42 protein-coding genes and 1 pseudogene (1 of these 43 only partly in view) are annotated in these 41348 nt (G+C 65.0%); 24 read left to right on the top strand and 19 right to left on the bottom strand.

Going from position 1 to position 41348, the window contains the following annotated elements; translation table 11 throughout:
• Positions 1-90: 90 nt before the first annotated feature.
• The 7 genes from BLT75_RS16480 to BLT75_RS16450 form a co-directional block, all read right to left on the bottom strand.
• On the bottom strand, positions 91-882 hold the full coding sequence (locus tag BLT75_RS16480; RefSeq protein ID WP_093029741.1) for an FAD binding domain-containing protein: 792 nt from the start codon (positions 880-882) through the stop codon (positions 91-93).
• A gap of 91 nt (positions 883-973) precedes the next feature.
• Complete coding sequence (locus tag BLT75_RS16475) at positions 974-3340, bottom strand: xanthine dehydrogenase family protein molybdopterin-binding subunit (RefSeq protein ID WP_093029739.1); 2367 nt, start codon at positions 3338-3340, stop codon at positions 974-976.
• A gap of 50 nt (positions 3341-3390) precedes the next feature.
• Positions 3391-3876: a (2Fe-2S)-binding protein gene (locus BLT75_RS16470; protein ID WP_093034211.1), complete on the bottom strand. Its 486-nt coding sequence runs from the start codon at positions 3874-3876 to the stop codon at positions 3391-3393.
• A 116-nt stretch (positions 3877-3992) separates the two neighbouring features.
• Positions 3993-4994 carry a molybdopterin-binding protein gene (locus BLT75_RS16465; RefSeq protein WP_093034157.1) on the bottom strand — a complete coding sequence of 334 codons (1002 nt, stop codon included), beginning with the start codon at positions 4992-4994 and terminating at the stop codon, positions 3993-3995.
• Positions 4991-5959, bottom strand: a complete 969-nt coding sequence (locus BLT75_RS16460) for an XdhC family protein (RefSeq protein ID WP_093034154.1) — start codon at positions 5957-5959, stop codon at positions 4991-4993. The genes BLT75_RS16465 and BLT75_RS16460 overlap by 4 nt, the downstream gene beginning before the upstream one ends.
• A gap of 184 nt (positions 5960-6143) precedes the next feature.
• A complete protein-coding gene (locus BLT75_RS16455; protein ID WP_093034151.1) occupies positions 6144-6737 on the bottom strand; it encodes a DUF6691 family protein in 594 nt (197 codons plus the stop codon).
• A gap of 3 nt (positions 6738-6740) precedes the next feature.
• Positions 6741-7292, bottom strand: a complete 552-nt coding sequence (locus tag BLT75_RS16450) for a YeeE/YedE thiosulfate transporter family protein (protein ID WP_093034148.1) — start codon at positions 7290-7292, stop codon at positions 6741-6743.
• A gap of 282 nt (positions 7293-7574) precedes the next feature.
• On the opposite strand from BLT75_RS16450, the gene BLT75_RS16445 reads away from it, so the two are divergent.
• Positions 7575-8081, top strand: coding sequence for a hypothetical protein (locus BLT75_RS16445; protein ID WP_093034145.1), 507 nt, complete (start codon positions 7575-7577; stop codon positions 8079-8081).
• A 138-nt stretch (positions 8082-8219) separates the two neighbouring features.
• Here the strand turns inward: BLT75_RS16445 and BLT75_RS16440 are convergent, their stop codons facing one another.
• The 3 genes from BLT75_RS16440 to BLT75_RS16430 form a co-directional block, all read right to left on the bottom strand.
• The gene (locus BLT75_RS16440; protein ID WP_093034142.1) at positions 8220-9050 is read right to left on the bottom strand and encodes a class I SAM-dependent methyltransferase; all 831 of its coding nucleotides are present in this window, start codon (positions 9048-9050) and stop codon (positions 8220-8222) included.
• A 120-nt stretch (positions 9051-9170) separates the two neighbouring features.
• Positions 9171-10436, bottom strand: a complete 1266-nt coding sequence (locus BLT75_RS16435) for a vWA domain-containing protein (protein ID WP_093034139.1) — start codon at positions 10434-10436, stop codon at positions 9171-9173.
• Positions 10437-10496: 60 nt separating this feature from the next.
• Positions 10497-11405 (bottom strand): AAA family ATPase, encoded by a 909-nt coding sequence (locus BLT75_RS16430; RefSeq protein WP_093034136.1) that lies wholly within the window; start codon positions 11403-11405, stop codon positions 10497-10499.
• 245 nt (positions 11406-11650) lie between these two features.
• Between BLT75_RS16430 and BLT75_RS16425 the strand changes: the two genes are divergently transcribed.
• The 6 genes from BLT75_RS16425 to BLT75_RS16400 all read left to right on the top strand — a co-directional run bounded on the left by BLT75_RS16425 (position 11651) and on the right by BLT75_RS16400 (position 18587).
• Positions 11651-12700 (top strand): glycosyltransferase family 2 protein, encoded by a 1050-nt coding sequence (locus BLT75_RS16425; protein ID WP_093034133.1) that lies wholly within the window; start codon positions 11651-11653, stop codon positions 12698-12700.
• A 1-nt stretch (position 12701) separates the two neighbouring features.
• Complete coding sequence (locus BLT75_RS16420; RefSeq protein WP_093034130.1) at positions 12702-13367, top strand: sulfotransferase; 666 nt, start codon at positions 12702-12704, stop codon at positions 13365-13367.
• Positions 13367-15754 (top strand): glycosyltransferase family 2 protein, encoded by a 2388-nt coding sequence (locus BLT75_RS16415; RefSeq protein WP_093034127.1) that lies wholly within the window; start codon positions 13367-13369, stop codon positions 15752-15754. The genes BLT75_RS16420 and BLT75_RS16415 overlap by 1 nt, the downstream gene beginning before the upstream one ends.
• Before the next feature lie 3 nt (positions 15755-15757).
• Complete coding sequence (locus tag BLT75_RS16410) at positions 15758-16456, top strand: FkbM family methyltransferase (protein ID WP_093034124.1); 699 nt, start codon at positions 15758-15760, stop codon at positions 16454-16456.
• A gap of 6 nt (positions 16457-16462) precedes the next feature.
• Entirely contained in the window at positions 16463-17542 is a 1080-nt protein-coding gene (locus BLT75_RS16405; RefSeq protein WP_093034121.1) for a glycosyltransferase family 2 protein, read from the top strand.
• Positions 17543-17627: 85 nt separating this feature from the next.
• Positions 17628-18587, top strand: coding sequence for a phosphoadenosine phosphosulfate reductase (locus tag BLT75_RS16400; protein ID WP_093034118.1), 960 nt, complete (start codon positions 17628-17630; stop codon positions 18585-18587).
• Here BLT75_RS16400 and BLT75_RS16395 read toward each other — a convergent pair.
• Positions 18578-19021 (bottom strand): SRPBCC family protein, encoded by a 444-nt coding sequence (locus BLT75_RS16395; RefSeq protein WP_143028585.1) that lies wholly within the window; start codon positions 19019-19021, stop codon positions 18578-18580. The two genes, BLT75_RS16400 and BLT75_RS16395, sit on opposite strands and share 10 nt — an antisense overlap.
• A gap of 105 nt (positions 19022-19126) precedes the next feature.
• On the opposite strand from BLT75_RS16395, the gene pyrC reads away from it, so the two are divergent.
• Positions 19127-20167 carry a dihydroorotase gene (pyrC, locus tag BLT75_RS16390; RefSeq protein WP_093034113.1) on the top strand — a complete coding sequence of 347 codons (1041 nt, stop codon included), beginning with the start codon at positions 19127-19129 and terminating at the stop codon, positions 20165-20167.
• Here the strand turns inward: pyrC and BLT75_RS16385 are convergent.
• A complete protein-coding gene (locus BLT75_RS16385) occupies positions 20118-21794 on the bottom strand; it encodes a winged helix-turn-helix domain-containing tetratricopeptide repeat protein (protein ID WP_093034111.1) in 1677 nt (558 codons plus the stop codon). The genes pyrC and BLT75_RS16385 overlap by 50 nt on opposite strands.
• Positions 21795-21925: 131 nt before the next feature.
• On the opposite strand from BLT75_RS16385, the gene BLT75_RS16380 reads away from it, so the two are divergent.
• From BLT75_RS16380 to BLT75_RS16370, 3 genes are all read left to right on the top strand, one after another.
• Positions 21926-22396 carry a hypothetical protein gene (locus tag BLT75_RS16380; protein WP_143028584.1) on the top strand — a complete coding sequence of 157 codons (471 nt, stop codon included), beginning with the start codon at positions 21926-21928 and terminating at the stop codon, positions 22394-22396.
• 71 nt (positions 22397-22467) lie between these two features.
• Positions 22468-23148, top strand: a complete 681-nt coding sequence (locus BLT75_RS16375; RefSeq protein WP_093034105.1) for an orotate phosphoribosyltransferase — start codon at positions 22468-22470, stop codon at positions 23146-23148.
• Between the two features lie 196 nt (positions 23149-23344).
• Positions 23345-24835 (top strand): replicative DNA helicase, encoded by a 1491-nt coding sequence (locus tag BLT75_RS16370; protein WP_093034101.1) that lies wholly within the window; start codon positions 23345-23347, stop codon positions 24833-24835.
• A 3-nt stretch (positions 24836-24838) separates the two neighbouring features.
• On the opposite strand, the gene BLT75_RS16365 is transcribed toward BLT75_RS16370, so the two are convergent.
• A complete protein-coding gene (locus tag BLT75_RS16365; RefSeq protein WP_093034208.1) occupies positions 24839-25591 on the bottom strand; it encodes a sulfite exporter TauE/SafE family protein in 753 nt (250 codons plus the stop codon).
• Positions 25592-25707: 116 nt separating this feature from the next.
• Here BLT75_RS16365 and BLT75_RS16360 point away from each other — a divergent pair, with 116 nt between their 5' ends.
• The 4 genes and pseudogenes from BLT75_RS16360 (at position 25708) to BLT75_RS16345 (ending at position 29341) form a co-directional block, all read left to right on the top strand.
• Positions 25708-26661, top strand: coding sequence for an isopenicillin N synthase family dioxygenase (locus BLT75_RS16360; protein WP_093034098.1), 954 nt, complete (start codon positions 25708-25710; stop codon positions 26659-26661).
• Positions 26662-26691: 30 nt separating this feature from the next.
• Positions 26692-27717, top strand: a pseudogene (gene alr / locus BLT75_RS16355) (alanine racemase); the annotation flags it as partial.
• Positions 27718-27812: 95 nt separating this feature from the next.
• Positions 27813-28595 (top strand): MlaE family ABC transporter permease, encoded by a 783-nt coding sequence (locus BLT75_RS16350; RefSeq protein ID WP_093034092.1) that lies wholly within the window; start codon positions 27813-27815, stop codon positions 28593-28595.
• Positions 28592-29341: an ABC transporter ATP-binding protein gene (locus tag BLT75_RS16345; RefSeq protein ID WP_093034089.1), complete on the top strand. Its 750-nt coding sequence runs from the start codon at positions 28592-28594 to the stop codon at positions 29339-29341. The genes BLT75_RS16350 and BLT75_RS16345 overlap by 4 nt, the downstream gene beginning before the upstream one ends.
• 38 nt (positions 29342-29379) lie before the next feature.
• On the opposite strand, the gene BLT75_RS16340 is transcribed toward BLT75_RS16345, so the two are convergent.
• Positions 29380-29823, bottom strand: coding sequence for an acyl-CoA thioesterase (locus BLT75_RS16340; protein WP_093034086.1), 444 nt, complete (start codon positions 29821-29823; stop codon positions 29380-29382).
• A gap of 108 nt (positions 29824-29931) precedes the next feature.
• Here BLT75_RS16340 and BLT75_RS16335 point away from each other — a divergent pair, with 108 nt between their 5' ends.
• The 7 genes from BLT75_RS16335 (at position 29932) to BLT75_RS16305 (ending at position 36001) form a co-directional block, all read left to right on the top strand.
• The gene (locus tag BLT75_RS16335) at positions 29932-30375 is read left to right on the top strand and encodes a paraquat-inducible protein A (protein ID WP_093034083.1); all 444 of its coding nucleotides are present in this window, start codon (positions 29932-29934) and stop codon (positions 30373-30375) included.
• Between the two features lie 207 nt (positions 30376-30582).
• The gene (radA, locus tag BLT75_RS16330) at positions 30583-31944 is read left to right on the top strand and encodes a DNA repair protein RadA (RefSeq protein WP_093034080.1); all 1362 of its coding nucleotides are present in this window, start codon (positions 30583-30585) and stop codon (positions 31942-31944) included.
• 41 nt (positions 31945-31985) lie between these two features.
• Positions 31986-32540 carry a CvpA family protein gene (locus tag BLT75_RS16325; RefSeq protein ID WP_093034077.1) on the top strand — a complete coding sequence of 185 codons (555 nt, stop codon included), beginning with the start codon at positions 31986-31988 and terminating at the stop codon, positions 32538-32540.
• 236 nt (positions 32541-32776) lie between these two features.
• Entirely contained in the window at positions 32777-33337 is a 561-nt protein-coding gene (locus BLT75_RS16320; RefSeq protein WP_093034074.1) for a Hint domain-containing protein, read from the top strand.
• A 98-nt stretch (positions 33338-33435) separates the two neighbouring features.
• The gene (gene purF, locus BLT75_RS16315; RefSeq protein ID WP_093034071.1) at positions 33436-34923 is read left to right on the top strand and encodes an amidophosphoribosyltransferase; all 1488 of its coding nucleotides are present in this window, start codon (positions 33436-33438) and stop codon (positions 34921-34923) included.
• 143 nt (positions 34924-35066) lie between these two features.
• The gene (locus BLT75_RS16310; RefSeq protein ID WP_093034068.1) at positions 35067-35315 is read left to right on the top strand and encodes a hypothetical protein; all 249 of its coding nucleotides are present in this window, start codon (positions 35067-35069) and stop codon (positions 35313-35315) included.
• 41 nt (positions 35316-35356) lie between these two features.
• Entirely contained in the window at positions 35357-36001 is a 645-nt protein-coding gene (locus tag BLT75_RS16305) for an SDR family NAD(P)-dependent oxidoreductase (protein ID WP_093034065.1), read from the top strand.
• 123 nt (positions 36002-36124) lie between these two features.
• Here BLT75_RS16305 and BLT75_RS16300 read toward each other — a convergent pair whose 3' ends face one another.
• Together BLT75_RS16300 and BLT75_RS16295 are read right to left on the bottom strand one after the other, a co-directional pair.
• Entirely contained in the window at positions 36125-37630 is a 1506-nt protein-coding gene (locus BLT75_RS16300; RefSeq protein WP_093034062.1) for a caspase family protein, read from the bottom strand.
• Between the two features lie 69 nt (positions 37631-37699).
• Positions 37700-38539: an ATP-binding protein gene (locus tag BLT75_RS16295; protein WP_093034059.1), complete on the bottom strand. Its 840-nt coding sequence runs from the start codon at positions 38537-38539 to the stop codon at positions 37700-37702.
• Positions 38540-38728: 189 nt separating this feature from the next.
• Here BLT75_RS16295 and BLT75_RS16290 point away from each other — a divergent pair, with 189 nt between their 5' ends.
• Positions 38729-39079, top strand: a complete 351-nt coding sequence (locus BLT75_RS16290; RefSeq protein ID WP_093034056.1) for a CidA/LrgA family protein — start codon at positions 38729-38731, stop codon at positions 39077-39079.
• Positions 39072-39803, top strand: coding sequence for an LrgB family protein (locus BLT75_RS16285; protein WP_093034053.1), 732 nt, complete (start codon positions 39072-39074; stop codon positions 39801-39803). The genes BLT75_RS16290 and BLT75_RS16285 overlap by 8 nt, the downstream gene beginning before the upstream one ends.
• Before the next feature lie 65 nt (positions 39804-39868).
• On the opposite strand, the gene tatC is transcribed toward BLT75_RS16285, so the two are convergent.
• The 3 genes in view from tatC to BLT75_RS16270 are tightly spaced (at most 6 nt apart) and all read right to left on the bottom strand, a layout consistent with a single transcriptional unit that may run on beyond the window.
• Positions 39869-40798 carry a twin-arginine translocase subunit TatC gene (gene tatC / locus BLT75_RS16280; RefSeq protein WP_093034050.1) on the bottom strand — a complete coding sequence of 310 codons (930 nt, stop codon included), beginning with the start codon at positions 40796-40798 and terminating at the stop codon, positions 39869-39871.
• Entirely contained in the window at positions 40795-41253 is a 459-nt protein-coding gene (tatB, locus tag BLT75_RS16275) for a Sec-independent protein translocase protein TatB (protein ID WP_093034047.1), read from the bottom strand. The genes tatC and tatB overlap by 4 nt, the downstream gene beginning before the upstream one ends.
• A gap of 6 nt (positions 41254-41259) precedes the next feature.
• Positions 41260-41348, bottom strand: the final stretch of a protein-coding gene (locus tag BLT75_RS16270) for a twin-arginine translocase TatA/TatE family subunit (RefSeq protein WP_093034044.1). Its footprint extends 127 nt past the window's final position; the window shows 89 of its 216 coding nt (coding positions 128-216); its start codon lies beyond the right edge, outside the window — the gene reads right to left on this strand; the stop codon is at positions 41260-41262.

Below are 41348 nucleotides of genomic sequence, written 5' to 3'. Positions count from 1 at the left end.
GCCGCCAAGTGCCTGCCTTTTGTCCCGTGGGTCGCAAAAGCCCCCGCTTTTGGGCGGGGGCCTTCGGTTTTGGCTGTTTTTGCGTCCGGGTCAGGATGCGGCCTGGACGGCGCGGCGGGTCATCACGTTGACCAGATGGGCGCGGTAGGGTTTGGAGCCGTGCAGGTCGCCGATCATGCCGTCGGGGTCGACGGCGAGGTCCGTCAGCGCCGCGGGGGTGAAGCTCTGGTTCAGCGCCGCCTCGGCCTCGGACCAGCGGAACACCCCGTCCTCCGAGGCGCCGGTGACCGCCACCCGCACGCCATCGGCGTATTTCGCCACGAAGACCCCCACCAGGGCAAAGCGCGAGGCCGGCTGCACGAACTTCTGGTAATTCGCCGCCTCCGGCACCGGGAAGCGCACGCCGGTGATGATCTCGCCCTCTTCCAGCGCGGTGGTGAACAGGCCCTGGAAATAGTCATCCGCCGCGATCTCGCGCCGGTCGGTCACGATGGTCGCCCCCGATCCCAGCGCCGCCGCCGGGTAGCAGGCCGAGGGGTCGTTGTTGGCCAGGCTGCCGCCGATGGTGCCGCGATTGCGCACCGCCGGGTCGCCGATCCCCCCCGCGAGCGCCGCCAGCGCCGGGTAATGCGCCGCCGCCGCCCGCGCCACCTCGGCATGAGGGGTGCCGCCGCCCACCGAGACCGAGCCGTCGTCATTGACGCAGACGCCCTTCATCTCGGCGATGCCGCCCAGCGACACCAGCTTTTCCGGCGCCGCCAGCCGCTGCTTCAGCGTCGGGATCAGCGTCTGACCGCCTCCCAGCGCCTGCGCGCCTTCCGATGCCAGCGCCGCGACCGCCTCGGCCACGCTGCCAGGCCGCTCAAACTCGAAATTATACATCTCGCTCCTCCTCCAAGAGGCTCCGGGTCCCTGCCCTTTCCTCTTGCTGAAAATATCCCGGGGGTCCGGGGGGCAGCGCCCCCCGGCCGTCTCAGCCGTTCATCGCCGCCCAGACCCGCGACGGGCTCACCGGCATGTCGATATGCGCGACAGTCTTGCCGCCCGATTGCAGCGCGTCGATCACCGCGTTCACCACCGCCGGCGGGCTGCCGATGGCCCCGGCCTCGCCGCAGCCCTTCACCCCCAGCGGGTTGTGCGTGCAGGGCGTGGCGCAGGAATGATCCACCGCGTAGAACGGCACGTCATCGGCGCGCGGCATCGCGTAATCCATGTAGGACGCGCTGAGCAGCTGCCCGGTCTCCGGATCATAGGCGCAGTTCTCCAGCAGCGCCTGGCCGATCCCCTGGCCCAGGCCGCCATGCACCTGCCCCGACACGATCATCGGGTTGACGATATTGCCGAAATCATCCGCCGCGCTGAACCGCTCCACCGTCACCTTGCCGGTCTCGGGGTCCACCTCCACCTCGCAGGCATAGGCACCGGCCGGATAGGTGAAGTTCGATGGGTCGTAGAACGCCGTCTCCTCCAGACCCGGCTCGATATCCTCCAGCGGGTAGTTGTGCGGCACATAGGCCGCCAGCGTCACGTCGCCCCAGGCCACGGATTTATCCGTGCCCGCGACCGTGAACTGGCCGCCCTTCAGCTCGATATCGGCCTCCGAGGCCTCCATCAGATGCGCCGCGATCTTCTTCGCCTTGTTGATGATCTTCTCGGTCGCCCGCACCATCGCCGAGCCGCAGACCGCAAGGCTGCGCGAGCCATAGGTGCCCATGCCGAACGGGATCTTCGAGCTGTCGCCATGCACGATCTCGATCATGCTCTCGTCGATGCCCAGCATCTCGGCCACCACCTGCGGAAACGCCGTCTCGTGGCCCTGGCCGTGGCTGTGCGCCCCCACCATCACGCTGATGCTGCCGGTGGCGTTCACCCGCACCGTCGCCGCGTCGTAAAGACCCGCCCGCGCGCCCAGCTGCCCCACCAGGTTCGACGGCGCGATGCCGCAGGCCTCGATATAGCAGTTCACACCGAGGCCGCGCAGCTTGCCCTTGGCCTCGGACGCCGCCCGCCGCGCCGCAAAGCCCGCGATGTCCGCGATCTCTTCCAGCTTGTCCATCGTGGCGTTGTAATCGCCGGTGTCATAGACCACCGCGACCGGCGTCTGATAGGGGAACTCGGTCACGAAGTTCTGCCGCCTCAGCGCGATCGGGTCCACCCCCAGCTCGCGCGCCGCCTTGTCGATCACCCGCTCCAGCTGGAACGTCGCCTCGGGACGGCCCGCGCCGCGATAGGCATCCACCGGCACCGTGTTGGTGAACACCGCCTTCACGTTCACATAGATCAGCGGCGTCTTGTAATTGCCCGCCATCAGCGTCCCGTGCAGCCAGGTCGGCACCGAGGGTGCGAAGGTCGACAGGTACGCCCCCATGTTCGCCAGCGTCTCGGTCCGGATCGCGGTGAAATTGTTGTCCGCGTCCAGCGCCAGTTCGATCCTGGTCACATGGTCGCGCCCATGCGCGTCCGACATGAACGCCTCCGACCGCGACGAGGTCCACTTCACCGGCCGGTTGATCGCCTTGGCCGCGAAGGTGCAGAACGCCTCCTCGGCATAGTGGAAGATCTTCGAGCCGAAGCCGCCGCCCACGTCGGGCGCCACCACCCGCAGCTTGTGCTCGGGAATGCCCAGCACGAAGGCCCCCATCAGGAGCCGGATCACATGCGGGTTCTGGCTGGTGGTGTAGAGCGTCGACTCGCCCGTCGCCCGCGCATAATCGCCGATCGCCACCCGCGGTTCCATCGGGTTGGCCACCAGCCGGTTGTTCACCAGCTCCAGCGTCGTCACATGCGCCGCCGTGTCAAAGGCCGCGTCCACCGCCGCCTTGTTCTCCTCGACGAAACCCCAGTCGTAGCACAGGTTCGACGGCAGATCGTCATGCACCCTGGCCGCGTCCCCGGCCAGCGCCGCCTTCATGTCGACAACCGCCGGAAGCTCCTCGATCTCCACACCGATCGCCTCAGCCGCGTCCCGCGCCTGCTCGGCCGTGTCCGCCACAACCGCCGCGATCGGGTCGCCCACGTGCCGCACCTTGCCCTGCGCCAGCACCGGGTGCCCGGGCTCGGCCATCGGCTGGCCATGCCGGTCCGTCACCTGCCAGCCGCAGGGCAGACCGCCCACCCCCTCGAAATCGGCGCCGGTGAATATCCGCACCACCCCCGGCATCGCCGAGGCCGCCGCCGTGTCGATGCTCACGATCCGGCCATGCGCCACGTCCGAGCGCAGAAAATGCACGTAAGCCTGGCCGTGAATGTTGATGTCGTCGGTGTAATTGCCGGCGCCCGTCAGAAACCGCACGTCCTCGCGCCGTTTCGAACTCGCCCCGATGCCACTGTCCTTGGGCATGTCTCGTCTCCTCCCAGAAAAAGAATTTTCGCCGAAAATTCTCGGTCAGCCTATTCCGCCGCGATCCCGCTCACGTCCTGACCGGACGCCGCAAGAACCGCCTTGACGATGTTGTGATACCCCGTGCAACGGCACAGGTTCCCCTCCAGATGCGCCCGCACCTCAGCCTCGCTCGGCCGCGGATTGTCCTTGAGCAGCGCCGCCGCCGACATCACCATCCCCGGCGTGCAGAACCCGCACTGAAGCCCGTGATGATCCTGAAACGCCTGCTGCAGCGCGTTCAGCGTCCCGTCCGCCGCCGCCTGACCCTCGATCGTCCCGACCGAAGACCCAGACGCCTCCGCGGCAAGCATGTTGCACGACTTCACCGCAACACCGTCAACATGCACAACACAGGCCCCGCACTGACCCGTGTCACACCCAACATGCGTCCCCGTCAGCGAAAGATGATCCCGCAAAAACGTCGACAACAACGTCCGACCCTCAACCTCTCCACTCACGGCGCGACCGTTCACAGTCATTGAGATCTGTGGCATGAAACCCTCCCTTTTCGATTGTCTTGCTTGAGCCGAGTTAAACACGGCAGATTTGGTTTGAGAACAAAAATATCGTGGAAATCCGAGAGCCGCCGCTTGTGCATGCGGACAGATGTTCAGGGCTTGCGCCCGGCGCGCGGTTGCGGCCGTGTCGGGATCTCCTTGAGCAGCCCGCCCACGCCCATGGCCGCGATGTCCCGGCCGGTCACCGGGATTCCGCAGGCGACCCGGGACAGCACCCAATCGGCCCCGTTCAGCGCTGGCGAGCGGGCACAACCGGGCAATCCGATGATCGGCCTGCTCCCGAGCGCCCCCAGAAACAGAAGGTTGCCCGGATCGACCGGCATGCCGAAGCGTTCGATGGTTCCACCCGCCATGCGCACCGAAGAGGGCGCGACATCCTCGGGATCCGATGTGGCCGAGCCGGTCAGGATCATGAGCAGATCGCCGTCGATATCCCCCAGCGCCGCCGCCAGGTCGGCCTGCCGGTGCGGCACCGTGCGCAGGTCGCAAAGCTGCATCCCCAGAGCCTCGACCCGTGCCCGGATCGCCGCAATACCCTTGTCGTTGTCCGGCCCGCCCGGAATATCGGTGATGACCAGCCCGGCGGTCCGCTGCACGGGGGCCGCAAGGCGGATCGCGTCGCGGCCCACCGCCGCCGCCCGGTCCACATCCGCCTGAGGCACCGCGTAGGATATCACCTTGATCGTGGCCACCATGCCGCCCGGTCCCATCTGCTGATGCTGCGGCACGGTCGCCACGGTGATCATCGGGTGCACCATGTTGAACCGTTCGATCGCCTCGACATCCAGCACCACCACGCCCGGCCCGTCGGCCAGTAGGTTGACCCGGCCCGTGAAAGGTTCGGTCACGCGCAGGCCGGCCGAAGCCGGATCAGGCGCCAGCGCCGCCGCCAACTGTCGGGCGGCCGCATCTTCGTGGCAGTCGCCGGCGGCAAGTCGGGCAACGATCACTTCTTCGATTCCGGCGGCCTCCAGCTGTTCAAGATGCCCCGGCTCCAGCCGCAGCCCCTTGCGCAGCTTCCTGTCCCCGGCCTTGACCGAATGGGCAAGGATGGCGCCCTCGGCCGTGCTGACGGCAACGGGTCCGAACTTCATGCCCTGCCCCGCAACACGGCGGTCATCTGCGCCAGGATCGCGACCGCGATCTCGGCCGGTCCGGCAGCACCGATGTCGAGCCCGATCGGGCCGTGGATGCGCCCGATCTGCGCCTCCGCGAAACCGGCCTGTTGCAGGCGGTCGACCCGCTTGGCATGTGTACGCGTCGAGCCCAGCGCGCCGATATAGAACACGTCCGCGGCCAATGCCGCCTCAAGCGCGGGATCGTCCAGCTTGGGGTCATGGGTCAGCAGGACCAGCGCCGTGCGTGGATCGAGGCCCAGCCGCGCCACCGCCTCGTCCGGCCAGTCATGCAGGATGGTTTCGCCGGGAAACCTGTTCTCGCTGGCAAATGCCTCACGCGGGTCTACGATCACCGGATCGTAACCTGCAATCCGTGCCATCGGAACCAGCGCCTGCGCGATATGGACCGCCCCCACGACGATCAGCCGGAGCGGTGGATTGTGGACCAGAACGAAGGTCTGGCCATCCTCCTCGAAACCCGAACGGTCCATCCGCATCCTCTCGGGATAGGCGCCACGCTTCAGCGCGCGTTGGCCGGTCGTCAGATTGACTTCGTAGGCCAGCGCCTCGCGCCCGCTGCGGGCCGCGACCAGTTCGGCCAGCAGCTCCTCGGTCAGAACCTTGCCTACGGGTTCCACCAGGACCCGGATGGTGCCGCCACAGGCCAAGCCCACAGCAAACGCGTCTTCGTCGCTGACCCCGAATTCGAGCAGTCGCGCCTGACCCTCGTCCAGCGCCTCCAGCGCCTCGACGATGACCGCGCCTTCAACGCACCCTCCCGAAACCGATCCCTGGATTCGGCCGTCCCCGCCGATCACCAGTTGCGACCCGGTACGGCGCGGGGCGCTACCCCATGTTTCGACCACGGTCGCCAGGGCCGCGCCAAGCCCCTGACGATGCCATTCGAGTGCCGTTTCCGGGCTGTTGTCAAATCGTTCCATGCCTGCCTCCCTTGCCCAGTATGGCGTGGAAAGCCAGCAATTCAATGCTTCCTAAGTAGGTTCAGAGAGTCCGCGCAACAAACGGCCCGGCGCGGATGCAACGCCGGGCCGCAATCTGGCATGATGCCGAAAAGGCAGCCGGGAAACCATGCCGGCATTCGGAATATCTTGTGCTGCCTGCCGCTTATTCCGCGGGCGCCGGATGTGGGCGCCCCTGACCGACAAGACGTTCCGGCAAAGCAAAGGCGAGCGCCACGAAACCGAACCCCAGAACCACCCCGAGAATGTCCCCCGGCAGCGCAGTCAGTCCTTCGTATTCCGATCCCGGAACAGTGCCGAGTGTCACCGCACCGCCGGCGATCTTGTCCAGCAGCCCCGACGCTTTCCACGCCGGGTAACTCAGCATGTAGGCCGCAGCGCCCAACAGGCCGCCCGCGACAAAGAACAAGGCGTCCTTGCGCCCCGAGGCCAGTGCCACCACGCCGGTGCCGGGGCAATATCCCGAAGCCGCCCAGCCGGCCCCGAGCATGAGACCGCCCAGAAAGACACCTGCGTAAGCGGTCTTGACCGACATGTGGCCGACGTCGACCACTCCAAGCATCTGACCGGCGAACATCAGCGCCGAGCCGGTGCCGATCGCCAGCAGGATCGCCTTGGCCAGTCGCAGGTCGGTCAGGTTGAGCATGCGGTTGATCAGGTTGGGATTTGAGGCGCCGACACGGTCCAGCACGGCTCCAAAAGCGGCACCCAACACGATAGCGAGAAGAATGGACGACATGGCTCAGGCCTCCTTTCGGAACATCAGGATGGAAACGGGGATCGCGGCGGCAAAGGCTCCGGCGGCGAAGATGTAACCGCTGAGCGCGGTCTGCATCATGCCCGACATCATGTGCCCCGATGTGCAGCCCCCCGCGAGCCGTGCGCCATAGAGCACGACAAACCCGCCAAGAAAGGCAACGGCATACCGTTTGACAGCGCTGTCGCCGAAATTGGCGCGCCACAGCGTGGGCATCCTGCGTTCGCGGCTGTCCAGCCCGCCACGCGCCATGACGGAAAGGAACCCGCCCAGCATCATGGCGAGCACGAAAACGAAGGAATAGTTCAGCGGATTGGCCACCGATTTGGCATATTTGCCGCCCGATTTGGCAAGATATGCATTGGTCGAGGTGAAGCCGTCGCCGGTCTGCGTGACGATTTCCGGATTCACCGCGTCACCTATAATGCCGTCGAGGATCACAAACTGGGTCGATACCCCAATCGGCTTGACCAGCAGTACGGCGACGAAGAATACCAGCCCCAGCAGCAGCCCTCCGACCTTCCAGTTCACAGGCATGTACTTTCTCCCTCAAAATTACATTCCAAAAATCGCATACAACAAACATTCTCATGTTTGAATGACATGGATCAAATTCTCGATCTTGTGCCGCAATCACAAACGCCGGGCACACAGGTTGCGAACGTGGTTCGGCACCGCTTCGCCACGGGACGAGGACACCTGTCCAGGCCGCCGAGGCCGCTTGCCCGACCGGAAACGGCACGGTAGCATGAGAGGGTCAGGGGCGGCCTTCACGCTGCCAGACATAATATAACAAACTGTATTTATGGAGAAATATAGATGCCCACCAGATCAGTCATACGCCTCGCCCTTGCCGGGCTGGCGATTTCCGCCACGGCCGGTCTGGCCGATGAGTTTCAACCCTACGGAAGCGTCGAGGGATGGAATGTCTTTGTCGACGTGACCAAGAAATCCTGCCTGATCGAAACCGTGGACGCGGCCGGGAACGTGGTGCAGATGGGCCTGACCAACGACCGGGGCGTCGCCTATATCGGTGTCTTCACCAAGGCCGATACCGGCATCAAGCAGGGCGACAAGGAAGCGGTGGCGATCCTGCTGGGCGACAAGGTCTTCATTGGCGAGGCGACGGGCATGCGCGGAAATATTACCGGTGGATATTCAGGGGGTTACGTGCTGACCGACGACCCGTCGGTAGTCGATGCGGTGGCCCGGGAACACGAGATGATCGTGTTTCCGGAAAAGGCCTATACCTTTGCGGTGAACCTCAAGGGCACCTACAAGGCCATCGAAATGGCGCGCGAGTGCAACGACAAGCAATTGGAGTAAACGGGCGCGATTTGACCGTTTTGTACCGGCTCCAGGCGGGCAATTGACCGTTTTGTATCGCGACCGGAACGCTCGGTCTTGCCCGCCAGGAACAATTTCAGAGATAGTGAACGGCTTGTGCGGTCGTCTGCTATCGGCCTACTCGGGCTTGTAACAGACGATCTGAACCGGTTGGGTGCGTCGTTCTTCGATGTTGCGCGCGGCGTTTTGTACGATCTGCGGCGCCAGTTCTCCCAAGAGAATATGTGTGCCGAAAACCGGAGCTTCGCCCTTTTCCGCAAGTGCCATCGCGGCCTTGTATCCTTGCAGGTATTTCTCGCCTGTATCCGTAACGTCGATGTTCACGAATCCGGTTGTGCGCAGGGCCTCCACCGTGTCCGACGGGCGCATCAGATAGGCCCCGCGACCGTCTTCGGACCAAGGCACCGGATGGTGCGGTTCGCCCACCTCGCCCAGCCCGTGTTCGGTGAGCGCAAGAAAGGCTCCCGGCTTCAGGACCCGAAAGGCCTCGGCGAAAAAGGCGTTCCGGTCCGGCACGTTCATCAGGACGTGCTGGGTGTATCCGCCATCGAAGGTTTCGTCCTCGTACGGGAGCTTCTGACCATCGCCATGTTGACACCGTACGCCGTCCGCCATCCCCACAAGTGCGCTCAGCTTGTTGGCGGCTTCGATGAATGGCGCGGTGATGTCTATCCCCTCGACGCGACAGTTGAAACGCTTGGCCAGGTATCGGGCCGGGCCACCAAGGCCACATCCGATGTCCACGAGAGTGTCGCCCTCTCGGATTGGCAAAGCATCTGCAAGCTCGACGGTGGCCGGGAACCCCCGCGCATGGAAATGGTCCACCGGTGCGAGTTGTTCGATGGTCAGAGAATTGGGATCAATCCCGGCCAATTCCATCGTTTCCAGGATACGGGAATAGACGTCCCCCTTGCCCCAATGATCGGAAATCTCCTGTGCGTCGGTCATTTGCCTCTCCCTTTTTCCCAATTCACAATATCACAGTTTCAGGGGGTCTGTGCAGTTCCGGATCTGATCCGCTGGCCGGCGGCCAAATGGCATCAACCCGGCGGTGTGGTGGCTTTGCGGTTAACCCTCGCGGAGCTCTGCCAGCAGCCGCGCCTTTTCGCCCACGTCGTCGGGGCGCGAGATGACCTCGGCCAGCTCTTCGAGCGAGGCGATGGAGTGGCCCGCGCGGAAGCTGTCGACATAGGGCAGCATGGCGCGGATGCCGCGCGCCTTGGGGGCGAATTCGGACCAGCGCAGGAGCGGATTCAGCCAGATCAGCCGCCGCGAGGAGAGGTGCAGGCGCTCCATCTCGGCGGCGAGCGCATCGGGGTCGTCGCGGTCGAGCCCGTCGGTGATCAGAAGCACCACCGCGCCCTGCCCCATCACCCGGCGCGACCAGTCGCGGTTGAAGGCGTGCAGACAGGCGCCGATGCGGGTGCCGCCCTCCCAGTCCTGCGCCTCGGCCCCGGCAGCCTTGAGCGCGGCATCGACATCGCGCTGACGCAGATGCCGGGTGACGTTGGTGAGCCTTGTGCCAAAGGTGAAGGCATGCACTTTGGCCCAGCCCTGCCCCTTGGCATTGGATACGGCATGGAGAAAATGCAGGATGATCCGGCTATACTGGCTCATCGAGCCGGAAATGTCGCAAAGCACCACAAGATTGGGCCAGCGCGGACGCGGTTCGGCCCGGGCGATGGTGTGCATCTCGCCCCCTTGCCGCATGGCGGCGCGCAGGGTGCGGGCGCGGTCGATGCGCGGGCCCAGCACCGCCGCCTGCTTGCGGCGCGAGGGGATCGGTTTCACCGGCAGGCTGAGCCGGGCCAGCATCCGCTTGGCGCGGGCGACCTCCTCGGTACTCATCTGTTCGAAATCGAGTGTCTTGAGCTTTTCCTCGGCGGACATGGTGAGCGAGGCGTCGACCTCGATCAGGGTTTCCTCGCCCTCCTTGTCCGGTTCGGGTTCCGGCAATTCGGGCTGGATCCCGTCGAGCAGCGCTTCGGCGGCGCGTTTCTCGGCGGCCTGGGCGCTGCGTTCCTCCTGCACGCCGCGGATGGCAGGCAGCATCATCGACATCATGTGTTCCAGATAGCGCGGGTCGCGCCAGTAGAGGCGGAAGACCTGGGCAAAGACGGCGCGGTGTTCGGGGCGGTTCACGAAACAGGCGTGCAGCGTCCAGTAGAAATCGCGTTTCTCGGTGAATCCCGCCGCCTCGACCGCGCGCACCGCGTCGATCACCCGGCCCGGCCCGATCGGCAGGCCCGCCTTGCGCAGGGCGCGGGCGAAATGGATGATGTTCTGCGCCAGACGCGGATTGTCTGGGAGCGCAAGGGGGGCGTATTCAGGCATGCGGCCAACGCGGGGGCTTTGCCCCCGCACCCCCGGAGTATTTAGCACCAGAAAGAAGCATCATGCGGGTTCCAGCGAGGCCCTGGCCTGGTCGAGGATGCGTTTCGCCTCGGAGCCCTGGAGTTTCTGGATATCGTCCTGGTATTTCAGGATCGCGCCCAGCGTGTCGGCGATGACCTCGGGCGAGAGGTCGACCACGTCGAGCGCGAGCAGGCACTTGGCCCAGTCGATGGTCTCGGCCACGCCGGGTTTCTTGAACAGGTCCTCGGTGCGCAGGGTCTGGACGAAGGCCACCACCTGGCGGGAGAGGGTTTCGGCGGCCTCGGGCGCGCGGGCGTGCAGGATTTCCACCTCGCCGTCGAAATCGGGGTAGTCGACCCAGTGGTAGAGGCAGCGGCGTTTCAGGGCATCGTGCACCTCGCGCGTGCGGTTCGAGGTGAGGATGACGATGGGCGGCTCGGGCGCCTTGATGGTGCCAAGTTCGGGGATGGTGACCTGAAAATCCGAGAGTGCTTCGAGCAGGAAGGCCTCGAACGGCTCGTCGGTGCGGTCAAGCTCGTCGATGAGCAGGACGGGCGCGCCTGCGGGATCGGGGCGCATCGCTTGCAACAGCGGGCGTTCGATCAGGAACTCGTCCGAGAACAGCTCGGCCTGGAGGGCCGCGCGGTTGGCGCCGCCGGCGGCCTCGGCGGTGCGGATGGCGACCATCTGGGCGGGAAAGTTCCAGTCATAGACGGCCGACGCGGCATCGAGCCCCTCGTAGCATTGCAGGCGGATCAGGCGGCGGCCCAGTGCGGCGGCGATGGCCTTGGCGATCTCGGTCTTGCCGACGCCGGCCTCGCCCTCGAGAAACAGCGGCCGGCCGAGGCGCAGCGACAGGAAGACCACCGTGGCCAGCGCCCGGCCGCAGACATAGCCCTGTTTGCCCAGCATCTGCTGGACGTCGTCGATGGATTGGGCTTGGGTCATCTGCTGTCTCCGCTCGGGTTTCCCGCTCTGGCCCAATGGGGCATCACCCCGGCGCCGCCGTCAAGCGGCTGTGACCCGGTTTTGCACCTTGGGGCCTGCGACATAAGTCGAATGCTTAGGCGAATATTGACGCTTGGCCGCTCAGATGGCATCACTTCGGAAACAACGAGGGGGCGGAAAAACCGTCCGCGACAGGCGATGACAGTGAGATATCCATCAGTGACCTGCGGGTGCGGGGCCGGTCGATGCGGATAACGGCGGTGACCTGTGTCAAGAACGAGGGGCCGTTCCTGCTGGAATGGATCGCCTTCAACCGGCTCTTGGGCGTCTCCGATTTCCTGTTCTATTCCAACGATTGCAGCGATGGCACCGACCGGCTGCTGGATGCCCTGGCGGCACGCGGGGATCTGGAGGCGCTGGCGGGGCGGGTGGTGCATCTGCCGAACCCGGCCGAGGGGCGCAATTACCAGATGGAGGCATTGAAGGACGCCGCCCATCAGCAGGTGGTGAAGCGCGCCGATTGGGTCTGGATCGCGGATGTGGACGAGTTCCTGAACATCCATGTGGGCGATCACACCATACCGGCGCTGATCGCGGCCTGTGGCGATCCGGCGGCAATCTCGGTGCATTTCCAGTTCTTTGCCAACGATGGGATCGACGCGTTCGAGGACAAGCCGGTGATCGCGCAGTTCACCCGCAGCCACAATCCCGACATCTGGTGCGGCGAGACCGCGATCGAGGTCAAGTCGCTGGTGCGCAGGGATTTTCCCTTGCAGTATTTTGGCGCGCACCGGCCGTTTTTCAGCGAGCGCAAGGGCGACAAGAAGGCGCTGGCCTGGACCGACGGATCGGGGCGCAAGGTGCCGCACAAGTTCCTGGTCGCCGCCAATCCGCGCCGCATCCGCAAGTTCCCCGCCAAGGGCGCACGTGATTTCGCGACGCTGAACCATTACGCGCTGCGCTCGCTGGACAGTTACCTGGTCAAGAACGACCGGGGCGACGTGAACCGCGAGAACCGGGCGTTTGATGACACCTATTGGCGCGAGCGCAACGATCCGGCCTGGCAGGACACCAGCATCGCCCGTTACCTGCCGTCGCTGGAGGCGGCGCTGAAGGCGCTGAAGGCCGACCCGGAGATCGGCGCGCTGCATGCCGAGGCAGTGCGGCTCCATCGTGAGAAGCGCGATGCGCTTCTGGCCCAGCCCGCCTATATGCAGATGCAGGAGCAGCTACGCCGGGCCCGCACCCTGCCGCCCGAGGAAGAGGCGATGCTAATAGAGATGGGGATGCTCTGACGTGGCGCGCCTGAGAGTCATCAACCTGGGCCTGCCCAAGTCGGGCACCACGACGCTGGGCGTGGCCCTGCGCGCCTCGGGGCTGAAGGTGGCCGACTGGAAGGTGCGCAAGTTCCAGTCCGCCAACCCTGAGGTGGCGCGGCATTTCCTGGGCGACCTGATGTATCGCGGCTATTTCGAGACCGGCGACCCGTTGCACTGGCTCGACGAGTTCGATGCGCTGACCGAGATCAACGTGGTGGGCGGCGATCTGAACCGCTGGCCGCAGACCGACTGGGGCCTGTTGTCGGCGATCATCGAGCGGCATCCCGGGGTGAAGTTCATCCTCAGCCACCGCGACCCCGAGGCGCATGCCGACAGCATGATCCGCTGGACCAATCTGGGCCGCAAGCGATTGAAGATGTTCGATGTTCCGGGCCTGCCGGGGAAATATGGGCGCGAACCGGCGGATCTGGTGCGCTGGATCGATGGGCACAACCGGTTCTGCCGGCAGGTGTTTGCGGGCAATCCGAATTTCCTGGAATACGACATTCTGGACGAGGAAGCGCCCGCCAAGATCGGCGCCTTTCTGGGCCTGCCGATCCGGTGGTGGGGCAAGGTCAACGACAATCCGGCGGACGAGGAGGCAGAGCCCGTCCCGGCCGCGGGAGACAGTCAGGACGAGTGATGCGGATCATCCTTCATATCGGGCCCGAGGTGGCCGGTGCGGCGCGGATACAGGGTATTCTGGATACCAAGCGCGATGTGCTGCGCGCGCAGGGGGCGCTGTTTGCGCGCAGTCCCGGCACCCGCAACCACATGCGACTGGCGATGGCTGTCAGCGATCCGGGGCATGTGGACCTGTTCCGCTATAACCGGGGTTTCACCGCGCCCGAGGCGCAGGAGAAGCTGCGCTCGCAGGTGATGGAGGCGCTGACCCGCGAGGTGGAGGAGGCAAAGCCCGAGACGCTGATCCTGTCGGCGGCGCAGATGGCGACCTCGCTGCACCGCCCGTCGGAGATTGCGCGGCTGCGCGAGCTGCTGGCGCCGCTATCCGATGATGTGCAGGTGGTGGCGGTGGTCGGCGATCCCGCCCGCCTGTTGCTGGCGCATTACGCCGCGCAGGTGTCCGAGGGGCGGGCCACGCCGCTGGATCAGGAGCTGGCGCTGGCGGCGGCACCCGACTGGTGGAACACGGCGCTAGCGGGCATGCCCGCGATCGACCCGCTGAAAGGCCAGTTCGAGGAAACGCAAGGCCCGGCCTTCTGGCTGGATTTCACCGCTTTGCAGGCGCTCTGGGAAGTGGGGTTCGGGCCGGGGTCAGTTCGGTTCCTGCCCTATGACCCGGAGGCTCTGGCCGGGCATGGGGCCACGGATTTCGTGCGTGCGATGTTCGGGATCGAACGCAATATCGGACGTGCCGCGGCAGAGGAGCTGCCCGCCCTGCCCCCGGCGGCGACGCTGACGCGGCAGCGGCAGTTCAACGAGATCCTGCTGAGATACATCGCAAGTGGCGACAAGGTGGTCACAAGGCAATTGTGGCGCGCGCTTTTGGATGAGGTGGCGACCGACGGCCCGCCGCCCGACGCGGGCGGGCTGGCGGCACTGTCGGCGCGGTTCCGGGCGGCCAACGCGGCGCTGACGGCACAGCATCCGGCGCTGACCGAGGCCTGTTTCGCACCGCCGCCCGCGCCCGTGGCCTGGGTCGAGGCCGACCCCGAGCGCGGCTATCGCGCCTCGCAATACCTGCTGGCGGCGCGTTGGCGGATCGACAAGACGACCGAGGAACATCTGAGCGCGCGGGCCGAACAGATCACCGCCGCCCCCCTGCCCGAACCGCTGGTGCGGGCCGAGGCGGTAGTCGAGGCGGACGCGCCCGAGGACAATACACTGAGCCCGGCGGCGCGGCGGCTGATGCCGCCGGCAGCGGTGGAGAATTTCGAGAAGCTGCGCTCATCCTCCTATGCGCCGCATAACCGGATCGGCGCGGTGGACGAGGAACAGCTGGCCGCCGCGTTCACGCCCGCCAAGCCGCGCAAGCTGGCCAAGGGCAAGACCGGCAACCTGATCGTGGGCTGCATGAAGAACGAGGCGCCCTATATCGTCGAATGGGTGGCCTATCACCGGGCCATCGGGGTCGACAATTTCCTGATCTACACCAACGACTGTTCCGACGGCACCGACGAGATCCTGCAAAGGCTGCAGGAACTGGGCGTCCTGCAACACCGCAACAACGACAAGTGGAAGGGCAACTCGCCCCAGCAATACGCGCTGAACCAGGCGTTGAAGGAACCGGTGCTGAAGAACAGCGACTGGATCATCCATATCGACGTGGACGAGTTCATCAATATCCGCTGCGGCAATGGCACGTTGGATGATTTCTTTGCCGCCGCGCCGGATGCCACCAACGTGGCGATGACCTGGCGGCTGTTTGGCCATAATGGCGTGACCGGGCTGAAGGACGAGTTCGTCATTGACCAGTTCGACGCCTGCGCGCCGAAATACTGCCCCAAACCGCACACGGTCTGGGGGTTCAAGACCATGTTCCGCAATATCGGCGCCTATGAGAAGATCAGCTGCCACCGGCCCAACAAGCTGGACGAGGAATTCAGCGACAAGGTGAAATGGGTCAACGGATCGGGCGAGGACATGACAGGCGAGGTGCTGAAAACGGGCTGGCGGAATTCCAAGAAATCCATCGGCTACGACCTGCTCCAGCTCAATCATTACGCGCTGCGCAGCGCCGAGAGTTTCCTGGTCAAGCGCCAGCGCGGCCGGGCGCTGCATGTGGATCGCTCGATCGGGTTGAACTACTGGATCCGGATGGACTGGAACGACCATCGCGACGTGACGATCAAGCGCAACCTGCCGCGGCTAAGGGCGGAGTACGAGCGGCTGATGCAGGATGACCGCCTGCGCGAATTGCATCAGGCTGGGCTGGACTGGCACCGGGCCAAGGCGGATGAGTTGCACGGGATGCCCGAGTTCGAGGAGCTTTACGAACAGGCGCTGGAGGTGCGGTTGAGCGGGACCGAACGCGTGGCCTATGCGCTGGCGCTGGATGTGGAGAGCTGAGCCATGGCGGACGGCACCCGAACCGACGACGGCAAGTTCATCATCTCGCGCGGGATGCGGTTTCCGCTTGAAGGCGACATCCTGCCGAAACGGGTACGGGTGCTGTTGCGCACCGACGGGTACGAGGCCAAGGAGGCGCGCGCCGCCTATCGGCTGGTGCAGGAGGGCGACGTGGTGATGGAGCTGGGCGCCGGCATCGGGTTCATGTCGACGCTGGTGGCGACCAAGACCAAGGCCGCCGAGGTGCATTGTTTCGAGGCCAATCCGCGCCTGATCCCCTATATCGAGGCGGTGCATGCCGCCAACGGCGTGACCAACGCCCATATCCATCATGCGCTGTTGGGGAAGAAACCGGGGCGGCGGGCCTTCTATCAGCGCGCCTCGATCCTCGACAGTTCGCTGGAGGTGCTGCCCGAGGATGACAACACGGTGGAAAAGGTGCAGGTGCCGGTTATGGACGCCGCCAAGGCGCTGGCACGGATCAGGCCCAGCGTACTGATCTGCGATATCGAGGGGGCCGAGGCCGACCTATTGCCTGAGCTGGACCTGAGCAGCCTGCGCGCGGTGCTGATCGAGCTGCACCCGCAGTGGATCGGCAAGGAGGGCATCGCGCGGGTGTTCGAGACGATGAGCCGCGCCGGTCTGGTCTTTTTCCCGCGCTGGTCCCAAGGTAAGGTTGCGGTATTCCGCAGCGACTGGTGAGGGTGCATGCGTATTCTGGCCGTTCTGACCGTACGCAACGAGGCGGCGTTTCTGCTGGAATGGCTGGCCCATCACAAGGCAGTGGGCTTTACCGATTTCCTCGTATTTTCAAACGATTGCCAGGACGGCACCGACCTGATGCTGGACCGGCTGGCCGAGATGGGCCTGCTGGTGCATCTGCGCAACGACGGCCCCTATGACAAGGGCGGCATCCAGTTCACCGCGCTGAAATCCGCGTCCAAGCACAAGCTGGTGAAACAGGCCGACTGGATCCTGCCGCTGGACGTGGACGAGTTCGTCAATATTCACGCGGGCGGTGGCACGGTGCCCGACCTGCTGGCCGCCCTGCCCGAGGCCAGCGCTATCACCCTGACGTGGCGTCTCTTCGGCAATGGTGATGTGACGCGCTTTGCCGATGAGCCGGTGACACGCCAGTTTACCCGATGCGCGCCGGAAATCCTGTATTGGCCCTGGCGCGCCTCGATGTTCAAGACGCTCTACCGCAACGACGGCATCTACCGGAAACTGGGCGTGCATCGGCCGCGCAACCCGGTACCCGAGCGGCTGGACGAGGCGCGCTGGTTCGACAGCCATGGGCGCGAACTGGACGCGCAGTTCCGCGAAAGCCGCATCTTTTCCAGCTATGGGCGGCCCAACTATGGGCTGGCGCAGCTGAACCATTACCCCCTGGGCGCGATGGAAAGCTATATCCTGAAGGCCGACCGGGGGCGCGCGGTGCATTCCGACCACATGCTGGACGTTGATTACTGGGTCGAGCGCAATTTCAACAGCGATACCGACACGTCGATCGCCCGGATGGAGACACGGTCGGAGCCGATCCGGCAAGGATGGATGGAAGATGCGAAACTGGCCCGGCTGCACAGGCGCGCCGTCGCCTGGCGGCAGAAACGCTTTACCGAACTGATGAAACAGGAACCCTACCGGGCGCTTTTCGCGCGGCTTTTGATGACGCCGCCGTCGCGCCTGATCAATGCCGCCTCGGCCCGGACGCTGGTGGGATTTGCCAATCTGGGCCGGATGGAGGCCGCCGGGGAAAGCCCGGAAAACGGCCCGAAACCGGCGTGAGATTTGCCCAATTTGGCCTCAATTCGCCGATAATCATCGATCCCGTAACCGGCCCGTCGCGAGGCCGGATTGTCGAGGATCAGTTATGCAGGACCCACAGACAAGCATCGATGCATCCATTGCCGGATTCCGCCGCGAAATCTGGAAGCAGAAGCTTCTGGAGCAGGCCGAGGCCGAAGGCATGGCCCAGGACCTGGGCGCGCGTCACTTCGCGACCTTCATCGACCGCGATGCCACGCTGATCGTGACCTTCGAGACCGCCGAGGGCATCCGCGCCCTGTCGGAAACCCACCAGCCGTTTGGGTTCGAGCTGGTGAAGTCCAAGGGCTGGTCGCATCTGTGCATCATTTCCGATGGCGACACCTGGTTTCGCGACCCCAAGGTGTATGGTTTTTTCGACCGCCTGATCGACGACGGGTTCTTCGAGGATTTCAACCGGGTGGTTTTCTATGGCGCCGGTCCGTGCGGCTATGCGGCGGCGGCCTTTTCGGTGGCCGCACCCGGCGCCACCGTGGTGGCGGTGCAACCCCAGGCGACGCTGGATGCGCGCATGACCGAATGGGATGACCGGTTCACCGAGATGCGTCGGGTGTCCTTCACCGACCGCTACGGCTATGCCCCGGACATGCTGGACGCGGCTGATCATGCCTTTGTCCTCTACGACCCTGCAGAAAATCTCGACGCGATGCACGCGACCCTGTTCCAGCGGTCGAACGTGACACGTCTGCGGATGCGCTACATGGGCGCGGAATTGCAGGCCCGCCTTCTGGACATGAACCTGCTCTATCGCATCCTGATCATGGCGGGCACCGGCAAGCTGAATGCACGCAGCTTCTTCCAACTGTACCGCGCGCGCCGCTCCTATCCCCGTTACCTCAAGGGGTTGGTCGCCGTTCTTGACAGGCAGAACCGGCCTTACTTCAACATGATCGTCTGCCGCAACGTGATCGCGCGGATGCCCGCGCGGCGATTCCGCCGCCGGCTGGAAGAGCTGGAAGAGGACGCGCGCGCCGGCAAGTTCACGCCGCCGCCCGGTCAGGTCTGAGATTTCAGCAGGCGCTTGCGGATGTGATGGCGCCATTGATGCGTGATCCGCAGCCAGAACAGAATCAGCGGCGCCATGAGGCCTGCGGCCTCGATCTCGATCCGGTCGATCAGACGCGCCCGCCCGCCCTGCGGAACGACTTCGAGCGCGTGCACCATGCGGCGCATGCCATGGCCGATCTCTTCGGACGTCATCCGGCGGGCCTGCGCGTCGAACAGGGTCACCTCCATCCGGTAGGGCTGTGCCGGCAAAAGACCCAGCAGCGAGAGATCGACATCGATCACCTGGCCCTGCCGCACCTGGCCCGAGGGCAGATGATCCAGCCGCATCCAGGGCCGGATCACGGCATCCAGCGTGTCGAGATCGGTGACCAGCTGGAACAGCCGGTCTGGATCTGTGTCATAGGTGTGTTCCAGTGTCAGCCTGCGGCGCATCTCGTCCCCCTGCCGGGCCACACTGCCGCGCAAGAACGTCCCTGAGAACCGCGCAAATTGCCTCGCCCCCTTTCCCGATTGCCGCACCTGTGCTAGCGGGACGGCATGACCCAGAGCCTCACGATCCGCCGCCCCGACGACTGGCACCTGCATCTGCGCGACGGCGCCATGCTGGCCGCCGTGCTGCCCGAGACCGCGCGCCATTTCGCCCGCGCCATCATCATGCCGAACCTGGTGCCGCCGGTGGTGACCGGGGCGCAGGCGGCGGCCTATCGCGACCGGATCATGGATGCGATGCCCGAAGGCGCGGATTTCACCCCGCTGATGACGCTCTACCTGACCGAGGACACCGATCCGGCGGATGTGGCGGCGGCGCATGCAAGCGGGCTGATCACCTCGGTCAAGCTTTACCCGGCCGGCGCCACCACCAATTCGGCCAGCGGCGTGAAGAATTTCGACAAGGTTCGCCCGGTGCTGGAACGCATGGCCGAGATCGGCTGTCCGCTCTGCGTGCATGGCGAAGTTACCGACCGCGAGATCGACATTTTCGACCGTGAGGCGGTGTTCATCGACCGGGTGCTGGACCCGATCCGCCGCGCCACGCCGGGGCTGCGGGTGGTGATGGAGCATATCACCACGAAGAACGGCGTCGATTACGTGGCCACGGCCCCCGAGGATCTGGGGGCTACGATCACCGTTCAGCACCTCATGTTCGACCGCAACGACATGTTGGTGGGGGGCATGCGCCCGCATTACTACTGCCTGCCGATCCTGAAACGGCGCGAACACCGCGACGCGCTTGTCGCCGCCGCGACCTCCGGCGACAAACGCTATTTCCTGGGAACCGACAGTGCCCCGCACCCGACCCACGCCAAGGAAGCCGAATGCTGCGCCGCAGGCTGTTTCACTGCGCCCATCGCGCTGTCCTGTCTCGCACATGTCTTTGAAGAGGCCGACGCGCTGGACAAGCTGGAAGGCTTTACCTCGCTTTACGGTCCGGCGTTCTATCGCCTGCCGGTGAATGACGACACAATCACGCTGACCAAGGGCGATCCGCTGGAGATTCCGAAGACCCTGCCCGCCGGGGACCACACCGTCACCGTGTTTGATCCGGGCGTCCCGCTGCACTGGCGCGTTCAAGGCTGACATCGCCGGCCACCGGGACACCAAGCGCGCGGGCGGTTTCCAGAATCAGCCGCCCGTTCACCTCCATGTCCATGCCTTCCTGGTAGATAAAGTAGTCCACCCGGAACCCCGGCAGCGCGGTCATCATCCGCTCGACCACGGCGCGGGCCTCGGTCTCGCGACCCAGCTGTTCCAGCGCCACGGCGGTAAAGAGGTGCCGGGTGACGTAATCCGGGGCAACTTCGAAGGCCGCGACGGTGCCCTCCCAGTCGCGCGCGGAAAAATGCGCAAGACCATCGCCGATGGCGTACCAGGATGGCGGGTCGGGATTGAGGCTGCGCGCGCGGCTGACCCAGCCGATGCCTTCCTCGCCCAGATCGACGCGCAGGTTGCCATTGAGCGCCGCATAGGCCAGCACATCCGGATTGTCCGGAGCCAGGGCCGCCGCCCGTTGCACCGATTGCCGCGACGCCGTGTGATCCCCGCGCCGCGCCTGCAGCCAGCCTTGCTCCATCAGGACGATGGGATGTGCCGGGGCCAGCGCGACCGCGGTTTCCACTGCCGCGACCCGCTCTGCCAGAACGTCTTCCAGCGCCGCGATGTCGGTCTGTATCAGGGCGCGCAGATTGTGGACCACGGAGAGCGTCGCCCAGGCGTCGACAAAGCCCGGGTCGATCTCGACCGCGCGGCCGAGCAGGTGCCGCGCCTCTTCGAACCCGTCCGGTGTGAAGCGGTGCTTGGCCTGTGTGCCGCGCAGGAAGAGCTCATAGGCGTCGAGGCTATGGGTCGGCTGGCGCCCTGCGCGCGTCGCATCGAAGCGCACGACAGCACCGGACCAGTGGCCGCTCAACTCCGCTGCAGCCTCATGGGCCACGGCGGCCTGAAGCGCGAAGAATTCCGCCTCCGCCCCTGTCCAGCTTCTGGACCAGACCAGCCGCCCGCTGTCGCGTTCGGTGAGCCGCGCGCCAATATGCACCTCGCCCTCGCGGGGGTGCACCGTGCCGGACAGCCGGAACCGCGCCGCGTCTGACTGGGCATCCGTGAAGACCTGCAACCATTTGTTGGCGGCCAATTGCCCCGATATTTCAGCCGCCAATGATTGGCCCAGCGTATCCCAGCGCGGGTCCTGGCTGAGGTTGTCGAACATCGCCACGCTGACGCCCGGCGCTTCCGCCGCGGCATGGTCCGCTCTGGCAGTCGCGGCAGGAACATCCCCGGCGACATAGCCTGCCACCGCAAGATCCTGCCCGGTGCTGCGCTTATCTTCGGCGGGAAAAAAAGCTCCGATCATCACGGTGCCCGCCAAAAGCACGGCGCCGCCCGCGATCCAGGGCCATTTCATGACAGTCCCGTGGCCCGCTGCGATCCGCTCAAGCACATAGCCCCGCCCCGGCACGTTGCTCAGCGTCAGTCCTGACTCGGGTCCGATGGCTTTTCGAATGTCGGCGATGCATTGATAAAGCGAGTTTTCCGTCACCTCCACATCCGGCCAGACCGCATCCATCAGGTCATGCTTTGACACGACCGTGCCGTGATGGGCCAGAAGGTGATCCAACACCGCCGCGCTATGCGGGCGCAATTGGGCACGGATCGCATCCCGTGCGGTGGTAAAGCCATCGGCTGATCGGCCAATTCCAGGATCAACCATAAGAGTCCCCCTTCGCCTGCAATACCGGCGTTTCAAGACTTTTCAGAAAATTTCAGACCCCGTTTCAGGACAAAAAAGCACGCAACTCCGACTTTGGTCGCATGAATTATCATGACCTGAAGGGTGCAAAAATGGAACTCTTGATCGATGCATTACTCGACTGGATTGGCAAAAACAGCAATTACACGATCGAGAACATCCCGCATCCGATTGTCCGCCAGCTCTCGCCACATGAGTTGACGCGCGAATATTATGGCAACGTGGCGCATCTGATGCCCGATGACGGGGTGGATGAACGGATCAACGCGCTGTTTGCCCAGACCGATGGCCCCAACGGCACGATCTATATAATCGCCGCCGAACACGTGGAAGGCGCGGCAGAGTTCGACCATCCCACCGACAACCCGCTGTTTCGCGAAATCCTGCTGCATGAACTGGTCCATCACGTGCAATGGCAGACCGGGGTTTCGGCCAATTGGGACTGCCTCGCGCTTGGCGAACCCGAGGCCTATCAACTGGGCGGGCGTTACCTGAAACAGACCGGCACCACCGATCCCCTGCCCAATCGCAATTTCTGGGCCCGGATTTATGCCCGTTGCTGAGATGCGGGGCTTCAAATGCTGTCAGGATTGATCTAATCGGGCGTGAGCATTCATCTGAAAGGCCCGCCCGCATGATCCCTTCCTCGTACCCCACCCGCGAAGAAATCGCCCGACTGACCGCCCGGATGCTGCTGGAAATCGGCGCGGTGAATTTCAACACCGAAAAACCCTATATCCTGGCCTCGGGCCTGCCCTCGCCGAGCTATATCGACTGCCGCAAGCTGATCAGCTTTCCGCGCATCCGCTCGACGCTGATGGATTTCCTGACCGTCACGGTGATGCGCGACGCAGGTTTCGAGGCGTTCGACAATATCGCCGGCGGCGAGACAGCCGGCATTCCCTTTGCCGCGCTGGTGGCCGAGCGGATGGCGCTGCCGATGACCTATGTACGCAAGAAACCCAAGGGATACGGCCGCAACGCCCGCATCGAGGGTGCGATGAGCGAAGGCCAGCGGGTGCTTCTGGTCGAGGATCTGACCACCGATGGCGGCTCCAAGCTCTCTTTTGTCGATGCGATCCGCGAGACCGGGGCCAGTTGCGGGCACACGGCAGTGATCTTCTATTACGGCATCTTCCCGGAGACGGAAAAGACGCTGGGCGATCACGGGGTCGCCCTGCATTATCTGTGCACCTGGTGGGATGTTCTGGCCGAAGCCAAGGCGCAGGCCGCGTTCGACGCGGCCACCCTGGCCGGGGTCGAAGCCTTCCTGTCGAACCCGCGCGCCTGGCAGGAGGCGAACAAGCCCGCCTGACGTGCTGGACGTAGGGTCAACCTGGACGCCTGCAGCCATGCGGGCGCTTCCGGAAACAAGATGTTGACCCAACCCCTTCAAAAACGTCAATATGATGACGTGGGGAGATATGCACAGCATATCCCCAAGAACATACAATTTGGCCGACTCGCGGCGCTCCGGTATGACCTCTGTCCCAAAGGACGGTAGAGCAGCAATGAACGAAATCAGCACGATCGGACAGGCATCCGCCGAGATCCAAAACCCCGACACCATGCCGCATTCGGTCGAGGCCGAGCAACAGCTGTTGGGCGCGATCCTGACCAATAACGACCTTTACGACCGGGTGGCCAATATCATCGGGTCCGAGCATTTCTACGACCCGGTGCATGCCCGCATCTGGGAGGTCGCGGCGGCGCGTATCGCCAAGAATGCGCTGGCCTCGCCGGTGACGCTGAAATCCTTCATGGCCGATGATGCCGGGCTCGCGGAACTGGGTGGCGCGACCTATCTGGTCAATCTCGCGGGCGCCTCGATCAGCGCCTTCGCCGTGCGCGACTATGCGCAGATGATCTATGACCTGGCGATCCGGCGCGAGCTGATCCGTCTGGGCCGCGACATCTCGGACAAGGCGGCACGGGTCGATGTGGCGAGCGAACCCAAGGAGCAGATCGTCGAGGCCGAACAGAAGCTCTACAAGCTCTCTGAACAGGGCCAGACCGACAGCGGGTTCAAGAGTTTCCTCAAGGCGGTGACCGAGGCGGTCAATGTCACCAACCAGGCCTATCAGCGCGGCGGCGGCATGGCCGGGATCTCGACCGGGCTGGTGGATCTGGACAAGCAGCTGGGCGGGCTGCACCCGTCGGACCTGATCATCCTGGCCGGGCGTCCGTCGATGGGGAAAACCTCGCTGGCGACCAATATCGCCTTCAACGTGGCCAAGGCCTACAAGCGCGGGACGCGCCATGACGGCAGCGAGGGGGCCGTAGATGGCGGCGTGGTTGGGTTCTTCAGCTTGGAAATGAGCGCCGAGCAGCTCGCCGGCCGGGTTCTGGCCGAAGCCTCGGAGATCTCCAGCCACAAGATCCGCCAGGGCGACATGACCGAGGCCGAGTTCCGCCGTTTCGTCAATGCCGCCAAAGAGCTGGAAGCCTGTCCGCTGTTCATCGACGACACGCCCGCGCTGCCGATCAGCCAGCTGGCCGCCCGCGCGCGGCGGCTGAAGCGGACGCATGGGCTGGACCTGTTGGTGATCGACTACCTCCAGCTCTGCCGCGGCATGGCCGAGAACCGGGTGAACGAGATCGCAGAGATCTCGATGGGAATGAAGGCGATTGCCAAGGAGCTGAATATCCCCGTCATCGCGCTGTCGCAGCTTTCCCGCCAGGTGGAGAACCGCGACGACAAGCGCCCGCAGTTGAGCGATCTGCGGGAATCGGGCTCGATCGAGCAGGATGCCGACGTGGTGATGTTCGTGTTCCGCGAGGAGTACTACAAGGAACGCGAGAAACCGTCGGATCACGAGCTGGACAAGATGGAAGAATGGAAGGCGGCGATGGAGCGGTTGCACGGCAAGGCCGAGGTGATCGTGGGCAAGCAGCGTCACGGCCCCATCGGCACGGTCGAACTCAGCTTCGAGGCGCAGTTCACCCGGTTTGGCAACCTGGTGAAACCCTGGCAGCAGGGCGGTGAAATCCAGGGGTACTGAGCCTCAGGAGCGCAGGAAGTAGAACAGCGTCAACAGGATACCGAACCCGATGACCCCGCCCCGCAGCAGGGATTGCGGAATATGCCGGGCCAGCGCGCCGCCGCCATAGCCGCCCAGCGTGGCGCCGGCCATCATCACCAGCGCTTCGGGCCAGGCGACGGCGGCGCTGAGGCCATAGATCGCCACCGCCATCACGCTGATCCAGCCGATCACGGCATTCTTTGCCGCATTGGCCGTGTGGAAATCCTCGTATCCCGCGAGGATCAGCGCGGCGAGCATGATCTGGCCCAGCCCGGCCCCGAAATAGCCGCCGTAGACCGAGAACAGAAACAGCATCGCCCAGACCGCTCCCTGTCCCAGCGACCGGGCGGCGAGCCAGCGGCGCAAGCGCGGGGCAAAGGCGAACAGCGCCGTGGCGCTGGCCATCAGCCAGGGCACCAGGCGTTCGAAGAGCTCGCCGCCCAGACCCACGAGCAAGAGCGCGCCCGCGACCCCGCCCGCACCGCAAACGGCCAGCAGCGGCCAAAGTGCGCGGCCGATGCTGCGCAACTCGGCCCGGTAGGCGGGCAGCGCGGCGAGGTTGCCGGGCACCAGCGCCACGAAATTGGTGGCATTGGCGACCATCGGCGGCAGGCCCGCTGCCATCAGGGCGGGAAAGGTGAAGAAGGTGGCGCCCCCCGCCACGGCATTCAGCGCCCCGGCCAGCAGGGCCACGACAAGAAGCAGACCGGCGGTGAGAAGGTCGGGCATGGTCATCCGGCGCATCTGAACCGTAACCGGGAACACTGGCAAGAGGGATTGACGCAAGGCGCCTTGCTGTTTGGCGACGGGTCTCGACGACCGGTTCCCGAACCCTGTAATGTGGGCAAGACATGACCGAATTCACCGATATCCCCGTTGTCCGGCTGGGCGACCGCCCCGATGCCGAAATCGCCGCCGATTTCCGCGCCGCTTATGGCACGACCGGCTTTGGCTATGTCACCGACCACGGCATCGACCCTGACCTGGTCGAGGCGCTTTTCGACGCCTCGCGCCGGTTCCACGCGCTGCCGCTGGAGCGAAAGATGGCCGTTGCCGTCGACCGCAGTCATCGCGGCTATATTCCGATCAACACCTCGACCGACGTCAATTCGACCCTCGCCACCGTGACCAGGCCGAACCAGTCGGCCAGTTTCATGATGATGCGTGAGGATGCCGTTGCGGACCCCAGCGAATACCTGTCGGGTCCGAATCGCTGGCCCGAGTTGGAGGGCTTCCGCGAGGTGCTGGAAACCTATGCTCAAGCGATGGGCGCACTGGGCAACAGGTTGATGAGGATCGCGCTGCAAGCCGTTGATATAACGGATACCAAAGCGATGAGCGCATTCGAAAACCCGACCATCTGGCTGCGCCTGCTGCACTATCCGCCACAGCCTGCGGAAAGCCCCGAAGACCTCTATGGCTCGGCCCCGCATACCGATTTCGGCTGCCTGACCCTGCTGGTGCAGGACGATGTCGGCGGTTTGCAAGTCAGGACTCCGGCCGGCACCTGGGTGGATGTGCCACGGCTGCCGGGCAGTGTGGTGGTGAACGTGGGCGACATGCTGCACCGGATGTCGAACGGGCGGCTCAGATCCACGCCGCATCGGGTGATCAACCGGTCGGGCCGCGAACGCTACAGTTGCCCGTTCTTCTACGATCCGCATGTGAACACGGTGATTGAACCGCTGCCTGGAACCGGCGAGCCAAATTTTCCGCCGCTGAAATTCGCCGATTTCCTGCGATCCGAACTGGAAGCGGCCTATGATGCGCATAAACCCGCCAGCGGTCAGGGCGTTTCCGCTTGACCTCTGGCCTTGCCGTGGCATGAACGGAACATGAGCACCGCACATCTGACCATCGACCTTGACGCGCTCGCCGACAACTGGCGGGCGCTGGATGCACGCACAAAGTCCGAGACCGCCGCCGTGGTCAAGGCAAACGGTTATGGGCTGGGCGCGGGTCGCGTTGCCGCCCAGCTCGCGCAGGCAGGCGCACGCAAGTTCTTTGTCGCCGTCGCCGAGGAAGGCGCGGCGGTGCGCAAGGCGGTCGGCCCCGGTCCGATGATCGGCGTGTTCTCGGGCCACATGGAGGGCGACGCCGGTATCCTGCGCGCCAATGCGCTGACGCCGATGATCAACTCGGTCGACCAGATGCTGCGCCATGTCGAACGGCTGCCGGGGCACCGGTTCGGCATCCAGCTGGACACCGGGATGAACCGGCTGGGGCTGGAGCCTGACGACTGGGCGCAGCTGCGCGACATCGCGCTGGGCCAGAATCCGGTTCTGATCATGTCCCATCTGGCCTGTTCGGATCAGCCCGGATATGAGATGAATGAAAAACAGCTTCGTCTTTTCAAAGAGATGACGGCCGGAATTGAAGTGCCTCGTTCGCTCGCTGCTACCGGCGGCATCCTGCTTGGCCCCGAGTACCACTTTGACCTCTGCCGCCCTGGCGTGGGGCTGTACGGCGGCGAACCCTTCGATGAGGCCAAGGCGGTGGTGACGCTGGAGCTGCCGGTGATCCAGGTGCGCGAGGTGGCCAAGGGCGAAACGGTCGGCTATTCCAACACCTGGACCGCGCCCCGACCCAGCCGCATCGCCACGGTGGCTGCAGGCTATGCCGACGGGCTGCACCGGGCGCTGGCGGGCGGTATCGATCTCTATGCCGGCAAGACCGCCTGCCCGGTGGTCGGGCGGGTGTCGATGGACCTGATCACTGTCGATATCACCGATCTGGATCACGAACCCGCGTCCATGCAGATGCTGAACAGGCTGCAGACGGTCGATGACCTGGCCGAAGCCGCCGGAACCATCGGCTACGAGATCCTGACCTCGCTGGGGCAGCGGTACCTTCGGAGCTTTGTGTCCCGGTCCGAGGCAGCCGAGCGCGCGGTCGAATCGATCCGCGACAAGTTGCGGCGGGTCCGGCCCGGCCTGATCCCGGAAAGCGCGGCGGAATGAACCCCATCGGCCTTTTGGCGCGTCTCGGGCGGCTGGCGCTGGCAGTCATGGCCAGTTTCGGGCGGGTAGCCCTGTTCGCCCTGCAAACCGCCAGCCATATCCTGCGCCCGCCCTACTATCCGCGCGAACTCGGCGTGGCGCTTCTCAACATCGGCTGGCTGTCGCTGCCGGTGGTGGGGCTGACCGCGATCTTTACCGGCGGTGCGCTGGCGTTGCAGATCTATGCCGGCGGCGCGCGGTTCAACGCCGAAGCCGTGGTGCCGCAGATCGTCGCCATCGGCATGGTCCGCGAACTGGGGCCGGTGCTGGTGGGGCTGATGATCGCGGCGCGCGTCACCTCGTCCATCGCGGCGGAAATCGCCACTATGAAGGTGACCGAGCAGATCGACGCGCTGGTGACGCTGTCGACCCACCCGATGAAATACCTCACCGCGCCGCGGGTGCTGGCGGCGCTGATCACCGTGCCGCTGCTGGTAGGGATCGGCGACATCATCGGCATCATGGGCGGCTACACGGTGGCGACCCAGAACCTGGGCTTCAACGCCGCCGCCTATCTGAAGAACACGGTGGATTTCCTGGAAACCCGCGACGTGGTGTCGAGCCTCGTCAAGGGCGCGGTATTCGGTGTGATCGCCGCGGTGATGGGCTGCTACTACGGCATGAACTCGGGCCGCGGCGCCCAAGGCGTCGGCCGCGCCACCAAGGGATCGGTCGAGGCAGCGGCGGTGCTGATCCTGGCCGCCAACTTTGTACTGACGGGGGTGTTCTTCTCGATATGATCCGGATGGAGAATGTCCACAAGGCCTTTGGCGACAACCGCGTGTTGCAGGGGATGAACCTCGAAGTCCCACGCGGGACCTCGATGGTGATCATCGGCGGCTCGGGCACCGGCAAGTCGGTGGCGCTGAAATGCGTGCTGGGGCTGATCAAGCCCGACAGCGGCACGATCTACGTCGATGGCAAGGATGCCGCCGGCACAAGCGACCGCGATGCCTTCCTCGCGCGCTTCGGCATGCTGTTCCAGGGCGGCGCGCTGTTCGATTCGCTGCCCGTCTGGCAGAACGTGGCCTTTCGCCTGCTGCGCGGCTCGCTGAAACGCCCGGTGGACGAGGCCCGCGCCATCGCCATCGAGAAACTGCGCCGCGTCGGGCTGAAGCCGGAGGTGGCCGACCGCTTTCCGGCGGAACTGTCGGGCGGCATGCAGAAACGCGTGGGCCTTGCCCGCGCCATCGCCGCCGAGCCCGAGATCATCTTCTTCGACGAACCGACCACCGGGCTTGACCCGATCATGGCCGGGGTGATCAACGAACTGATCCGCGAGATCGTGACCGAGATGGGCGCCACCGCGATGACCATCACCCACGATATGACCAGCGTGCGCGCGATTGCCGACAACGTGGCGATGCTGCACGGCGGCGTGATCCAGTGGACCGGCCCGGTGAGCGAGATGGACCACAGCGGCGACCCCTATCTGGATCAGTTCATTCATGGCAGAGCGGAAGGGCCGATCGAGGCGGTGCGGTAAGACATTGCACACTTGCGGGTCGAACCCGGACGGCGCCGCTAGACCCCCGGCATCCCGGTATAACCCTCCTCCACCCAGGCAAGCGCCTTGGCCCGCAGCGCCTCGGGCAGCGTTTCGGCCCGCCGGGTCTCGAGGTTGAGCAATACGCATTTGAAGAGCGTGTGGAACGCCTCCTTCCCGTCCGCCGCCCGGAACAGCCGGTGGCGGAAGGTCAGCGACTTGCCACCGAACTCGACCACGCTGGTGCGCATGAAGATGGCATCGCCCGCCGACAGTTCAGCGAGGAAATGACTGTCCGCATGCACCACCGCAAAGGACAGGCGCCGCCCGCTGCGCATGTCGTCAGCGGTCAGACCCATTTCCGACTGGGCCGCGACCACCGCGTCCGAACAGGCCGCGAAATAGCGCGAGACATTCATGTGACCGAGGAAATCACAATCCGACGAATCGACGACTGAGCGGAAAGAAACAAACTCTGACATGAGACACTCCCCTTTTCCCCGTTCAGCATAACAGGTTTGACCCGGTTCGGGTCTTGTGGCGCTGCGGGCGGCTGCCTAGGTGGACCAGAGCCAACAACGAGAACCCCGATGTATCTGCGCCTCGCAACCCTGTCGCTGCTCTTGCTCTATCCCGTGGCCTGGTTCGCACCGCTGATGCGCGCGGGCCTGCTGCCGATCTTTGGCCTGAGCGAAATCAGCGTGATCACCGGATTGCAAAGCCTCTGGGCCTCGGACGTGGCGCTGGCGCTGATCGTCACCGCCTTCGCCATCTTTGCCCCCTATCTCAAGACCATCGGCCTGGCGCTGGTGCAATGCAACCTGCTCGACCCACGCGCCCTGCCGGTCCTGCATGTGCTGGGCAAGCTCGCAATGGCCGACATCTTCCTGATCGCGCTCTACATCACCCTGGCCAAGGGCATCTCCTACGCCACGATCGAGACCGCCTGGGGCCTCTATCTCTTCACCGGCTGCATTCTTGCCTCCATCGCACTTGGCCTCCTGACCGAACGCCAGCAGCGACAGTCGGCCTGAGCGCGCTCCAAGGCCAGGATCGGCAAGCCCGTTGGCTGCTTCTTTCTGGTTCGAAATACTCCGGAGCGCGAGGCGGAGCCTCGCAAAGAATCCGCCGCGCCGCGGCGCCCGGCCCAACACCCGCAGGCGTCCCGCAAGGGGCGGCCCAAGGGGGGCGCGAGCGCGCGCGCTCTTGAGATGGCGCGACAGACAGGGCAGTAAGCGGATATGGCAAAACCCTCTTTCTCCTGCTCCGCCTGCGGGGCGTCCTTCACCAAATGGTCCGGCCGCTGCGAGGGCTGTGGCGAATGGAACACCATCTCGCAGGACGCGGGCCTCTCGACCGGTCCCGCCGGCAAGTCGCTGGGCGCCAGGCGCGGCCATGCCGTCGCGCTGAGCGATCTCGCCTCCGAAGAGATGCCGCCGCCTCGGGCGCTTTCGGGGATCGAGGAGCTCGACCGGGTACTGGGTGGCGGGCTGGTGCCCGCCTCGGCCATCCTGGTGGGTGGCGATCCGGGCATCGGCAAGTCAACGCTGCTGTTGCAGGCCGCCGCCGCCTTTGCCCGCAAGGGGCTGAAGACGCTCTATGTCTCGGGCGAAGAGGCCAGTGCCCAGGTACGAATGCGGGCGCGGCGGCTGGGGCTGGCGGATGCGCCGGTGCAACTGGCGTCCGAGACCAACCTGCGCGACATCCTCACCACGCTCGAAGCCGAGAAACCCGGCCTCGTCATCATCGATTCGATCCAGACCATGTGGGCCGACAATGTGGACAGCGCGCCGGGCAGCGTTTCCCAGGTGCGCGCCTCGGCGCATGAATTGACCGCCTTCGCCAAGCGCACCGGCATCTCGGTGGTCATGGTCGGCCATGTCACCAAGGAAGGCCAGATCGCTGGCCCCCGCGTGGTCGAGCATATGGTCGACACCGTGCTCTATTTCGAGGGCGAGCGCGGCCATCAGTTCCGCATCCTGCGCAGCGTCAAGAACCGCTTCGGCGCCGCCGACGAGATCGGCGTCTTCGAGATGACCGGCGTGGGGCTGGCCGAGGTCAGCAACCCCTCGGCCCTGTTTCTCAGCGAGCGCGGCGCGCCCAGCCCCGGCTCGGTGGTCTTTGCCGGGATCGAGGGCACCCGGCCCGTTCTGGTGGAATTGCAGGCGCTGGTCGCGCCATCCCCCCACAGCCAGCCGCGCCGCACCGTGGTCGGCTGGGATGGCGGGCGGCTGGCGATGATCCTCGCCGTGCTCGAGGCGCGCTGCGGCATCCCCTTTGCCGGGCTCGACGTCTATCTCAACGTCGCGGGCGGGCTGAAGATCTCGGAACCCGCCGCCGATCTGGCGGTGGCGGCCGCGCTCCTGAGCGCGCGCGAGGATCAGGCGCTGCCCGCCGACACGGTGGTTTTTGGCGAAATTTCCCTCTCGGGCGCGCTGCGCCCGGCCAGCCAGACCGAAAACAGGTTGAAAGAAGCGCAAAAACTTGGTTTCACCTCAGCCATCGCCCCGGCGGGCGGCAAGACTGCCGCCGTCGCGGGTATCGCCCTGAAACGGCCTTCGGATCTGGTGGGATTCGTTGGCGAGTTCTTCGGGGCAGGATAGAATCGCCCTTCACGGGCACAAGGAGCGGACAGGCGAGGGCCATGGAAGGTTTCACCATCATCGACGGGGTCGTGGCCCTGATCATCGTGCTTTCGGCATTGCTGGCCTATGCGCGCGGTTTCGTGCGTGAGGCCATGGCCATCGCCGGCTGGGTCGCGGCAGCGGTCCTGGCGTTTCTCTTTGCCCCCAAGGCGATGCCGCTTATCCGGGAACTGCCGGTGGTCGGCGAATTCCTGACCGACAGTTGCGAACTGTCGGTGATCGCGGCCTTTGCCGCCGTATTCGCGCTTGCGCTCGTGGTGGTCAGCTTCTTCACGCCCCTGTTTTCCTCGCTGGTGCAGCGTTCGGCGCTGGGTGGGCTCGACCAGGCGCTGGGGTTCATCTTTGGCGTGGCGCGCGGCGTGCTGCTGGTGGCCATTGCCTTCTTTGTCTATGACACCGTTATGACCGGGCAGAATTTCACCGTCGTGGACGAGAGCCGCTCGGCGCAGGTCTTTGCCCAGATGACCGGCAAGATCGAGGAGCAAAATCCCGAGGCCGCCCTGGGCTGGGTCACCCAGCAATACGAGAACCTGGTGGGCACCTGCACACAGTAAGCCTCACCGGCTTTGCCCGAATCGACCCGCGCAATCAGTTGCGCGGGTTTTTTTGTTGGTTAACAAAACCTTACCTCGCGTTCACCGATGGAATGGAATGCGCCTGCCGGGCGGGCTGTGTCCACGCAGGGGAAACGGTTCTTTGATTTGGCCGCAATCGTGTCGAAAATTTGGCGGAATTGGGCAGCCATCATGGGGACAGTCCAGAACAGACCTCAGCGACAGGAGGATCCCAGATGCTGCTTTCCCATGACACCGCTTTCGCCGATTTTGAACCCATACCGGAGCCGGTCGCCGGGTTCTCCGGCAAGACGCTTGTCGAAACGCCAGACGGCTGGCGGTCGGTGAATTCGCTGCGTGCAGGCGACCGTGTCGCCACGGTCGACGGCGGGTTCGCGCAATTGAATGCCGTCATCGCCTTTGCAAACGCGCATGCAAGGGCCTGGCGGGTGCCGGGTGGCACGCTGGGCGCCTGTTCCGACCTGACCCTGTACGACGGTCAGTACCTGGCGCTGAACGGCCCCTGTTGCCGGCAGCTGTTCGGCCTGCCGACGGTGCTGGCCCCCGCCGGGGCGCTGGTGGGGTTTGAGGGAATACACCGGGCTACCGCATCGGCCCAGCCCGCCTATCAGCTACGCTTTGCCGAGGAGGAACTGGTCTGGGCGCAGACCGGTGTCCGCATCCTGGCGCCGGGTGCCGGCAGCGCCTCATGGTATCAGCGTCTGGATTATGGCCAGACTCGCGCGCTGCTGCTCCTGATGTCGGGCGGGACCCTGGCCCCGGACATCGCGGCCTGACCGGTCTTGCGGCAAAAGAATTTGTGATCCTTTCGTGACAGTGGGGGTTTCAGGCATTATGTGAAGGCCAGACCTGAAACGGAATCGGAGCTGCCCCCGTGCAAAGCCCGCAAAAGCCCACCCCCGCCTTTCCCAGGGCTCATCCCTTTGACGACGACAAGCTGCGTGAGGAATGTGGAATATTCGGGGTGATCGGCGTGCAGGACGCCGCCAGTTTCGTGGCGCTTGGCTTGCATGCCCTGCAACATCGCGGACAGGAGGCGGGCGGCATCGTCACGCATGACCCGGAACAGGGTTTCAATTCGGCCCGCCGCTTTGGCTATGTCCGCGACAATTTCACTTCGCAGTCGGTAATGGAAACCCTGCCCGGCCCGCTGGGCATCGGCCATGTGCGCTATTCCACCGCCGGATCCAAGGGTCAGACGCAGATCCGTGACGTGCAGCCCTTTTTCGGCGAGTTTGCCATGGGCGGAGCGGCAATCGCGCATAACGGCAATATCACCAATGCCAACGCGCTCAGGCGCGAACTGATCGAGCGCGGCTCGATCTTTCAGTCCTCCTCGGACAGCGAATGCATCATCCACCTGATGGCGCGGTCGTTGCAACGCACCATCCCCGAACGGATGGAGGACGCGTTGCGCCGTGTCGAGGGCGCGTTCTCGGTCGTGGCGATGACCCGGACCAAACTGATCGGGGTACGCGACCCGCTGGGCGTGCGGCCCCTCGTGCTGGGCCGGATCGGCGACGGCTGGGTGCTGGCCTCGGAAACCTGCGCGCTGGATATCATAGGGGCCGAGTTCATCCGCGAGATCAAGCCCGGCGAGATGGTGGTAATCACCGCCGAGGACGGGGTGCAGAGCCATTTCCCGTTCCGCCCGCAGCCGTCCAAGTTCTGCATCTTCGAACACGTTTATTTCTCGCGCCCCGATTCGATCCTGGGCGGGCGCAGCGTTTATGAAACCCGCGAAGCGATCGGCCGGGAACTGGCCAAGGAAAGCCCGGTCGAGGCCGACCTGGTCTGCCCGGTGCCCGACAGCGGCACCCCGGCAGCAATCGGCTTCTCGCTGGAAAGCGGGATTCCCTATGCGATGGGGATCATCCGCAACCAGTACATGGGGCGCACCTTCATCGAGCCGACGGAACAGATCCGCAACATGGGCGTGCGGCTGAAGCTGAACGTGAACCGCGCCCTGATCCGCGGCAAACGGGTGATCCTGGTGGACGATTCGGTGGTGCGCGGCACCACCAGCCGCAAGATCAAGGACATGATCCTCGATGCCGGCGCCAAGGAAGTGCATTTCCGCATCGCCAGCCCGCCGACCGCCTGGCCCTGTTTCTATGGTGTCGATACGCCCGAGCGCGAGAAGCTGCTGGCGGCGACGATGACCGAAGACGAGATGCGCGAGCACCTGGGCGTCGACAGCCTGAAATTCATCTCGCTCGATGGGCTGTACCGCGCCGTGGGAGAAATCCAGGGGCGCGACAAGGCTTGCCCGCAATATTGCGACGCCTGTTTCTCGGGGGAATACCCGGTCACGCCGTCCGACATGATCGAGAAAGGCTTTGCCCTGAAGGCAGCGGAGTGATCCAGGCACCGCGCCCCTGGAAAATCCGGCGAATTTTCCGGGGCGCTGCCGGCGATATCCTGCCCATAACCAGGCTTGCTCTGGTCGCCACCCGCGTCGGCTGATACGCGGCGGTCTTCGGAAATGAAGCAGCAGGCGAATCGATGGCGAACAGCAAGGTCAGTTCGGCGGCAACACAGGCCGCCGACATTCAGAGGAACGCATTGACCGTCCTGGGCATCTTCGGCCCCGCCGATGACATGCGCGCCCTGGTGCGCCTGCCGGGCGGCAAGGTCGAGCAGGTGGCGCCCGGCGACAGGCTGCGCGCCGGCGAGATCCTTGCCATTGATGACGAGGGCCTGATGCTGCGGCATGGTGGCCAGACCCAGCGCGTCTCCATTCCCGGCAGCTGAACGCTCTTGACGGGCGGGCGTCACGCCGTCAAACCGCCCGCATGACACAAGAACCCAAACTGGCCCTGATCACGGGCGCCTCGCGCGGCCTTGGCGCCGCGCTGGCCGAGGCGCTGGCCCCGACCCATCACATCGTCGCCGTCGCCCGAACCACCGGCGCGCTGGAAGAACTGGACGACCGGATCAAGGCGCGGGGTGGCAGCGCCACCCTTGCGCCCATGGATATCACCGACCCGGCCGCGATGGCGACGCTCTGCCGGGGCATACACGACCGCTGGGGCCGGCTGGACCTGTGGCTGCACACTGCCATTCACGCGGCACCGCTGAGCCCGGCGGTTTTCGTGGATCAGAAGGACTGGACAAAATCGGTCGCGGTGAACGCGACGGCGACATCGCTGCTGATCCCCTTTGTCGCGCCCTTGCTGGGCGAGACCGGAATGGCGGTGTTCTTCGACGATCCGCGCGCGGGGCAAAAGTTTTTCGGTGCCTACGGCGCCACCAAGGCGGCGCAGATGGCGCTGGCCCGCAGTTGGGCCGCCGAAACCGAGCGGACCGGACCTCGGGTCCGTGTCTTCGAACCCGCTCCCATGCCCACCGCGCTACGCGCTCGGTTCTTTCCGGGCGAGGACCGGGAGGCCCTGACGCCCTGCTCCCGGGAGGCCGCCCGAATCGTGGCCATGCTCTGAAGGGGTTGGCCCTGCGGGCCACGCCTCCGGCGGGCGTATGTCGGAAAAGATGAAGCGCCGGCGCACAATCGGTGCAGCGCGCGTTTCTTGGAGAGTTCGGAACCCGGGGGCGCCGCCCCCCGGTCAGCGGCAGAGCGGCAGTCCGACATTTACCCCGCCATCCGAACCATAGAGCGTACCATATTTGTTTCGACATTTTGGGGGTTCGGAATCGGCAGCATGTTCGGGCGCCTGCGCCGCAGGCGCAGGCTTTGCGGTAGGGGTATTCGACGATGGTTTGGGCGCGGCGGCCGCCCGCGCAGGCTTGGGCGCCTGCCTGACTGCGGCGCATTTAACCCCGTCCGAGCGCTCGATCCTTTCCAGAACCGCCGCAAGCAGGTCGGGATCGGAGTTCGTGTCGAGTTTCAGGTCGGTTCCGGCCGCGCGGTTGAACCGGGACAACGCCGCCGCGGATCCCCGTCCCCAAATCCCGTCGATACTGCTGAGATAGCAACCGCGATCCTTCAAGGCCACCTGCAGGTCGCGTTTCAATTCCTCGCGGCTGAGCAGCGGGGGAGCGGGATCAGCCAAGGGCCCGGCTGTAGAAGGCACAGTCACGGCGGGAACGTCGGCAGGCGTCTCGGGCGATTGACGCACGGCTTGGGACGGAGACGGGAGCGCGGCGATCTGCGCACCCTCGGCCTGTTTCCGGGCTCTTTGCGCAAGTATGAACAACATATGCGAGGACTGCCCGGCGTAAGCCTCGAGAAACCCCTCCCAAGCCTCGACCGTGCCCGAGAACTCGGCCTTTGCATAGTCGCGAAGCATTTGCGCCTCGTCCTGTACGGCGGGTGCCGGCGCAGCAGCGGCTTGTGGCCTTTCGGGCTCCGATTGTGCCGAGTTCGGGTTGATGATCACCTGTTCGGCTCCGAGCGAGGAATAGACAAAAGGCACCGCGCCGGGAACGGTACGACTCAACTCGTCGCGGACCGCACCGAGCAGGATGCGCACGTCCGAGGGCGGGCGGTCCAGAGCCGCAAGAAATGCCGAGGTGAAGGGCGAGTTCCTGCCGTCCGGCCCGTCCGGCGTCACTTCACCTGCGGCCGCGGCGTAGGCGATCAGGGTCGCGGCCTCGGCACTGGACACCAGGGCCAGTCCCCGGCCCACGTTGCGCCCCCTGTTTTCGCGCTTCATCTTGTTGACAAAGGGATTGTCCCTGCAGGCGTCCAGAACGACCATCTTGAGTTTCTTCGCACCGGACAACTGGTTCAGGACCGCATCCATCTTGATCATCTCGATATCGGCGTCGCGTTCGTCGGAAAGCCGCGCATCGACGGGGATCAGGTAATTCTGGCCCCCCACCTCAATGCCGTGCCCGGCATAATAGACCATCGCCACGTCGGCCCGGTCGGCCTTGTCGCGAAAATCGCGGAGCGTGTTGTAAAGCGCGCTGCGCGTGAGGTCGGTGGCGATGACAACGTCGAACCCCTGACGGGCAAGCGCCGCAGACACGGCATCGGCATCACGGGTCGGGTTGGCCAGAGGCGAGACATGTTCGTAGGCCGCATTGCCGATGACCAGCGCCACTTTCTCGGCCAAAAGAACGGTTGGCAAGACGCTGAGCAGAAAGGCAAAGACAAGCGTGCGCATGAAATCAAATCCCCCGGAGAGGTTTCAGGTAGTCTGCCACAGCGTGCGCAGCCGATCAACCGGACCCGGTCAGATCGCCACGCCCTGACGTCCGGCCAGATCGACGAAGAACTGCCAGGCCACCCGGCCTGAGCGGGCGCCGCGTGTCGCCTGCCATTCGATTGCCTCGGCCCGCAAGGTCTCGGGCGCGACAGACACACCATATGCTGCGCAATAGCGGTCGATCATCGCAAGATATTCATCCTGATCGCAGGGGTGGAAGCCGAGCCAGAGGCCGAAACGGTCGGAGAGCGAGACCTTTTCCTCGACCGCCTCGGAGGGGTTGATGGCGCTGGAGCGTTCGTTTTCGATCATGTCGCGGGGCATCAGGTGGCGGCGGTTGGAAGTGGCATAGAACACCACGTTCTCGGGCCGTCCCTCGATCCCGCCGTCCAGAACCGCCTTGAGTGACTTGTAATGCTGGTCGTCATGGCTGAACGAAAGATCGTCGCAGAACAGGATGAACCGCTGCGGCGCGCTGCGCAGGTGGTTGAGCAGACGCGCGACCGAGGGCAGATCCTCGCGCTGAAGCTCGACCAGTTTCAGATCCGGGAACTCGGGCTGAAGGGTGCCGTGCACCGCCTTGACCAGGCTTGATTTTCCCATTCCGCGCGCCCCCCAGAGAAGGGCGTTGTTGGCCTTGAACCCGGTGGCAAAGCGGCGGGTGTTGTCCAGGAGCGTGTCGCGCGAGCGGTTAATGCCCACCAGCAGGTCAAGATCGACCCGGCTGACATCGCGCACCGGTTCCAGCCGTTCCGGCCCCACATGCCAGACAAAGGCGGGCGCGCTGGCGAAATCGGGGGCGCGCAGGGGGGCCGGCGCCATGCGTTCAAGGGCCTCGGCAATGCGGTTGAGCGCGTCGTTGTCCATGTCTCTCCTCCCTGCGGTCGGGCACAGAAACCATGTTCGCGGCGGCGCGGCAAGGGCCGGATTGACCGTTTTGTACCGGTCCCAAAGGCGGGATTGACCGTTTTGTACGGCATTGGACAGGGTGCGAGACGGCTTGATCGGCGCGGATCGGGCTGACACTCTGCAAGGCCGGGGCAAGCGGAGGGCGTGATGCTGGGGTTCCTGACATTGATACTGGTGTGCCAACTGGCCGGGGAACTGGCGGTGGGCGCGCTGAACCTGCCGGTCCCGGGGCCGGTGCTGGGCATGCTGGCGCTGTTCGCGCTGCTCATGATCCGGGGCGAGGTGCCCGAGGTGCTGGAACAGACGGCGGGCGGGTTGCTGCGGGCGATGTCGCTGCTGTTCGTGCCGGCGGGGACCGGGGTGATGCTGCACTTCCGCCTCCTGGGCGAGGCGCTGGTGCCGCTGGGGGTGGCGCTTGTCGTCAGCACGCTGGCCACCATTGCGGTGACCGCGCTGTTGATGCGCTGGCTGGGCCGGGGAGAGCAGCGCGATGGGTAGTCTTGCCGAAACCTGGGTCTATCTCAGCGCCTCGCCACTGTTTCACCTGACGCTGACGCTGGTCGCCTTTCAGGCGGCAAGCTGGCTGTTCGAAAGGGGCGGCCGCAGCCCGTTCCTGAACCCGGTGCTGGGCGCGGTGCTGATCGTGGTGGCGGTGCTGGTGCTGACGGGAACGGATTACGCCACCTATTTCCAAGGCGCGCAATTCGTGCATTTCCTGCTGGGCCCGGCGACGGTGGCGCTTGCCGTGCCGCTCTATCGTCAATGGCACCGGGTCAAGCGCTCGGCGCTGGCGATCACGGTCAGCCTGTTGTGCGGGTCGCTGACCGCGATCCTGACGGCGGTGGCGGTGACCCGGCTGATGGGCGGATCGGGGGCCTTGCTGGCCTCGGTTGCGCCCAAATCGGTGACGGCGCCGGTGGCGATGGCCATTGCCGAGGAACTGGGCGGGCTGCCGTCGCTGACGGCGGTACTGGTGATCGTGACCGGCATATTCGGGGCCATGTTCGGGCCGATGCTGCTGAACCTGCTCGGCATCCGCGACTGGCAGGCGCGCGGGTTGGCGATGGGGACCGCCAGCCACGGCATCGGCACCGCGCGGGCCTTGCAGGTGAACGAGACGGCGGGCGCGTTTTCGGGGCTGGCCATGGGGCTGAACGCGGTGGCCACCGCGCTGCTGTTGCCGCTGCTCTGGGCGCTGCTGCTGCGGTTCGGCCTGGTCTGAGCCGGTCTGAAAGGACAAGCGGCGCCCCGTCGGAGCGCCGCCTGATCAGACCCAAGGTTGGAAGATCAGGACTTGCCCTCTTCCTCGTCGAACTCGGCCATCAGCGGATCGTCGAATTCCTCTTCGTCGTCATAGTAGCCGTCGGCGCGCAGCTGGGCCTCGCGTTTCTTTTCGACCCGGGCCACCAGGAAGATCGAGATCTCGTAAAGCCCGTAGACCACCACGAAGAGGATCAGCTGGGTCACCACGTCCGGCGGGGTCACCAGTGCCGCCAGCACCAGGATCGCCACAACCGCGTATTTGCGCACGCTGCCCAGCCCCTCGGCGCTGACCAGCCCGGCCTTGCCCATCAGGGTCAGCAACACGGGCAGCTGGAAGCACAGGCCGAAGGCCATGATGAACTTGAGCGTGATGTCGAGTGATTCGTTAACCTTGCCGAAGAAGGTGATCTTGACCCCTTCGGAGGTTTCGGGAACCACCGCCACGTCTGTGGACACCTCCCCCGCCGCCCCCGACAAGAGGTTGGCAAAGATCGAGCTGACATCGGCAAAGCCCAGGAAGAACTGCATCGCCAGCGGTGTGACCACGAATTGCGCAAATGCCGCGCCCAGAAGGAACATGAAGGGCGAGGCAATCAGGAAGGGCAGGAACGCGCCCTTTTCCGAGCGGTAGAGCCCGGGCGCGACAAAGCGCCAGAGCTGGTAGCCGATCACCGGAAAGGACAGCGCGAAACCGAACACCATCGAGATGCGGAACAGGGTGAACAGGTATTCCTGCGGCGAGGTGTATTGCAGCGTGGGCGACGGGTCGCCCAGGTCGCGCAATGTCGCCTCGATGGGCGCCAGCAGGAACTGGAGGATCGGCTCGGCCACGACAAAGGCCAGCACGATCCCCACGATAAAGGCCATGACCGCGCGGATAAGCCGGGTGCGCAACTCGGCCAGATGCTCGATCAGCGGGGCGGAAGTGTCGTCGATCTCGTCGGTCTTGCTCATGTCTCGGTTCCGGGTTTCAGCGCGGCCTCGGCCTCCCTGGCCTTTTCAAGCTCGGCCGTGGCCTCGCGCAGGCGCCGCTCGGCCGCGACGCGGGCCGTGGCGGCCTGGATCTTCTTGGCCTGCTCGGCGCGCTCGGAGGCCAGCTTGCCGGTCGCGCTGCCGGGGTCGTACTTGGTCGGGTCAATGCCGGTGCGCAGGTCGCTGGCGGCCTTGCGCACTCCGTCCAGGGCCGAATCCACCGGGTTGGTGGCGGTCTTGATTCCCTTGGCGATATCCTTGACCCCCGCCTCATCGGCGGCGTCATTCATCGCCCGGCTGAATTCGCGCGCCAGCCCCCGGGCCTTGCCGACCCAGCGCCCGACATTGCGAAACAGCACGGGCAGGTCCTTGGGTCCCACGACGATCAGCGCCACGACGCCGATCACCAGAAGCTCGCTCCAGCCCAGATCGAACATATGCGGTTACGCCTTGTCCTTGTCGGTCTCGGGGGTGACGTCCTTGGCCGTCTGCGCCGCGTCTTCCTCAAGCTCCTTGGTGCCGTCGCTGACGC

It is taken from the genome of Ruegeria marina (genome assembly GCF_900101475.1).
Classification (GTDB): Bacteria; Pseudomonadota; Alphaproteobacteria; order Rhodobacterales; family Rhodobacteraceae; genus Ruegeria_B; species Ruegeria_B marina.
This window is presented reverse-complemented; position numbering and strand designations above follow the sequence as displayed.

What these genes read in the sequence shown, in the direction of transcription:
- BLT75_RS16435 (WP_093034139.1), bottom strand. Translation starts at nt 10,436, where the DNA reads ATGCCTGAATACGCCCCCCTTGCGCTCCCAGACAATCCGCGTCTGGCG.
- BLT75_RS16415 (WP_093034127.1), top strand. Translation starts at nt 13,367, where the DNA reads ATGCGGATCATCCTTCATATCGGGCCCGAGGTGGCCGGTGCGGCGCGG.
- BLT75_RS16480 (WP_093029741.1), bottom strand. Translation starts at nt 882, where the DNA reads ATGTATAATTTCGAGTTTGAGCGGCCTGGCAGCGTGGCCGAGGCGGTC.
- BLT75_RS16285 (WP_093034053.1), top strand. Translation starts at nt 39,072, where the DNA reads ATGGGTAGTCTTGCCGAAACCTGGGTCTATCTCAGCGCCTCGCCACTG.
- BLT75_RS16305 (WP_093034065.1), top strand. Translation starts at nt 35,357, where the DNA reads ATGACACAAGAACCCAAACTGGCCCTGATCACGGGCGCCTCGCGCGGC.
- BLT75_RS16320 (WP_093034074.1), top strand. Translation starts at nt 32,777, where the DNA reads ATGCTGCTTTCCCATGACACCGCTTTCGCCGATTTTGAACCCATACCG.
- BLT75_RS16425 (WP_093034133.1), top strand. Translation starts at nt 11,651, where the DNA reads ATGCGGATAACGGCGGTGACCTGTGTCAAGAACGAGGGGCCGTTCCTG.
- BLT75_RS16360 (WP_093034098.1), top strand. Translation starts at nt 25,708, where the DNA reads ATGACCGAATTCACCGATATCCCCGTTGTCCGGCTGGGCGACCGCCCC.
- BLT75_RS16455 (WP_093034151.1), bottom strand. Translation starts at nt 6,737, where the DNA reads ATGTCGTCCATTCTTCTCGCTATCGTGTTGGGTGCCGCTTTTGGAGCC.
- BLT75_RS16400 (WP_093034118.1), top strand. Translation starts at nt 17,628, where the DNA reads ATGCAGGACCCACAGACAAGCATCGATGCATCCATTGCCGGATTCCGC.
- BLT75_RS16340 (WP_093034086.1), bottom strand. Translation starts at nt 29,823, where the DNA reads ATGTCAGAGTTTGTTTCTTTCCGCTCAGTCGTCGATTCGTCGGATTGT.
- BLT75_RS16365 (WP_093034208.1), bottom strand. Translation starts at nt 25,591, where the DNA reads ATGACCATGCCCGACCTTCTCACCGCCGGTCTGCTTCTTGTCGTGGCC.
- BLT75_RS16385 (WP_093034111.1), bottom strand. Translation starts at nt 21,794, where the DNA reads ATGGTTGATCCTGGAATTGGCCGATCAGCCGATGGCTTTACCACCGCA.
- BLT75_RS16395 (WP_143028585.1), bottom strand. Translation starts at nt 19,021, where the DNA reads ATGCGCCGCAGGCTGACACTGGAACACACCTATGACACAGATCCAGAC.
- tatB (WP_093034047.1), bottom strand. Translation starts at nt 41,253, where the DNA reads ATGTTCGATCTGGGCTGGAGCGAGCTTCTGGTGATCGGCGTCGTGGCG.
- BLT75_RS16430 (WP_093034136.1), bottom strand. Translation starts at nt 11,405, where the DNA reads ATGACCCAAGCCCAATCCATCGACGACGTCCAGCAGATGCTGGGCAAA.
- BLT75_RS16370 (WP_093034101.1), top strand. Translation starts at nt 23,345, where the DNA reads ATGAACGAAATCAGCACGATCGGACAGGCATCCGCCGAGATCCAAAAC.
- BLT75_RS16465 (WP_093034157.1), bottom strand. Translation starts at nt 4,994, where the DNA reads ATGAAGTTCGGACCCGTTGCCGTCAGCACGGCCGAGGGCGCCATCCTT.
- BLT75_RS16335 (WP_093034083.1), top strand. Translation starts at nt 29,932, where the DNA reads ATGTATCTGCGCCTCGCAACCCTGTCGCTGCTCTTGCTCTATCCCGTG.
- BLT75_RS16325 (WP_093034077.1), top strand. Translation starts at nt 31,986, where the DNA reads ATGGAAGGTTTCACCATCATCGACGGGGTCGTGGCCCTGATCATCGTG.
- tatC (WP_093034050.1), bottom strand. Translation starts at nt 40,798, where the DNA reads ATGAGCAAGACCGACGAGATCGACGACACTTCCGCCCCGCTGATCGAG.
- radA (WP_093034080.1), top strand. Translation starts at nt 30,583, where the DNA reads ATGGCAAAACCCTCTTTCTCCTGCTCCGCCTGCGGGGCGTCCTTCACC.
- BLT75_RS16295 (WP_093034059.1), bottom strand. Translation starts at nt 38,539, where the DNA reads ATGGACAACGACGCGCTCAACCGCATTGCCGAGGCCCTTGAACGCATG.
- BLT75_RS16470 (WP_093034211.1), bottom strand. Translation starts at nt 3,876, where the DNA reads ATGCCACAGATCTCAATGACTGTGAACGGTCGCGCCGTGAGTGGAGAG.
- BLT75_RS16345 (WP_093034089.1), top strand. Translation starts at nt 28,592, where the DNA reads ATGATCCGGATGGAGAATGTCCACAAGGCCTTTGGCGACAACCGCGTG.
- BLT75_RS16290 (WP_093034056.1), top strand. Translation starts at nt 38,729, where the DNA reads ATGCTGGGGTTCCTGACATTGATACTGGTGTGCCAACTGGCCGGGGAA.
- BLT75_RS16445 (WP_093034145.1), top strand. Translation starts at nt 7,575, where the DNA reads ATGCCCACCAGATCAGTCATACGCCTCGCCCTTGCCGGGCTGGCGATT.
- BLT75_RS16475 (WP_093029739.1), bottom strand. Translation starts at nt 3,340, where the DNA reads ATGCCCAAGGACAGTGGCATCGGGGCGAGTTCGAAACGGCGCGAGGAC.
- BLT75_RS16405 (WP_093034121.1), top strand. Translation starts at nt 16,463, where the DNA reads ATGCGTATTCTGGCCGTTCTGACCGTACGCAACGAGGCGGCGTTTCTG.
- BLT75_RS16410 (WP_093034124.1), top strand. Translation starts at nt 15,758, where the DNA reads ATGGCGGACGGCACCCGAACCGACGACGGCAAGTTCATCATCTCGCGC.
- BLT75_RS16310 (WP_093034068.1), top strand. Translation starts at nt 35,067, where the DNA reads ATGGCGAACAGCAAGGTCAGTTCGGCGGCAACACAGGCCGCCGACATT.
- pyrC (WP_093034113.1), top strand. Translation starts at nt 19,127, where the DNA reads ATGACCCAGAGCCTCACGATCCGCCGCCCCGACGACTGGCACCTGCAT.
- BLT75_RS16450 (WP_093034148.1), bottom strand. Translation starts at nt 7,292, where the DNA reads ATGCCTGTGAACTGGAAGGTCGGAGGGCTGCTGCTGGGGCTGGTATTC.
- BLT75_RS16375 (WP_093034105.1), top strand. Translation starts at nt 22,468, where the DNA reads ATGATCCCTTCCTCGTACCCCACCCGCGAAGAAATCGCCCGACTGACC.
- BLT75_RS16380 (WP_143028584.1), top strand. Translation starts at nt 21,926, where the DNA reads ATGGAACTCTTGATCGATGCATTACTCGACTGGATTGGCAAAAACAGC.
- BLT75_RS16350 (WP_093034092.1), top strand. Translation starts at nt 27,813, where the DNA reads ATGAACCCCATCGGCCTTTTGGCGCGTCTCGGGCGGCTGGCGCTGGCA.
- BLT75_RS16440 (WP_093034142.1), bottom strand. Translation starts at nt 9,050, where the DNA reads ATGACCGACGCACAGGAGATTTCCGATCATTGGGGCAAGGGGGACGTC.
- BLT75_RS16300 (WP_093034062.1), bottom strand. Translation starts at nt 37,630, where the DNA reads ATGCGCACGCTTGTCTTTGCCTTTCTGCTCAGCGTCTTGCCAACCGTT.
- BLT75_RS16460 (WP_093034154.1), bottom strand. Translation starts at nt 5,959, where the DNA reads ATGGAACGATTTGACAACAGCCCGGAAACGGCACTCGAATGGCATCGT.